The sequence below is a fragment of the Nocardiopsis deserti genome (assembly GCF_008638355.1).
Taxonomy (GTDB): domain Bacteria; phylum Actinomycetota; class Actinomycetes; order Streptosporangiales; family Streptosporangiaceae; genus Nocardiopsis; species Nocardiopsis alborubida.
Map to the genome: position 1 here is coordinate 1 of NZ_VWVS01000034.1, position 41387 is coordinate 41387.

The 41387-nt window shown below is 71.3% G+C and carries 39 protein-coding genes, 1 pseudogene and 1 riboswitch; of the genes and pseudogenes, 23 read left to right on the forward strand and 17 right to left on the reverse strand.

Features of this window, described 5'->3' with window-relative positions; translation table 11 throughout:
• Both FYW99_RS30630 and sucC read right to left on the reverse strand, forming a co-directional pair.
• Positions 1 to 166 (reverse strand): annotated as a pseudogene (locus FYW99_RS30630) (succinate--CoA ligase subunit alpha); the annotation flags it as partial.
• Positions 167 to 204: 38 nt separating this feature from the next.
• Complete coding sequence (gene sucC / locus FYW99_RS30635; RefSeq protein ID WP_150255918.1) at positions 205 to 1392, reverse strand: ADP-forming succinate--CoA ligase subunit beta; 1188 nt, start codon at positions 1390 to 1392, stop codon at positions 205 to 207.
• Positions 1393 to 1543: 151 nt separating this feature from the next.
• On the opposite strand from sucC, the gene FYW99_RS30640 reads away from it, so the two are divergent.
• The 6 genes from FYW99_RS30640 to FYW99_RS30665 all read left to right on the forward strand — a co-directional run bounded on the left by FYW99_RS30640 (position 1544) and on the right by FYW99_RS30665 (position 10636).
• Positions 1544 to 2974 (forward strand): MFS transporter, encoded by a 1431-nt coding sequence (locus FYW99_RS30640; protein WP_150255921.1) that lies wholly within the window; start codon positions 1544 to 1546, stop codon positions 2972 to 2974.
• A gap of 140 nt (positions 2975 to 3114) precedes the next feature.
• Positions 3115 to 4821 carry a thiamine pyrophosphate-binding protein gene (locus FYW99_RS30645; protein ID WP_150255923.1) on the forward strand — a complete coding sequence of 569 codons (1707 nt, stop codon included), beginning with the start codon at positions 3115 to 3117 and terminating at the stop codon, positions 4819 to 4821.
• 23 nt (positions 4822 to 4844) lie between these two features.
• Entirely contained in the window at positions 4845 to 6074 is a 1230-nt protein-coding gene (frc, locus tag FYW99_RS30650; RefSeq protein WP_150255925.1) for a formyl-CoA transferase, read from the forward strand.
• Between the two features lie 4 nt (positions 6075 to 6078).
• Positions 6079 to 8238, forward strand: coding sequence for an acetate--CoA ligase family protein (locus FYW99_RS30655; protein WP_150255927.1), 2160 nt, complete (start codon positions 6079 to 6081; stop codon positions 8236 to 8238).
• A gap of 236 nt (positions 8239 to 8474) precedes the next feature.
• Positions 8475 to 10073 (forward strand): Nramp family divalent metal transporter, encoded by a 1599-nt coding sequence (locus tag FYW99_RS30660; RefSeq protein ID WP_150255929.1) that lies wholly within the window; start codon positions 8475 to 8477, stop codon positions 10071 to 10073.
• A complete protein-coding gene (locus FYW99_RS30665; protein ID WP_150255931.1) occupies positions 10073 to 10636 on the forward strand; it encodes a hypothetical protein in 564 nt (187 codons plus the stop codon). The genes FYW99_RS30660 and FYW99_RS30665 overlap by 1 nt, the downstream gene beginning before the upstream one ends.
• Positions 10637 to 10751: 115 nt before the next feature.
• Here the strand turns inward: FYW99_RS30665 and FYW99_RS30670 are convergent, their stop codons facing one another.
• The 6 genes from FYW99_RS30670 to FYW99_RS32045 form a co-directional block, all read right to left on the reverse strand.
• Complete coding sequence (locus FYW99_RS30670; RefSeq protein WP_150255933.1) at positions 10752 to 12203, reverse strand: phytoene desaturase family protein; 1452 nt, start codon at positions 12201 to 12203, stop codon at positions 10752 to 10754.
• A 19-nt stretch (positions 12204 to 12222) separates the two neighbouring features.
• Positions 12223 to 12999 (reverse strand): class I SAM-dependent methyltransferase, encoded by a 777-nt coding sequence (locus FYW99_RS30675; protein WP_190394884.1) that lies wholly within the window; start codon positions 12997 to 12999, stop codon positions 12223 to 12225.
• Entirely contained in the window at positions 12996 to 13175 is a 180-nt protein-coding gene (locus FYW99_RS30680) for a hypothetical protein (protein WP_150255937.1), read from the reverse strand. The genes FYW99_RS30675 and FYW99_RS30680 overlap by 4 nt, the downstream gene beginning before the upstream one ends.
• A 17-nt stretch (positions 13176 to 13192) precedes the next feature.
• Positions 13193 to 13753, reverse strand: a complete 561-nt coding sequence (locus FYW99_RS30685; RefSeq protein ID WP_150255939.1) for a hypothetical protein — start codon at positions 13751 to 13753, stop codon at positions 13193 to 13195.
• Positions 13750 to 15639 (reverse strand): alpha/beta fold hydrolase, encoded by a 1890-nt coding sequence (locus FYW99_RS30690; RefSeq protein ID WP_150255942.1) that lies wholly within the window; start codon positions 15637 to 15639, stop codon positions 13750 to 13752. Before FYW99_RS30690 ends, FYW99_RS30685 begins: the two co-directional genes overlap by 4 nt.
• Positions 15640 to 15743: 104 nt before the next feature.
• Complete coding sequence (locus tag FYW99_RS32045) at positions 15744 to 15887, reverse strand: hypothetical protein (protein ID WP_190394885.1); 144 nt, start codon at positions 15885 to 15887, stop codon at positions 15744 to 15746.
• Between the two features lie 319 nt (positions 15888 to 16206).
• Here FYW99_RS32045 and FYW99_RS30695 point away from each other — a divergent pair, with 319 nt between their 5' ends.
• The 4 genes from FYW99_RS30695 to FYW99_RS30710 are packed head-to-tail and all read left to right on the forward strand — an operon-like array spanning position 16207 to position 19674.
• A complete protein-coding gene (locus FYW99_RS30695) occupies positions 16207 to 17148 on the forward strand; it encodes an ABC transporter ATP-binding protein (RefSeq protein ID WP_223839833.1) in 942 nt (313 codons plus the stop codon).
• Positions 17145 to 17906, forward strand: a complete 762-nt coding sequence (locus FYW99_RS30700; RefSeq protein WP_150255946.1) for an ABC transporter permease — start codon at positions 17145 to 17147, stop codon at positions 17904 to 17906. Before FYW99_RS30695 ends, FYW99_RS30700 begins: the two co-directional genes overlap by 4 nt.
• Positions 17906 to 19072 carry a histidine kinase gene (locus FYW99_RS30705; RefSeq protein WP_190394886.1) on the forward strand — a complete coding sequence of 389 codons (1167 nt, stop codon included), beginning with the start codon at positions 17906 to 17908 and terminating at the stop codon, positions 19070 to 19072. Before FYW99_RS30700 ends, FYW99_RS30705 begins: the two co-directional genes overlap by 1 nt.
• Positions 19069 to 19674, forward strand: coding sequence for a response regulator transcription factor (locus tag FYW99_RS30710; RefSeq protein WP_150255950.1), 606 nt, complete (start codon positions 19069 to 19071; stop codon positions 19672 to 19674). Before FYW99_RS30705 ends, FYW99_RS30710 begins: the two co-directional genes overlap by 4 nt.
• A 63-nt stretch (positions 19675 to 19737) precedes the next feature.
• Here FYW99_RS30710 and FYW99_RS30715 read toward each other — a convergent pair whose 3' ends face one another.
• Positions 19738 to 20052 (reverse strand): DMT family transporter, encoded by a 315-nt coding sequence (locus tag FYW99_RS30715; RefSeq protein ID WP_150255952.1) that lies wholly within the window; start codon positions 20050 to 20052, stop codon positions 19738 to 19740.
• A 37-nt stretch (positions 20053 to 20089) separates the two neighbouring features.
• Positions 20090 to 20157, reverse strand: a riboswitch (guanidine-III (ykkC-III) riboswitch).
• A gap of 496 nt (positions 20158 to 20653) precedes the next feature.
• Here FYW99_RS30715 and FYW99_RS30720 point away from each other — a divergent pair.
• The 7 genes from FYW99_RS30720 (at position 20654) to FYW99_RS30750 (ending at position 28198) form a co-directional block, all read left to right on the forward strand.
• A complete protein-coding gene (locus FYW99_RS30720; protein ID WP_150255954.1) occupies positions 20654 to 21052 on the forward strand; it encodes a DUF485 domain-containing protein in 399 nt (132 codons plus the stop codon).
• On the forward strand, positions 21049 to 22734 hold the full coding sequence (locus tag FYW99_RS30725) for a solute symporter family protein (RefSeq protein ID WP_150255956.1): 1686 nt from the start codon (positions 21049 to 21051) through the stop codon (positions 22732 to 22734). Before FYW99_RS30720 ends, FYW99_RS30725 begins: the two co-directional genes overlap by 4 nt.
• A 480-nt stretch (positions 22735 to 23214) precedes the next feature.
• Positions 23215 to 24231, forward strand: a complete 1017-nt coding sequence (locus tag FYW99_RS30730) for a sensor histidine kinase (RefSeq protein ID WP_150255958.1) — start codon at positions 23215 to 23217, stop codon at positions 24229 to 24231.
• Positions 24228 to 25043 (forward strand): LytR/AlgR family response regulator transcription factor, encoded by an 816-nt coding sequence (locus tag FYW99_RS30735; protein WP_130395306.1) that lies wholly within the window; start codon positions 24228 to 24230, stop codon positions 25041 to 25043. The genes FYW99_RS30730 and FYW99_RS30735 overlap by 4 nt, the downstream gene beginning before the upstream one ends.
• Complete coding sequence (locus FYW99_RS33155) at positions 25040 to 25576, forward strand: hypothetical protein (RefSeq protein ID WP_150255959.1); 537 nt, start codon at positions 25040 to 25042, stop codon at positions 25574 to 25576. The genes FYW99_RS30735 and FYW99_RS33155 overlap by 4 nt, the downstream gene beginning before the upstream one ends.
• Complete coding sequence (locus tag FYW99_RS30745) at positions 25570 to 27225, forward strand: sodium/solute symporter (RefSeq protein ID WP_150255961.1); 1656 nt, start codon at positions 25570 to 25572, stop codon at positions 27223 to 27225. The genes FYW99_RS33155 and FYW99_RS30745 overlap by 7 nt, the downstream gene beginning before the upstream one ends.
• Before the next feature lie 187 nt (positions 27226 to 27412).
• Positions 27413 to 28198 (forward strand): hypothetical protein, encoded by a 786-nt coding sequence (locus FYW99_RS30750; protein WP_150255963.1) that lies wholly within the window; start codon positions 27413 to 27415, stop codon positions 28196 to 28198.
• Between the two features lie 74 nt (positions 28199 to 28272).
• Here the strand turns inward: FYW99_RS30750 and FYW99_RS30755 are convergent, their stop codons facing one another.
• From FYW99_RS30755 to FYW99_RS30775, 5 genes are all read right to left on the reverse strand, one after another.
• A complete protein-coding gene (locus FYW99_RS30755) occupies positions 28273 to 29058 on the reverse strand; it encodes a bestrophin-like domain (protein WP_150255965.1) in 786 nt (261 codons plus the stop codon).
• A 157-nt stretch (positions 29059 to 29215) separates the two neighbouring features.
• On the reverse strand, positions 29216 to 29986 hold the full coding sequence (gene fabI / locus FYW99_RS30760) for an enoyl-ACP reductase FabI (RefSeq protein ID WP_150255967.1): 771 nt from the start codon (positions 29984 to 29986) through the stop codon (positions 29216 to 29218).
• A 205-nt stretch (positions 29987 to 30191) separates the two neighbouring features.
• The gene (locus FYW99_RS30765; protein ID WP_150255969.1) at positions 30192 to 30464 is read right to left on the reverse strand and encodes a hypothetical protein; all 273 of its coding nucleotides are present in this window, start codon (positions 30462 to 30464) and stop codon (positions 30192 to 30194) included.
• On the reverse strand, positions 30461 to 30826 hold the full coding sequence (locus FYW99_RS30770) for a hypothetical protein (protein WP_150255971.1): 366 nt from the start codon (positions 30824 to 30826) through the stop codon (positions 30461 to 30463). The genes FYW99_RS30765 and FYW99_RS30770 overlap by 4 nt, the downstream gene beginning before the upstream one ends.
• A gap of 108 nt (positions 30827 to 30934) precedes the next feature.
• Positions 30935 to 31513: an ATP-binding protein gene (locus tag FYW99_RS30775; protein ID WP_150255973.1), complete on the reverse strand. Its 579-nt coding sequence runs from the start codon at positions 31511 to 31513 to the stop codon at positions 30935 to 30937.
• A 181-nt stretch (positions 31514 to 31694) separates the two neighbouring features.
• Here FYW99_RS30775 and FYW99_RS30780 point away from each other — a divergent pair, with 181 nt between their 5' ends.
• From FYW99_RS30780 to FYW99_RS30795, 4 genes are all read left to right on the forward strand, one after another.
• Positions 31695 to 32474 carry a helix-turn-helix domain-containing protein gene (locus FYW99_RS30780; protein WP_130395313.1) on the forward strand — a complete coding sequence of 260 codons (780 nt, stop codon included), beginning with the start codon at positions 31695 to 31697 and terminating at the stop codon, positions 32472 to 32474.
• Positions 32471 to 32647: a DUF397 domain-containing protein gene (locus FYW99_RS30785; RefSeq protein ID WP_150255975.1), complete on the forward strand. Its 177-nt coding sequence runs from the start codon at positions 32471 to 32473 to the stop codon at positions 32645 to 32647. Before FYW99_RS30780 ends, FYW99_RS30785 begins: the two co-directional genes overlap by 4 nt.
• Positions 32648 to 32985: 338 nt before the next feature.
• The gene (locus FYW99_RS30790; protein ID WP_150255977.1) at positions 32986 to 33492 is read left to right on the forward strand and encodes a hypothetical protein; all 507 of its coding nucleotides are present in this window, start codon (positions 32986 to 32988) and stop codon (positions 33490 to 33492) included.
• A complete protein-coding gene (locus FYW99_RS30795; protein WP_150255979.1) occupies positions 33489 to 33971 on the forward strand; it encodes an ATP-binding protein in 483 nt (160 codons plus the stop codon). The genes FYW99_RS30790 and FYW99_RS30795 overlap by 4 nt, the downstream gene beginning before the upstream one ends.
• Positions 33972 to 34079: 108 nt before the next feature.
• Here FYW99_RS30795 and FYW99_RS30800 read toward each other — a convergent pair whose 3' ends face one another.
• Both FYW99_RS30800 and FYW99_RS30805 read right to left on the reverse strand, forming a co-directional pair.
• Positions 34080 to 35888: a phosphoenolpyruvate carboxykinase (GTP) gene (locus FYW99_RS30800; RefSeq protein WP_150255990.1), complete on the reverse strand. Its 1809-nt coding sequence runs from the start codon at positions 35886 to 35888 to the stop codon at positions 34080 to 34082.
• 380 nt (positions 35889 to 36268) lie between these two features.
• Positions 36269 to 37192, reverse strand: coding sequence for a universal stress protein (locus FYW99_RS30805; protein WP_150255981.1), 924 nt, complete (start codon positions 37190 to 37192; stop codon positions 36269 to 36271).
• 222 nt (positions 37193 to 37414) lie between these two features.
• Between FYW99_RS30805 and FYW99_RS30810 the strand changes: the two genes are divergently transcribed.
• Positions 37415 to 38134, forward strand: a complete 720-nt coding sequence (locus FYW99_RS30810) for a DUF998 domain-containing protein (RefSeq protein WP_150255983.1) — start codon at positions 37415 to 37417, stop codon at positions 38132 to 38134.
• Between the two features lie 102 nt (positions 38135 to 38236).
• Here the strand turns inward: FYW99_RS30810 and FYW99_RS30815 are convergent, their stop codons facing one another.
• Complete coding sequence (locus tag FYW99_RS30815; protein ID WP_150255985.1) at positions 38237 to 40420, reverse strand: HelD family protein; 2184 nt, start codon at positions 40418 to 40420, stop codon at positions 38237 to 38239.
• A gap of 290 nt (positions 40421 to 40710) precedes the next feature.
• Here FYW99_RS30815 and FYW99_RS30820 point away from each other — a divergent pair, with 290 nt between their 5' ends.
• Positions 40711 to 41307 (forward strand): hypothetical protein, encoded by a 597-nt coding sequence (locus FYW99_RS30820; protein WP_150255987.1) that lies wholly within the window; start codon positions 40711 to 40713, stop codon positions 41305 to 41307.
• Positions 41308 to 41387: the final 80 nt, after the last annotated feature.

The window sequence follows — 41387 nt, forward strand, 5'->3', positions numbered from 1 at the left end:
GGACCTCGGTGCCGTCGAAGTCGGCTTTCTGACCGGCCTTGCGGGGGTTGACCCCGCCCACGATGTTGGTGCCCGAGGCGAGCATGCGCCGGGTGTGCTTGGTGCCCTCAGAGCCCGTCATGCCCTGCACCAGGATTCTGCTGTCGCTGTTCACGAAGATGGCCATGTGTGTTCGTCACTCCCGTCGAGGGTGTCCCGCCGCTGTCAGTTCGCTGCCGCGAGCTCGGCGGCCCTGGCGGCGGCGCCGTCCATGGTGTCCACCTGCTGCACGGCCGGGTGGGCGCGCCTGGTGAGGATCGCGCGGCCCAGCTCGGCGTTGTTGCCGTCCAGACGGACGACCAGCGGCTTGCCGAGCTGGTCGAAGCCCTCGTCGCCGCTGCGACCCTCCAGCATGTCCAGGGCCTGGACGATGCCGTCGGCCACCGCGTCGCAGGCGGTGATGCCGCCGAAGACGTTGACCAGGACGCTCCTGACCGAGGGGTCGCCCAGGATGATCTCCAGGCCGTTGGCCATGACCTCGGCCGAGGCGCCGCCTCCGATGTCCAGGAAGTTGGCGGGGCGCACCCCGCCGTGCGCCCCGCCCGCGTGGGCGACCACGTCCAGGGTGGACATGACCAGGCCCGCGCCGTTGCCGATGATGCCGACCTCGCCGTCGAGCCTGACGTAGTTCAGGCCCCGCTCCCTGGCCAGGCGCTCGCGCTCGTCGGTGTCGGCGCCGTCGGTGAACGGGGTCCGCTCGGGGTGGCGGAAGGCGGCGTTCCCGTCCAGGGTGACCTTGCCGTCCAGGGCGATGATCCGCCCGTCGGCCGTGCGGACCAGGGGGTTGACCTCCACGAGGGTGGCGTCCTCCCCGACGGCGACCTCCCAGAGCCGGGTGATCACCTGGGCCGCGCAGTCGCGCACCTCCTCGGGCAGCCCCGCCTCGCGGCAGATCGCGAGGGCGGCCCCGTGGTCCACCCCCTCGGGGCCGACCGGGGTGCGCACGACCGCCTCGGGCCGTGTCCGGGCGACCTCCTCGATGTCCATGCCGCCCTCGGCGGAGCAGATGGACAGGAAGGTGCGGTTCGCGCGGTCCAGCAGGAAGGAGAAGTAGTACTCCTCCGCGATGTCGGAGGCCTCCTCGATCAGGACGCGGCGGACCGTGTGGCCCTTGATGTCCATGCCGAGGATCTGCTCGGCCCTGGCCCGGGCGTCCTCGGGGCCCTCGGCGACCTTGACGCCGCCGGCCTTGCCGCGACCACCGGTCTTGACCTGCGCCTTGACGACCACCCGGTGGCCGATCCGTCCGGCCGCCAGCTGGGCCTGTTCGGGGGTGTCCGCGATCTCGCCCTCGACGAGGGGGACGCCGTACTCGCCGAAGAGCTGTTTGGCCTCGTACTCGTGCAGATCCACCGGGCCTCCTCACTGCGTGGTTCTCGGTCACCTCCAGTGTTACGCCATACTGTATGCAGTATGCAATAGCCCCTGGGGCAGAAATGTGTTCCCGGTCACCCCTTTTCAGATCGGCGTGCCCTTTGCATACTGCATACAAGGAGGTGTCGTCATGCGCAGCCGCCGCCAGGCCCCCGATCCGCTCCCCTCCACTCATCCCTCCACCCGTTCCTCCGCCCACCCCCTCCCCGAGGAGGTGCGCGACTGGCGCGGCAGGAGCTACATCGTGGGCCCCTCGGCCCGCGCGCTCACCGGCCGGTCCCGCCGCGTGATCCTGCTCCGCGCGCTGACCGCCGCGGCGGCGGTCGGCGGGCTCCAGTTCGGCTACGGCGCCGCGGTCCCCTCGCTGGTGGCCGCGCACGGCTGGTCCCCCGCCCAGGCGCTGGTCCCGTTCCTGGTGTGGACCCTGGTGCAGGGCGCCTGCGCACCGGCGCTGCACCGGCTCCGGAGCCGGGGAGCGGTGCGGGCCGGACCGGCCGTCCAGGCGGGCGCGCTGCTGTGCGCCGCCGCCCTGGTCACGCTCGGCACCTTCCCCGCGCTCCCCGCCGCCGTCCTGGGCTACGGCCTTCTGGGCGGCCTGGGCGCGGGGCTGGTCTACCACTCCTGCACGCACCTGGTGGACGGCTGGTTCCCGGACCGGCGCACCGTGCGCTCGGGGGCCGTGGGCGGTGCCTTCGCCCTGGGCTGGGTGCCCCTCCTGCCCGCCGTCGCGGTCGGCGCGCCCCCCTCCGCCCTGCCCGTGGCCTGCGGGGCGCTCGCCCTGCTGGTCGCGGCCCTGGGACTGGTGGGCGGCGCGGGGCAGCGGCCGGCCCCGCCCCGGTGGTGGCCGCCCGGCTCCGACCCGCGCGCGAGCGCGCTGCTGGCGGGCGCCGACCCCCCGTGGGCGCGCGACCTCACCCCGGCCCAGGCGTGGTCCTCCGGCCGCTCCCTGCCGCTCCTGCACGCGGTGGTCGCGCTGTCCGGGGCGAGCGGGCTGTTCACCCTTGCGGCGCTGCCCGTCCTCCTGGCGAGCGGCGGCCACCCGGGCGCCGCGGTCGCCCTGACCGTGACGGCCTTCGCCGCGGGCAGCGGCCTGGGACGGCTGGCCGCGGGTACCACCGCCGAGCGGACCGGCCGCAGGCGCACCCTCACCGCCCTGCTGGGCGCCGGGGCGCTCGCCCAGGCGGGCCTGGCCGTCGCCGTCCCGACCGGGCAGACCGCCGCGCTGGTGCTCCTCGCGCTGGCGGCGGGTGCGTGCACCGGCTCCTGCTACCCGTTGACCCGGGCGATCACCGAGGGTCACTTCGGGCCGCGGTGGACCGCCGACATCCACGGCCTGGTCTACAGCTCCAAGGCGGTCGGCGGCCTGCTCGGGGTGGGCGGGGCCGCGCTGTTCCTGGCCCTGGCACCGGCCTCCGCGTGGCCCGCGGGCCTGGCCGCGTCCGGCGCGCTCTGCGCCGCGGCGGCCGTCCTGGCGGCCCTGCTCAGGCGTCCGCTTCCGGTCCGGACCACACCCGCCCCACACGGGGTCTGGACAGCGACGCGGCACCGTGCTCCAATGTGATGCACACGGTATACAGTATCCCGCCTACAGAACACGACCGCACCACAGAAGCCACCGAAGGACCCATCCCGCACACCCGCACACCCGCACACCCGCACACCCGCACACTGCACACCCGCACGAAAGGGGTCGGCGTACCGATGGCCGACAAGGCAACCAGCGAGTCCACCAGCAGCGAGAAGACCACGATCTCCGGCGGCCACCTGGTCGCCAAGGCCCTCAAGGCCGAGGGGATCGACGTCATCTTCACGCTCTGCGGCGGACACATCATCGACATCTACGACGGATGCGCCGACGAGGGCATCGACGTGGTCGACGTGCGACACGAGCAGGTCGCCGCGCACGCCGCCGACGGCTACGCCCGCATCACCGGCAAGCCCGGATGCGCCGTCGTGACCGCCGGACCGGGGACCACCGACGCGGTCACCGGCATCGCCAACGCCTACCGCGCGGAGAGCCCGATGCTGGTCATCGGCGGCCAGGGCGCCCTGAGCCAGCACAAGATGGGCTCGCTCCAGGACCTCCCGCACGTGGACATGATCAACCCGATCTCCAAGTTCGCCGCCACCGTGCCGCACACCGAGCGGGTGGCCGACCTGGTCTCGATGGCCTTCCGCGAGGCCAACAGCGGCGCCCCCGGCCCGGCCTTCCTGGAGATCCCCCGGGACGTCCTGGACGCCGAGGTTCCCGTGGAGCGGGCGCGCATCCCCGCCAAGGGCCGCTACCGCGCCTCCACCCGGCAGGCGGGCGACCCCGCCGCGATCGAGCGGCTCGCCGACCTGATCGTGCGCTCCGAGCGGCCCAGCATCCTGCTCGGCAACCAGGTGTGGACCACCCGGGCCACGCAGTCCGCCACCGACCTGGTGCGCGCGCTCAACATCCCCGCCTACATGAACGGCGCGGGCCGGGGCACCCTGCCGCCCGGCGACCCGCACCACTTCCAGCTCTCCCGGCGCTACGCCTTCACCAACTCCGACCTGATCATCATCGTCGGCACCCCCTTCGACTTCCGGATGGGCTACGGCAAGCGCCTCTCGCCCAACGCCACGGTGGTGCAGATCGACCTCAACTACGCCACCGTCGGCAAGAACCGCGACGTGGACCTGGGGATGGTCGGGGACGCCGACGTGATCCTGTCCTCGGTGCTCCAGGCGACCTCGGGCTACGGGGACAACGGCGCCCAGAGCCGCAAGACCTGGATGGAGGATCTGCGCAACCAGGAGCAGGCCGCGCTGGACAAGCGCGCGCACCTGCTCACCTCCGACTCCACGCCCATCCACCCCTACCGGCTGGTCAGCGAGATCAACCAGTTCCTCACCGAGGACTCCATCTACGTCGGCGACGGCGGCGACGTCGTCACCTTCTCCGGCCAGGTGGTCCAGCCCCGCTCTCCCGGGCACTGGATGGACCCGGGCCCGCTCGGCACCCTGGGCGTGGGCATCCCGTTCGTGATGGCGGCCAAGTACGCCCGGCCGGACAAGGAGGTGGTGGCCCTCTTCGGCGACGGCGCGTTCAGCCTGACCGGCTGGGACTTCGAGACCCTGGTCCGGTTCGACCTGCCCTTCGTCGGCATCGTGGGCAACAACTCCTCGATGAACCAGATCCGCTACGGCCAGATCGCCAAGTACGGCGCGGAGCGGGGCGAGATCGGCAACACCCTGGGCGACGTCAACTACGCCGAGTTCGCCCGGATGCTGGGCGGCCACGGCGAGGAGGTTCGGGACCCGGCGGACATCGCCCCGGCGCTGCGCCGCGCCCGCGAGTCCGGCAAGCCCTCGCTCGTCAACGTCTGGATCGACCCCGAGGTCTACGCCCCGGGGACGATGAACCAGACCATGTACAAGTAGCCCGGATCAGGAAGGGGAGAGTCATGGGCAAGGCACTCGACGGGGTCCGCGTCCTGGACATGACCCACGTCCAGTCGGGCCCGTCGGCGACGCAGATACTCGCCTGGATGGGCGCCGACGTGGTCAAGGTGGAGGCGGTCACGGGTGACATCACCCGGCGCCAGCTCCGGGACAAGCCCGGTGTGGACAGCCTCTACTTCACGATGCTCAACTCCAACAAGCGGAGCGTCACCCTCAACACCAAGAACCCCCGGGGCAAGGAGATCTTCCTGGACCTGGTGCGCCGCAGCGACGTGTTGGTGGAGAACTTCGCCCCCGGCGCGCTGGACCGCATGGGCTTCACCTGGGAGGTGCTCGCCGAGGTCAACCCGCGGCTGGTCTACGCCTCCATCAAGGGGTTCGGCCCCGGTGCCTACGCCGACTTCAAGGCCTACGAGGTGATCGCCCAGGCGATGGGCGGCTCCATGAGCACCACCGGGTTCGAGGAGGGACCGCCGCTGGCGACGGGCGCCCAGATCGGTGACTCGGGTACGGGGATGCATACAGTAGCCGGTATTCTCGCCGCGCTGTACCAGCGCACCAGCACCGGCCGGGGCCAGCGCGTCCAGGTCGCCATGCAGGACGCGGTGCTCAACCTGTGCCGGGTCAAGCTGCGCGACCAGCAGCGCCTGGCGCACGGACCGCTGGCGGAGTACCCCAACGAGGACTTCGGCGACGAGGTCCCGCGTTCCGGCAACGCCTCCGGCGGCGGCCAGCCCGGCTGGGCCGTGCGCACCTCCCCCGGCGGCCCCAACGACTACGTGTACGTCATCGTCCAGCCCGCCGGCTGGGAGCCGATCACCCGGCTCATCGGCCGCCCCGAACTGGCCGAGGACCCCGAGTGGGCCACCCCCGAGTCCCGGTTGGACAAGCTCGACAAGGTGTTCGCCCTCATCGAGGAGTGGGCTGTCCAGATCCCCAAGTGGGACGTGCTGGCCGCGCTGAACGCGCACAACATCCCCTGCGGGCCGATCATGTCCACCCGCGAGATCATCGACGACCCCACCCTGCGGGCCAACGGGGTCGTCACCACCGTCGAGCACCCCGAGCGGGGCTCCTACGACACGGTGTCCTCGCCGATCCGGCTCTCGGACTCACCGGTGGACGTCGTCCGCTCCCCGCTGCTCGGGGAGCACAACGCCGACGTCTACGGCGGCGAACTGGGGCTGTCCGACGAGGACCTGGCCGAACTCGCATCGAACGGAGTGATCTGAACACATGGCCGCCTACACCCCCGACCGCCCCGACCACGACCGCGCAGCGGTCCGCGAGGTACTCGACCGCGCCAGGGCCGAGGGCCGGACCGCCCTCACCGCCCCCGAGGGCCGCGTCCTCGCCGACGCCTACGGCATCCCCGTCCCGGGCGAGGCGCTGGCGCACTCCGCCGAGGAGGCCGCCGAGCTGGCCGGCGAGCTCGGCCTGCCGGTCGTCGCCAAGATCGTCTCCCCCGACATCCTGCACAAGACCGACGCGGGCGGCGTCGAGGTCGGCCTGGACAGCGCCGAGAAGGTCGCCGAGGCCTACCGCCGCATCACCGCCAACGCCCTGGCCCACACCCCCGGCGCGCGCGTCGACGGCGTCCAGATCCAGCAGCAGGTCGGCGGCGGGCCGGAGGTCGAGGTCCTCGTCGGCGCGACCACCGACCCCACCTTCGGCAAGATCGTGGTCTTCGGCCTGGGCGGCGTCCTGGTCGAGGTCCTGCGCGACGTCACCTTCCGGATGGCCCCGGTCTCCCGCGGGGAGGCGCTGACCCAGATCGACGACATCCGCGCGGCCGAGATCCTGCGCGGCGTGCGCGGCCGCCCCGCCGTGGACCGGGAGCGGCTGGCCGACGTGGTCAGCAGGCTGTCGGACCTGGTCACCGACTTCCCCGAGATCGCCGAGGCCGACCTCAACCCGGTCTTCGCCGGACCGGCCTCCGCCGTGGCCGCCGACCTGCGCTTCGTCCTGGACTTCGCACCCGCCGAGCCGCCCGTGCGGTTCGAGCGCGACGAGATCCTCGCCGCGATGAACCGGGTCTTCAAGCCGCGGTCGATCGCGATCGTCGGTGCCTCGAACGAGCCCGGCAAGATCGGCCACTCCGTCATCAAGAACATCGTCGACGGCGGGTACGCGGGCGAGGTGTACCCGGTCAACCCCAAGTCCCCCGAGGTGTACGGCCGCACGGCCTACGCGAGCATCCTCGACATCCCCGGCGAGGTCGACGTGGCGGTCTTCGCGATCCCCGCGAAGTTCGTGGCGGGCGCGCTGGAGGAGGTCGGCGCCAAGGGGGCCGCCGCGGCGGTCCTCATCCCCTCCGGGTTCGCCGAGACCGGCGAGCAGGAGCTCCAGGACGAGGTGCTCGCCGTCGCCCGCAGGCACGGCGTACGCCTGCTCGGACCCAACATCTACGGCTACTACTACACGCCCGAGAAGCTGTCGGCGACGTTCTGCACCCCCTACGACGTCAGCGGCGGCACCGCCCTGACCTCGCAGTCGGGCGGGATCGGCATGGCCATCCTCGGCTACAGCCGCAGCACGAGCACCGGCGTCTCGGCCATCGTCGGCGTCGGCAACAAGGCCGACATCGACGAGGACGACCTGCTCACCTTCTTCGGCCAGGACGAGAACACCAACGCCATCGCCATGCACCTGGAGGACCTCAAGGACGGCCGCGCCTTCGTCGAGGCCGCCCGCGAGGTCGTGCCGCACAAGCCCGTCATCGTGCTCAAGGCCGGGCGCACCGCCGCCGGGGCGCGCGCGGCCGGGTCGCACACCGGCGCGCTGGCGGGCGACGACAAGGTCTACGACGACATCCTGCGCCAGGCGGGCGTGGTCCGGGCCCCCGGGCTCAACGAACTGCTGGAGTTCGGCCGCGCGCTGCCGGTCCTGCCCACCCCCAAGGGCGAGAACGTCGTCATCATCACCGGCGCGGGCGGGTCGGGCGTGCTGCTCTCCGACGCGGTCGTGGACAACGGGATGAGCCTCTACGAGATCCCGCCGGACCTGGACGCCTCGTTCCGGACCTTCATCCCGCCCTTCGGCGCCGCCGGGAACCCGGTGGACATCACCGGCGGCGAGCCGCCCTCCACCTACGAGGCCACGATCCGCCTGGGCCTGGAGGACGAGCGGGTGCACTCGCTCATCCTGGGCTACTGGCACACCATCATCACCCCGCCGATGGTCTTCGCGAAGGTGGTCGCCGACGTGGTGGCCGAGGCCAGGGCCAAGGGGATCGACAAGCCCGTGGTCGCCTCGCTCTCGGGTGACACCGAGGTCGAGGAGGCCTCGCGGTACCTGTTCGACCACGGCGTCGTGGCCTTCCCCTACACCACGGAGAAGCCGGTGCAGATTCTCGGCGCGAAGTATCGCTGGGCCCGCGCCGCGGGACTACTCTGACCCAGTGCCCGGTCGGTGCTCCGGCCCCGACCGGGCCCCGTACCAACGCGCACCACCCCTGAACCCGGCGGCCATGGAGCCGCCGCCACACGGCCGCCGGGTCCCCCACCGCGCAACACAGCCACTGCGCCGCGGTGACCTCGCCCGTGCGTCCGGCAGAGAGGAGTCCGCACCACCCGGGGGCGCCATGCCAGCAACCAGCTCGCATCCGCACAGCCCACAGGGAGTTCCCAGCCATGGATTCCTCACGCCCCGAGACCGGCGGCACGCCCGAACCGGTCCGCCAGTCCCCCACCGACGCACAGCCACCCTTCGTCCCCACCCAGAGGCAGGCCCCTCCCCCCGAGGCCGAGGCCGCCTCCACCGCGACCGCCCCCGGCGGCGCTCCGCCCGAGGAGCGCGTGTGGAAGGCGGGCCGGCTGGAGCCGATGCCCATCCGGCCCCTGCCCAAGGCGCCGCCCTCGATCCACATCCTGGGCCCCACCGTGTTCCTCGTCGCCCTCGGCGTGGGCATGGGCGAGTCCTACATGTGGCCGCGGCTGGTCCTCGTCTTCGGCCCCGAGATCCGCTGGCTGTTCCTGGTCGGCGTCACCCTCCAGGCCGTGGTCATGCTGGAGATGTCGCGCTACGCGATGGCCACCGGGGAGAGCATCTTCTACGGCGCCGCGCGCGTGTTCAAACCACTCATGTGGTTCTTCTTCATCACGGCGATGATGGTCTACATCTGGCCGGGACACCTCTCCGCGGGCGCCTCGGCCTTCGAACGGGTGACCGGCATCCCATGGCAGGTGACAGCGGTCGCCGGGATGCTCCTGGTCGGTGTGGTGTTCACACTGGCGAAGGTCATCTACAACCTGCTGGAGAACGTGCTGTCGATCTGCATCGGCGTGCTGGTGGTCGGCAGCGCCGTGATCGCGGCGATCGTGGGCGACCTGTCCGACCTGACGTCCACCCTCAGCGGGATGTTCGCGTTCGGCTACCTCCCGGATGAGGCCACCACGGCCCTCTGGTTCCCCGTGATCGTCGGCTCCATCGCCTTCGCCGGACCCTCCGGCATGCAGCAGATGTGGTACACCCTGCACCTGCGCGACAAGGGCGCCGGGATGGGCTCGCACATCCCCAAGATCCGGGGCCTGCGGCACGCGGGCGAGCAGGAGACCATGCCCACGCGCGGCTTCATGTTCGACACCTCCGACGCCGCGGAGATGGAGAAGTGGAAGGGCTGGCGGCGCTGGGTCACCTTCGACGCGATGGTCCTGTTCTGGGGCATCACGATGCTGGTGACGATCTCCTTCACCGTGCTGGCCCAGGCCTCGGCCCGCTTCGACCCGAACGTGACCGACCTGCTGCGCGACGGCGACCGCGACGCCGCCCTGGACGCCATGGCGGCCTCCTTCTCGGCGGCCGGAAGCCCGATCCTGGGCACGGTGTTCTTCTGCTTCATCGCGCTCATCGGCCTCAACGCCACGCTGGGGCTGTTCGACTCCTTCTCGCGCGGCCAAGCCGACATGACCTTCAACTTCGTGCCGGGCGCCAAGAAGATCGGCATGTCGAAGCTGTACGCCCTCTTCCTGTGGGGCCTGATCGTCTTCGGCATCGTCATCCTGCTCTTCGGCCCCGCCGACGGCCCGACGGCGATCCTGGACGTGCTGGCCTTCCTGTCGGCGTTCGCGATGGGCGCCTACTGCGTGGTGCTGCTGCTGGTCAACAACATCACCCTGCCCAAGCCGATCCGGCCGGGCCTCCTCTCCAACGCCGTCATCGCCTTCGCGGCGGTGTTCTACCTCGGCGCCCTGTTCTACTCGCTGTTCGCCTTCGGGGTCGTGATCGACTGATGAGCGCCCAGGACACCCTCCCCCAGGGGAGGCCCCTGCTCGACCACGTGGAGATCACGCTGCCGGGCGCGCTGATCGGCCTGGTGGCCGCCCTGTTCGCCACGGCCGTCGCGGTGATGGCCGGGCTGTCCCCGGGGGTCACCCTCGCCCTCGCGGCCGGACTGGGGGTGCCCCTGGCCCTGTTCGGCGCCGGGTACTGCGTGCTGCTGGCACGCGGTGTCTTCCAGGTCGGCGCGGTAGCGCCCATGGCGCTGTACTGGCTGGTGGGGTTCCCCCTCGCCCGGCTGATCGACTCCTACGCCGTGGCGTGGGCGCTCGGCGACGACACCGTGCTGGGGGAGCCGCTCCTGTCCTTCCTGGCCCTCCAGGCGATGCTGAGCCTGGGGTTCACGATCGGCTTCCTGTGGCTCCATGAGAGGATCGCGCCGCACTGGCTGCTCCGCGTCCGAGGCCACAACCCCGTGGCGGCGTCCCTGGTCGAACGCTATCTGGAGCACGCCGTCCACCTCGACCGGCGTCGGGGCGGCCCCCGCCGCGGCGCCCCTCGGCCCCCGTCGCCCTGAGCGGCGCGGTGCCGCTCCCGTAACGACGGCGAGGGCCGGGCACCGCGCGGTGCCCGGCCCTCGCCGTCGTGTACGCGCTCCCGGAGGGACGGGAGACCGCCCGTCCGGGAGACCATCACCGTGGGGACAGGTCCGGAGGAGTGCGCACGCCGTGTTCGTGGCGGAGCGCGGACAGTGCGGCCAGGTAGCCCGACATGCCGTGCACCCCGGGACCGGGCGGGGTGGAGGCCGAGCACAGGTACACCCCCGGCAGCGGCGTGCGGTAGGGGTCGACACTGGCGACGGGCCGCAGGACGGCCTGGCGGACGGACATGGTCCCGGACGCGATGTCCCCACCGACGTAGTTGGGGTTGTACTCCTCCATCCGCGCCGCGGAGACTCCTCGCGCGTCGATGACGGTGTCCGTGAAACCAGGAGCATAGGTCTCGATGCGGCGACGGATCATGTCCACGGGATCCCGCGTGTCCCCGTTGGGTACGTGGGCGTAGGCCCACACCGGCCGCTTGCGGGGCAGGGCTCGGCCCGGATCGGTGGCGGCGGGGTCAACGAGGAGGACGAAGGGCTCCTCCACCCTTCGTCCACGCGCGGTCTCGGTCTCGGCGCGGAACATCTCCTCCTGGGTGCCCCCCAGGTGCACGGTACCCGCCGCGCCCACCTCGCGGGCCGTCCAGGGAATGGGCTCGGAGACGAGGAAGTCCGCCTTGGCCACACCCGGGCCGTAGCGGAAACGCCGCAGCGCCCTGCCGTAGCGGTCGGGAAGTCGACCACCGGCGATGTCGAGGAAGCCCTTGGGAGAGACGTCGAGCAGCACCGTGGAGGCCGGGGGGAGGTCGGTGAGGTCCTTGATCCTCCGGCCCGTGTGGAACACGCCGCCGTGCGAGGCGACGTCGGCGGCGAGCACGTCGGCGATGACACCGCTGCCGCCCCTGGGCAGGGGCCAGCTGGTCTCGGTGTGGGCGAGGTGACCGAGCAGCAGCGCCACGGCCGCGCCCGGGAGTGAGGGCAGCGCGCCGATCACGTGTCCCGCGACTCCCGCGAACAGTGCCTTGGCGTGTTCGGTGACGAACGGGCCGGCCCCCAGGCCGTGCGTCAGAGCGCGTCGGGCCAGGAGGAGGGCCGCGGGCGCGTCCGGGGGCAGGGACCTCTGCCCGGAGATGACGAGGTCCACCACACCGCCGCTGCGCTCGACGAGCGGAGCCATGAGGCGGCGCCAGCGCTTCCCGTCCTCGCCCAGGCCCGCACAGGTCTCGTCCAGGTCGGTCGCGGCGAGGGCGGCTCGCCCACCGGGAAGAGGGTGGGCGTAGGGCACGGGGGACCGCAGCAGCTCCACGCCCCGGGCTCCGAGATCGAACTCCCTGAAGAAGCGCGACGCCGCGGCCATGGGGTGGACCGCGGCGCACACGTCGTGGACGATCCCGGTGTCGAAGAGGGAGACGGTACGCAGCCCTCCGCCGATCGTGTCGTGCTGTTCGTAGAGTTCGACGCTGAGACCCGCACGAGCGAGTGTCACCGCTGCGGCGAGTCCGTTCGGGCCGGTTCCGACGACCACGGCGTCGACGCTTCCCATCGAATGTCTCCTACGGCGCTCAGGGCGCCGGTCTGGTGTAGACGCAGATGAAGGTCGCGGACTGTTCGGTGGCCGTGTTCAGGGCCCAGTCCCCGTACCCCTCCCTCGGGCAGTCGAGGCTCAGGCCGGCCTCCTCCGCCCAGGTGTGCACCTCCTCGGGGACGAGCAGCCTGGAGTACTCGGTTCCCACCCTGGTGGTGCCGTCCTTCTCATACCAGATCTGGGAGCACTGCCATGTCCTGCCGTCCCCGGCGATCGCGGAGTGCGTCTGCAGACCGGTGCCGGGCTCGGGATAGGGAGTGAAGAACGTGACGTGAGGTCTGCCCATGTGCAACGCCTCCGTCACGGCGGGGCGGTGGTGCGCCTCGATGAACAGCTTCCCCCCGGGAGCGAGCAGACCGGCCGCTCTGTGGACCGCCTCGCGCTGGTCCTCCGGACGGAGCAGCTGGTTCAGGGTGGCGCACACCGCGTAGACCAGAGCATAGGAGCGGGTGTCCTGGTAGGTGCGCATGTCCGCGTGGACGCCGGTGACCCGGCCGCCGGTCCGCGCGTTGGCCTCCGCGAGCACGGCGAGCATGTCCCTCGAACTGTCCACGCCGGTGACCGCACCGATCATGCGCGCCAGGGGAAGCGCGACCCGCCCGGTGCCGACCCCGAGTTCGAGTGCTCCCGTGTCCGGGGCCGGATGGCACCCGGCCAGAACCTTCGCGGTCTCCTCCGCGGCACTCGGATCGAAGAGGCGGTCATACCAACGGGCGAACTGCCGGCCGTAGTCCGTGTCGATGCTGCTGGTCACCGTGATCCTTCCTTCTTCCTCGGCACGAAGATGACCAGGAGTCCCACCCAGAGCACCGCGCCGAGTCCCAGGGTCGCCGCGACGGACAGCACCTCCGTGAGCGCCAGGGCGACGAGGACGACGGCGACCGCGACGGCGGCGACAACAGCGATGACGCTTCTGGCCTGGCTCTTCATGGTTTCCTCCACGGAATCTAGGTGAATTTCCTTCGGGGTGTGAGCATCACCATCTCCGGGGCCTCCGAGGAGTCGAATCCGGAGCTTTTGACCATGGCGATCTGGTAGCCGTCGACCTCGGGATCACCAGCTCGGATCCTAGCCCTCACATAGTTGTCGAGAAGCCGGTAGGCGGGCGTCGACGAGATCACGTCGAACCCCCGGTCGATCACACCGACGAGTTCTACGGAAACATCGAAGAACGCCTTCTCCCCGCGCCTTGACGGGAACCAGAACATCTGCCCCAGTGAGCGCTTTCTTGCCAGGTCGATCCCGTTCCATGACGAAATCTCCCCCTCCTGACCGATGGTCCGGTAGAGGAATAGATAATCGTGGACCCCCGGCTCTGGAGCGAAGAAACGCCAGGTCGGCAGGGTTTGGAATCGGTCGAAGACTTTGACGCGGTTGTATGTCGCCACGTGGTGATGCTGGGTGGTGATGGTAGCGGCAACGAACACCGCAAAACCCACCCGGGCGAGAGCCCCATGACCGGTGAAGGCGTTCTTGACAGTGCTGTGGACACGTGCACGCGCTGTCATGCTTTCGCCTCCCCCTGGTTCTGGACCTGACGGGTCCCTGAAGCCTTCGTGGCCATGGCGTCCCGCACGAAGTCCATGATGAGGCGGGCCACCCGGGTCCCGTGAGTGCCATTTGTCATGATCGTGTCGTGGTCGGCGTTCTTCACGACCTCGAACTCAACGGTCGCCCCGGTGGTCTGGTGGGCGAGACCGAGTTCCCGGTGCAGGAGGAGTTGCTCGGGGTCGTAGTCGACGGTCTTCTGGGCGGAGAGCACCAACGCCGGTGCCGACACGGGTGGAAGGTCGTCCCCGAAGGCCGCGTAGTCGGCCTTGACCTCCTCCCACTCCTCGCCTCCGGCCGTCCACAGACGAGCGTCGGCGTACTGGGCGAAGGCGTGTCGGCGCAACGGTGTCGGCAGACCCTCCAACCACGGCGGACGGCTCATCAGGGAACCCGCTCCGAGCCTGTTCGACCAGGCAAGGGTGGCGAACAGCTCGTGCATCCGCTCGCCGGAGGCCCTCTGCTGTCTCGACCGCTGGAGTTCGGCGGGATGCGAGGCGTCGACGTACACCAGACCGATCAGCCGGTCTCCCAGCGAGGGAGCGGCCCGTCTGGCCAGGTCCCCGCCGAGGGAGTGGCCGACGAGGACGACAGGGCGGTCGGCGGGGACGACCGCCCGGACCAACTCGGCCAGTTCCGCCGACGCGGTGCCCAGGTCCACTCGGGCGTGGGGAGCCCGCGTGCTGGCTCCGTACCCGGGCCGCGCATAGGTCACGGTCCCCAGGCCGCTCTCCTGCCGCAGGGTCTGGGTGATCCACCCGAACTGCTCCGGAATCGAGGCCAGGCCGTTGACGAAGACCAGGACGGGTGACACCCCGTCGCCCTCGTCGGCCTCGTAGGCCAGGGTGTTGCCGAACCGGGTCCTGGTCCACCGCGTCCCGGGGCGCCCCTCCAGCACCGCCATGCGACGCTGCGCGGTGGACAGGAGCATCCCTACGGCCACGCCGCCGAGCACCGCGCCCATGGCGACGACTGAACTGTCGTCGCGGTCGGCGACCTCGGGAAGCTCTCTGGGCGCTGCCGTGTAGGCGACGTGCGGGTGCATGGAGGTGAAGGCGGTCAGGAACCTGCCCAGCCCCATGAGGTAGCCGTTGGCGCCGTGGAAGGCGATGGCGGAGATGATGAGGACCCGGCTGAGGCGGCCCTTCCCGGCGTAGACGAGCGGGAACAGGCATTCCATCAGCAGGACGCCGTAAACCAGCGGTCTCGCCAGGCGGGGATGGGCTGTGGCGAGGCGGTGAGCGCCCTCGTGCCCGTATGTTCGCGTCCGCAGGACCTCCTGGAGAGCGGTCCCCTCCACCCAGGGGCGCCCCAGGAGCTTGAACCAACCGGCGATGACGTAGGACAGGTTGGACTGGATGGCCACATGCCAGATCGCGGCGTCCTGCACGCGGGGGGAACGGGAGAGCCTCGCGACCGCGTTGCCGGTCTGGACCAGAACCGAGACCTCGTCGGCTCCGTCGGTGCCGTAGCGGTGCCGGAGGAAGACGGCCGTGCCGCTCGCGGCGAGGAAGGCGTTGCCCAGCCCTCGCCACCGGGAGTCACCGGGCAGGAGCATGCCGGCGCTCACGAGCGCGCGTGCGGCGTGCACGGCGTAGGTGGTGCGCGGCTCACCGACACCGTCCAGGAACCGACGGGTCAACGGGGACGCCGCGGTGTAGAGCCCGCGGACGGTGTTCCAGTCGAAGAACCCGTCCTTCGCCGTCTCCCGGTGCAGGTAGAGGTATTCAAGAGACCCGACCAGTGCGGTGGCCGAGGATATTCTCTCGGATAAACCGATCGCCTGGTTCCGGGTCAGGGGGATGGGTTTGAAGATGCTCCCGACGATCTTGGCCAGTCTTTTCACGTTCGCTCCCGCCCTGCGGCTTCCGAATTTTTGCTGAATGGATAGCACAGCATCCGGAAGGGCCTTCCGGTGGAGTTTGCCACCGGAAGGCCCCCATGTAATCACTAGCCGAAGATACCGGTAATGGAGGTGGTCGCCGTGGTCGCGGTGGTGACGACCGTGGCCATGACCGGGGCCTGGTCGAAGGCGACCATGCCCTCCTCGGCGTCGAACTCCAGGGCGTCGAAGTGCTCGATGATTTCCTTCATCACGTTCTCCTTTGGGTAGATAGACCTTCTAACCAATTTCCCCTACCGCCGAGTGCGATCGTTCTGACAGGGCCCATATCGCACCAGCAGGATTTTTGGAGACTTCTTCGCAGCGACTGCGGAAGTGATTCAAGCACAGAGGTACTCCTTATGCTGTGACACAGATCACATCAATATCGGTCAATTTGTCACGACTCCGACATGACAAGTGTCACGAACTCGCTATGACACATGCAATAAGAATCCATTGCAAGCAGCACTGGAGAAAGGTCACCCAGAGTCAAACAATGGCCATATGGACTCAACCATCGAAACCAGTGTGATAGAAGTCACAAACCTGTGGCGTCGCTACGGGACGGGAAACAGGGCCTACGACGCCGTCCGAGGGGTGTCGCTCAGCGTGGGAAAGGGCGAGCTCTTCGGCCTGCTCGGGACCAACGGGGCCGGGAAGACCTCCACGATCGAGCTGCTCGAAGGACTGGCTCAGCCCTCGCGGGGGGAGATCCGCCTGTTCGGCCGGTACGACCCCGTGCGGGACCGGTCCTCGGTCCGCCCCCATACCGGGGTCATGCTCCAGCAGGGCGGATTCGCCGAGGAACTCACCGTCGCGGAGACCGTCAGGCTGTGGGCCGGCTGCAGTTCCCGAGCGCGTTCCGTGGAGGACGCCGTCGCCCTCGTGGGATTGGAGCACCGGGCGAAGGTCGCCGTGAAGAACCTGTCCGGAGGCGAACAACGGCGACTGGACCTCGCTCTGGCCACGCTCACCGAACCGGCTCTGCTTTTCCTGGACGAGCCCACGACGGGTATGGACCCGGAGGGGCGTAGCGAGACCTGGCGCATCATCCGGGGCCTCAAGGACATGGGCACCACCATCGTCATGACCACGCACTACCTGGAGGAGGCCGAAGCCCTCGCCGATCGCATCGCGATCATGCACCGGGGCCGGATAGCGGTCGAGGGCTCCGTTCCCGACATTGTCGGCGGTTTCCCGTCGTCACTCACTTTCACCCTGCCCGCCGGTTCCACCGCGGATGACCTTCCGCCTCTGGAAGAATTGGCCGCGAAACTCGATCATGTTCGGGACAACAGGGTGCGTCTGGTCACGGACCAGTTGCAGCACACGGCCACGGAGGTGCTCGCCTGGGCTCGGGACAGGGGGATACCCCTGACCGGACTCGACGCGCGCTCCGCCTCATTGGAGGAGGCGTTCCTGCACATCGCGAACAATGACCTGGACGAGGAAGCGAGCCCCAACTCATGAGTACCACCAGTCAGCTCACTGCCCTGGGGCGCGCGGAAGCCTCGCTCTTCTTTCGGATCAAAAGCAACTTTCTCAACGTCCTCTTCATCCCGGCGATGGTGCTCGCCGTGCTGGTCGTTTCCATGACCCGTTTCGACCTGGACGCTTTGAACCTGTCGCTGGGACCGGTCATGCTCGCCAGCGCGGCGGGCGTGATCCTGGTCTTCTCCCTGTACGTACCGCTGACCACGACCTACGTCGTTCGGCGGGAGGAGCGACTGCTCAAGCGGCTTCGAACGGGCGAGCTGTCGGACCTGGTCATCCTGATCGGCACGGCCCTGCCCGCCATCGTGATCGCCGTCGTCCAGTTCCTGCTGGTCGCCGTGATCGTCGTGCCGCTCACCGGGGCGGGGCTGCCGAGCGCTCCGCACTACCCCTTGGTCGCGGTCCTGCTGGGAGCGCTCTTCGCCGCGGCGCTGGCCGCCTTCTCCAGTGCCGGTGCCCGCAACTCGGAAAGCGTCCAGGTCGTCATCCTCCCGGGGCTGGTGCTGCTGCCCACGACCTCCGGGGCCTTCTTCCCCCTGGAGGCCATGCCGCAGGCCGTACAGGAGGTGTGCTACTGGATGCCGTTCACCCCGATGGTCGACCTGGTCCGCGCGGGGTGGCTGGACACCCTCTCCCTAGCTGAGGCACTCCAACGGACAGGACTGCTGCTCGGATGGACCCTCCTCGCCATCGTGGCGGCACAGCGCTGGTTCCGCTGGGAGTCGCGTGTCTGATGGGCCCGATCGACGAGAACGGTCTCCAGCGCACGGAGGCGGGAACCCGGTACGCGTTGGCCGTACCCCTGTGGGCGGTGATCGCCGTGTTCGTCTGGGCCGTCTCCAGCGTCTCGGCCCCGCCCGCTCCCGTGGCGTGGACCGCCGTGACCGTGTACGTGGCACAGGCTCTCGCGGCCACGGTGGTGGCCGCCCGTTCGCTGGGCGGCCGTACCCCGTCCCTGCCCCGCCACGTCTGGATCTCGGTGGGGATAGCGGCGCTCACGTTCGCGGAGCTCGGCGCTCTCGCGGTGCTGACCGCCGAGACGTCGTCGACCGGATTCACCCCCTATGCCATGGTGGCGCTGGCCGTGCTGCCCACGGCCGTGGTGTGGGCGTCCGCCCCGTGGACCGTCGTGGTCGCGCTGGCCGTGGCGAGTGCGCTCGCCTCGGCCGCGTACCCCGATCCGCTGCCGGCCCTGGCCGCGGCGGCGGGCTCCTGGGCCTTCGGCGTCCTCACCGTGCGTCTGTTCGGCTGGAGCGTGGACGTGGCACGGCGGGTGGAGGCCGCCCGCCAGCTCGAGTCACGGCTCGCCATCGCCGAGGAACGGCTCCGGTTCGCCCGCGACCTGCACGACACACTGGGACGCACGATGACGGTGATCGCGCTCAAGAGCGAACTCGGCACGCGCCTGAGCGACGACCCCCGGGTGCGCGCCGAACTGGAGGAGGTGCAACACCTGGCACGGGAATCACAGAAGGAGATCCGCGCGGTGGTGCGCGACTACCGCGACACCAGCCTGGTGGCGGAGCTCAACGGGGCCCGTTCCGTCCTGTCCGCCGCCGGCGTCGTCTGCCGGATCAGGGATGAGAAGCCGATCGAGCTGGAGACCGCGGAACAGTCGTTGTTCGGGTGGGTGGTCCGTGAGGGGGTCACCAACGTGATCCGGCACTCCCGGGCCTCCTACTGCACAATCACTCTGGGAGTGGAGGATGGCGAGGCCACCATGCACATCGTCAACAACGGCGCGCACGCGGAACGGCCCACTGGTGAGGGCACGGGGGCGGGGCTCGACGGACTCGCCCAGCGGCTCGCCGTGCGCGGGGGGACTCTGAAGGCCTACCGCGCGTCGGACCGGACCTACCACCTCATCGCTCGTGTACCTCAGCGTCGGGAGACATCGTGATCAGGGTTCTCGTGGCCGAGGACGAACATCTCATCCGGGAGGCGATGGTGGCCCTCCTCGTGCTCGAACCGGACCTGGAGGTCATCGCCCAGGCGGCGTCCGGGCACGAGGCGGTCGCGATGGCACGGGAGCACGGCCCCGACGTGGCCGTTCTGGACCTGCAGATGCCCGGGCTGGACGGCATCGCCGCGGCGAAGACGATCATCCGCCACAACAACGGCTGCCGTACCCTCATCCTCACCAGCCACGGGCTGCCCGGCCACCTCAAGCGCTCCCTGGAAGCGGGGGTGAAGGGGTTCGTCCCCAAGATGATCTCCGCGGCGAAGCTCGCCGACGCCATCCGCGCCGTACACGGAGGGGACCGTTACATCGACCCGTCGTTGGCCGCCGACGCCATCTCGGCGGGCAACTCGCCTCTTTCCGCACGTGAGGCCGACATCCTCGCGCTGGCCGCCGACGGCGCCACGGTGAACGAGATCGCCCAACGCGCCTCCCTGGCCCCAGGGACGGTCCGCAACTACCTTTCGTCGGCCGTCACCAAGCTGGAGGCGAACAACCGGCACAGCGCGGTCCACATCGCCCGCTCGCACGGCTGGATCTGAGCCTCCCGTCCGCACAGAGCGCCCGTGCGATCCGCCGTCGCGGACGCACGGGCGACAGCGGTACTAGTGCAGGAGCTTGAGCCCCACGACGCCCGAGACGATGAGCACGAGGCACAGCGCCTTGGGCCAGCTGAAGCCCTCGCCCAGGAAGAACATGCCCACCAGCGCGGTGCCGACGGCACCGATGGCCACCCACACCGCGTAGCCGGTCCCCACCGGGATGGTGCGCAGCGCGTAGGCCAGCCCGGCCATGCTCAGGAACAGGGTGACCCCGAAGGTCACCGACGGCCACAGGCGGGTGAAGCCCTGCGACGCGCTGAGCGCGGTGGCCCACGCGGTCTCCAGGAGCCCCGAGACAGCCAGAACGATCCAGGCCATGACGCCTAACCTCCGTGACGTGTGACGTGCGTTCTCCAACGCGCCGTCTTGTCGTCACCGGGTACGGCGCACCTCGTCCGGGGGTGTCGCGGAACGCGCCGACGCGGGTGCCCGCGACGGCGGCGATGGTGCACAAGCTACAACGCCCGGAACCGGGCGGGGGTTCCGGGCCCGGTGGAGGCGTGATCCCACCCGCCGGGCACCGTCCGGAGCCCCCGTCCATCGCCGGGCCTCCCCGGGCCAGCGGGCCCCACGGGAGCGGGCCCCGGCGGAGCGGGGGCCGGGCCTTCCTTCCGGCGCTCTCCCGAACGCCGGAACCCCCGCGACACGGCGGTTCCCGAGCGGCCCGGCCCCTGTGCGGCGCGTGCGCCACGGGGCCCGCGGTCTGGACCGGAACCGCTCGGCGACCGTTCGACGCGCCAGACGACCGCTCACCGCGCGCTGGGCGACCGTTCGACGCTCCTCCCCCGCGTTCGGCGCGCGTGCGCACGGGCCCCCTGCTGCGCGGTAGTGCCGCTCCTTACAGTTCCTCGTAACGCAGGTCACACCAGAGCGGCACCGCCGCCGGACGCACGCCAATCCCCCCGGAGGTACACCCACCATGTCAACAGACCGGCCAGCGAAGGACCCGGCCCCGCCGCCCGAGGGCAACGGGAGCGGTGACGCGATCTCGACCGAGGCCTACGTCACCATGCACGGCGACCCGCGCTTCACCGAGCTCAAGCGGCGGCTGTACAGGTTCGTCTTCCCGGTGAGCCTCGCCTTCATGGCGTGGTACCTGCTCTACGTGCTCATGTCCGCCTTCGGCCGCGACTTCATGGGCGTCGTGCTCTTCGGCAACATCAACGTCGCACTGGTCTTCGGCGTCCTCCAGTTCCTGTCGACCTTCGGGATCGCCATCCTGTACACGAACTACGCGCGCCGCAGGCTCGACTCCCAGGCGGTCGAGCTGCGCGACGAGCTCCACTACAGCGCGGCGAACAAGGAGGGCGGCCGATGAACCTCGCCCAGGAAGCTGTCGAGACGGTCAGCGACAGCAGCCGCACCATCACCATCGTCCTCTTCGTCCTCATGATCGCGGCCACGCTCGGCATCACCGTCTGGGCCAGCCGCAGCACGCGCTCCGCCACCGACTTCCACTCGGGCGGGCGCGGCTTCTCCCCGCTCCAGAACGGCCTGGCGATCGGCAGCGACTACATGTCCGCCGCGTCCTTCCTGGGCATCGCGGGCATGATCTCCCTGTTCGGCTACGACGGCTTCCTCTACTCCATCGGGTTCCTCGTCGCCTGGCTCGTCGCCCTCCTGCTGGTCGCGGAGCTGCTGCGCAACTCCGGCCGCTACACCATGGGTGACGTGCTGTCCTACCGGATGCGGCAGCGCCCGGTGCGCACCGCCGCGTCGGTCTCCACGATCGTGGTGTCGATCTTCTACCTGCTGGCGCAGATGGTCGGCGCGGGCGCGCTCATCGCCCTGCTGCTGGGCATCCAGCCCGGCCAGACCTTCATGGGCATGGACGCCGACACCGCCAAGATCGTCGGCATCGTGGTCATCGGCCTGCTGATGACGATCTACGTGACCTTCGGCGGCATGAAGGGCACCACCTGGGTGCAGATCATCAAGGCCCTCATCCTCATGGTGGGCGCCGCCCTGCTCACCGTGCTGACCCTGTCCCTGTACGGGTTCAACCTCGGCGCCCTGATGAGCGACGCCGCCGCGGCCAGCGGCCAGGAGGGCTTCCTGGAGCCCGGCCTGCGCTACGGCGTGGAGGTCGCGGGCGACCCGCTCCAGACCCTGTGGAACAAGCTGGACCTGATCAGCCTGGGCCTGGCCCTGGTGCTGGGCACCGCGGGCCTGCCGCACATCCTCATCCGCTTCTACACCGTCCCCGACTCCCAGAGCGCCCGTAAGTCGGTCAACTGGGGCATCGGCCTCATCGGCACCTTCTACCTGATGACCCTGGTGCTGGGCTTCGGCGCGGCGGCCATCGTCGGCCACGAGGCCATCACGGCCCAGGACGGCGCGGGCAACACCGCGGCCCCGCAGCTGGCCCAGGTGGTCGGCGAGCGCATCGGCGGCGAGATGGCGGGCGCGGTCCTGCTGGCGGTCATCGCCTCGGCGGCCTTCGCGGCCATCCTGTCCACGGTGGCGGGCCTGGTCATCGCCTCCTCGTCCTCCATCGCGCACGACTTCTACAACTCGGTCCTGCGCAAGGGCAAGGCCACGGGCGCCGAGGAGGTCCGGGTCGCCCGCCTGTCCGCCCTCGGCGTCGGCGTGGTCGCGATCCTGCTGGCCGTGTTCGCGCAGAACCTCAACGTGGCCTTCCTGGTCTCGCTGGCGTTCGCGATGGCGGCCTCGGCGAACCTGCCGACCCTGCTGCTCAGCCTGTTCTGGAAGAGGTTCAACACCCGCGGCGCCCTCGCGGGCATCTACGGCGGCCTGACCAGCGCCGTGGTCCTGGTGTTCTTCTCGCCGGTGGTCTCCGGCAGCGAGACCGCGCTCATCCCGACCGCGGACTTCGCCTGGTTCCCGCTGCCCAACCCGGCCCTGGTGTCGGTGCCGATCAGCCTCCTGTGCGCGATCGTGGGAACCCTGTCGTCCAAGGAGCGCGACTTCGACAAGTTCGCCCAGCTCCAGGTCCGCGCCCTGACCGGCGCGGGCGCGGAGAAGGCCGCCAACCACTAGGCAGTGTTTTCTCCGGGCCTCCGGAGAACAGGAATCGGGTTGAAGCAGGCACAGCGGCACCTACGGCGGGTTCGCTCGCTCCTCGCGAACCCGCCTCCGGCACCTCCAGGACCCCGTGGACGCCCGAACCAGCACTGCTCCCCCGGGCCTGCGCTCCACGCGTAGGCCCGGAGGACTCCCGAACCACCAGCTCGGGACCGTCGGTGGCCCACTCCAACCGGGAGCCCACCCTTCTCCCGGCACGGCCGCCGCCCCGAGCACTCCCCCGGGCCCGCCACCGCTCCCGGTGGCGGGCCCGGCTCCTGCCCGCGGCGCGAGCGCGCATTTGCGTCACGATTCGAAAGGTGACCCCGACCACGTGAGCACCGACACAGTTCGCTGGGATAGGGTCGTTACGTGTCATACCGGTGGCTGTCGCGGGTGTCCTCCCCCTCCCGACGTCGCCCAGCGTCCTCGGAGCAGCGGGCGAGCGTCGAGTTGATGCGCCAGGTCCACGCCCTCGGCGTCGACCTCCGGGACGGGCTGCACGGCAGGAGGGTCTCCTCGGCCGCCAGGCGGCTGCGCCAGCTCCTGGCCGTCGACGGCGTCGTGCTGGCCGACCTGGACGGCCCGGTCGCCGCGCACGGAACCCGCCCCGCCCCGTCCGAGGTCGAGGGGCTCCTCTCCCAGGTCTTCGAGTACGGCAGCAACGCCCGCGTGCGCCTGCCCGACGGCACGTCGGCGTGCGCGGTCCCCCTGACCGTGGCCGACGAGCTGTCCGGCGCCCTGGTGGCCTCGGGCCACCCCGTGGAGGCCGACGTGGAGGCCGCCGCCGCACTGGTCTCCGACTGCCTGGACCACGCGGCGCTGCGCCGGGCCCGCGCGCGGATCGCCGCCGCCGACCTGCGCACCCTGCGGGCGCAGATCTCCCCCCACTTCGTGCACAACGCCCTGGCGGTGATCGCCGCCCTGGTGCGCACCGACCCCGACCGTGCCCGCCACCTGCTGTCGGACTTCGCCGACTACCTGCGCTACGGCTTCTCGGAGAAGGGCGACTACGCGACCCTCTCGGAGGAGCTGGAGGCCACCCAGACCTACCTCGAACTCCAGCGGGCCCGCTTCCACGACCGCCTGGACATCACCGTGCGGATGGCCCCCGAGGTGCTGCCCGTGGCCATACCGTTCCTGGTCGTGCAGCCGATCGTGGAGAACGCCATCCGGCACGGGCTGGAGCGCAAGGAGGGCAGGGGCCACATCAGCGTCTCCGGTTTCGGCGAGGGCCCGCTGTGCGTCATCGAGATCGAGGACGACGGGGTGGGCATGCACCCCGACCTCGCCCGGGCCCTGCTGGCGGGCACCGGCCCGGAGTCGCGCAGCGTCGGCCTGGCCAACGTGGACCAGCGACTGCGCGCCGTCTACGGGCCCGAGTACGGTCTGGTGATCGAGACCGCGCTGGGGGAGGGGACGAAGGTGACCGTGCGCGTGCCCAGGTTCACCAGGGGGGTGGTGGCGCGTTGAAGCCCGAACTGCGGGTGCTGGTGGTCGAGGACGAGGCCTCCACCCGCCAGGAGATGGCCTCCCTGCTCGGCGACATGCCCGAGGTGGCGGAGGTCCTGGTGGCCGACAACGGCGCCACCGCGGTGCGGCTGCTGGGGACCACCACCATCGACGCCGCGTTCCTGGACATCCTCATGCCCGGACTGGACGGCATGGACGTGGCCCGGGTGCTGAGCGTGCTGTCCGAGCCCCCGTCCATCGTGTTCGTGACCGCCTCCGAGGCCCACGCCGTGGAGGCCTTCGGCATCGGCGCCGTGGACTACCTGCTCAAACCGATCCGGCCCGAGCGCCTGGCCGAGGCGGTGGGCCGCATCGCGCAGCTGCGCAGGCCCGGCGGCGGGGCCCCGCCCGCCGAGGACCTGCACGTGGTGCAGATCGACACCGGCAGGCGCACGGTGTTCGTCAAGCGCGACGACGTGCAGTTCGTGGAGGCCCAGGGCGACTACGTGCGCCTGCACACCGCCGACGGCGGCCACCTGATCCGCCTGTCGCTGTCCTATCTGGAGGAGGTGTGGGCCTCGGCCGGGTTCGTCAGGGTCCACCGGGGGTTCCTCATCGCCATCCCGTGGGTGCGCGACCTGCGGGTGACCTCCTCGTCCGGCCTGGTGGCGGGCACCCCGGCCGGTGACGTGCCGGTGAGCCGCCGCCACGGCCGCCACCTGCGCGCCCAGCTGCTGGAGGCGGCCCGCCGCGACCAGCTCGGCCGGTCCGCGAACGCCCAGGGCGGTCCCGCCTCCCGGTCGCGGGACGGTGAGGGCGAGCAGGCGCCATGAGTCCGCGCCGCGAGAAGCTGACCAGCCCGCAGACCCGCATCGCGCTGGCCCGGGGCAACCGGCCCGCGCAGCACCTGCTGCCGATCCCTGAGCCGGTGGACACCGAGGCGGCGCGCGCGCTGTTCCGCGCCCAGCGGCGGACCGCCGTGCGCACCGTGGCGGTGCTGTCGGCACTGCTGTTCGGGATGAGCGGCGCGTTCGCGCTCTTCCCCGGGCTGGGGGAGATCCGGCCGGGCGGCGTCCCGCTGTCGTGGCTGCTGCTGACGGTGGCGATCTACCCGATGCTGTTCGGACTGGCGCTGTGGCACGTGCGCTCGGCCGAGCGGATCGAGGACCGGGCCGAGAGCGCCGCGGACCGGGCGGGGGCCGCGGGGGCGCCGGAGCGCGGCGGATCCGGTGGCGGGGGGCGCGGCGGACCCGATGGCGGGGAACACAGTCGCGGGCAACGCGACCGGGGGCGGCACGGCCGGGAACCCGGACGCACGAGGGGACCGGGGCGCGCGAGCGATGGGGACGCGGGGCGCACGTGGTGATCGCGGTCCTGGCGATCGGGCTGGTCCTGCTCACCAGTCTGGTCATCGGCGTCTACGGGGTGCGGGCGGCCCGCTCCACCTCCGACTTCCTGGTGGCCTCGCGACGGGTCTCCCCCAACTGGAACGCGATGGCGATCGCCGGGGAGTACCTGTCGGCCGCCTCGGTGCTGGGGCTGGCGGGGCTGCTGCTCAAGAACGGCCTGGGCACCATGTGGTACGCGGTGGGGTTCGCCGCGGGCTACGTGGCGGTGGTGGCGCTGGTGGCCGGTCCGATGCGCCGGTCGGGGGCGTTCACCGTGCCCGACTTCGCCGAGTACCGCCTGGGCGCGCCGCGCCTGCGCAAGCTGTGCGGCTGCGTGGTGCTGGTGATCATGCTGCTGTACCTGGTGCCCCAGTTCAAGGGTGCCGGTGTGGTGCTGTCCCTGGTCAGCGGCACGCCGTACTGGGTGGGGGTGCTGCTCGCCGGGCTGGTGGTGAGCGGGTCGATCGCGGCCGGGGGGATGCGGTCGGCGACCTACGTGCAGGCCTTCCACTACGTGGTCAAGCTGGCCTTCATCGCCATCCCCGCGGTCTACCTGGTGGTGCACGCCGGTCCGCAGACCCGGGCGGAGGCGCTCAACCCCGAGTGGGGCACGCACTTCCCCGAGACGACCCCGGTGGAGTTCACCGTGGGGACCCGGTTCAGCCTGGACGAGCCGGTGACGGTGACCACCTCCGGGGGCGAACAGGTGGAGTTCGCGGCCGGGGAGCACACCGTGCAGGCGGGCACCGAGTACGTGTTCCCCGAGGGAGCGACCATCCCGCGTCCGGCGGGGCTGCCGGAGCTGGGCAGCGAGCGGTGGAGCTCACCGCTGCTGGACGTGGGCGGGTACCCGCTGTTCGAGACGTGGTCCACGCTGCTGGCGATCACGCTGGGCTGTATGGGGCTGCCGCACGTCATCATGCGCTTCCACACCAGCCCGACGGCGCGGACGGCGCGCCGGGTGGCGGTGGGCGTGATCGCCCTGCTGGGACTGTTCTACCTGTTCCCGACGGTGTACGGGCTGCTCGGGCGGGTGCTCACCCCGCACCTGGTGCTGCTCCAGGGCACCGACACGGTCGCGGTGGTGCTGCCCGCCCAGGCGGTGCCGGGCTCGGTGGGGACCGTGCTGACGGCGCTGGTGGCGGCGGGGGCGTTCGGCGCGTTCCTGTCCACCTCCTCCGGGCTGCTGCTGGCCCTGGCGGGCGGGCTGTCGCACGACCTGTTCCAGGGCAGCGTGCCTCGGCTGCGCCTGGCGGTGGTCGTGGGCGCGTGCGTGGCTGTGCTGTTGGCGCTGCCCGCGCAGATGATCGACATCAACGTGCTGGTGGTGTGGGCGTTCACGGTGGCGGCGTCGACGTTCTGCCCGCTGCTGGTGCTGGGCATCTGGTGGCGGCGGCTGACGCTGCCCGGGGCCGCGTCCGGGCTGATCGTGGGGGCCGTGACGGCGACCGGCGCGGTGGGGTGGTCGATCCTGCTGCCGCCCCCGGTCGGGTGGCTGTCGGTGCTGCTGGGGCAGCCGGCGGCGTGGACCATCCCGCTGGCCTTCGGGACGATGGTGCTGGTCTCGCGGCTGACCAGGCCGCCGGACTGGGCCGAGCACGCCGTGCTGCGCCTGCACTCCCCCTGAGGGCCCGGCTAGGTCTGGCCCCTGCTCCGCCGTGATCTTGCTCCTGGTGTCACTCTCGGCGCCGAGAGTGACACCAGGAGCAAGATCATCCCTGTCGGGCGCGCTCCTGGGTGCGTAGTCGCGGGTGTAGGGTCCGGACTGACCGCGTACGATCACCCGTAGTGCCGACAGCGACACGAGGAGTCCCATGCCCCCCTCACGCCGTGCTCTGCCCGCGCTGCTGGCGTCGGGCGCGCTCCTGCTCGCCTGCGGCGCCTCGCCCTCGCCCGCCCCGGACGGGTCCACCCCCGAACGACCGGGCACGGTCTCCCTGGTCGGCGCGGTGGACGCGGTCCCGGAGGTGAGCGCCGACGGCACGGGCGTCAGCGTGGGCGACGGGACCTCCCGCGTGGAGGTGGGCCCCGACGGGGTCCGCGTGGAGACCTCGGGCGCGCTGGTGGAGGTCGACCGGGGTTCCTACGTCCTGGTGTGTGCGAACGGCGTGCGGGTGGTGGTGCCCGCGGGCGAGGCACCGCCGTGCGCGCCGCGCCCCGAGCAGCCGCAGCCACCCGAGGAGCCCGGCTACCCCGAGCCCGAACCGCCCGTTCCCCCGGCGCCCGGCGAACCCGCGCCTCCCGCCCCCGAGGAGCCCGGACCCGAAGCCCCGGAGGAGCCCGGCCCCGAAGCCCCGGAGGAGCCCGGAGCGGTACCGCCCGAACCGGGGAGCCCGGACGCGGACCCCTCCCCCGCCCCGGCGGAGCCCGCCCAGGAGCGCGCGGCCGACCCCGCGGAGCCGTCCGCGTCGCCGTCGGCCCCGGTTCCGGCCCCGGCGGAGCAGGCCGTCCGGGAGCAGGTGCTCGCCGACCTCTCCCCACACTCCGCGCCGCAGGCCGCCGGTGCCTTCACCCCCATGCGCACCATGGTGGTGCTCATGGTCGTCATCGCCGTGGTCGCCGCGGGCGCGGGCCGCGCCGCCACACGCTCCTCGGGCTGACCGGAAACAGGAACGGGCTGCCGGACGCGTGCCCCGATGACGCGTCCGACAGCCCGTGGGCCCGCCTCCTCCCCCTACTGGGGGTTGGAAGAGGCGTCGAGTGAGGCGTCGATCCGTTCGAACCCGGCCAGCGCGTCCTGGATCGCTCCCGCGTCGTGCGCCAGGGCCCCGTTGTACGGGTTGCCCAGGTAGAACAGCAGCAGGATCGTGGCGAACACGAAGATCAGGTTGGCCGACGCCCAGAAGTAGGCCACGGCCGAGCCCCGCCGGATCATGGCGAAGGGCAGCACCGCCACCGCGATGGCGGACAGGGCCGCGATGCCGTTGAGGACGGACGGGATGCCGTCCCCGGCCGCGTCGGCGCGCTCGATGCGCGCGTCGCTGAGCTCCGCGAGCTCCTGGCGCGCGGTCAGGCGGTCCAGGTCGTCGCCGGTGTCGGACACCGACAGCGCCCGCACCGACGCGGCCAGGTCGGCCAGGGCCTCCTCGCCCTCGGTGCTCAGCTCGCCCTCGGCGCGCATCAGCGGCCAGTCCTTCTCCGCGACCGCGCTCATGTAGGCGCGCAGCTGCTGGCGCACCTCCTCCGCCTCCTCGTCGGGGAAGGCGGTGGTGCTCCAGTACAGGGCGTCGGCCGCGCCCGTCTCCTCGGTCAGCCCGTCCCCGGCCCCCGTGAAGTTCTCCCAGCCGATCACCACCCCCATCGCCGCCGAAGCGAGGTAGAGCGCGAGCACACAGGGGGCGACGACGACGCTGACGGCGCCGCCCGAGGATTCGTCGTCGACGCGGAACCTGCCTACGGCGAGGACCGCGCCGCCGACCATGGCGGCCAGGACGGCGAGGACGAGCAACAGCGTCATCATGGGGATTCCCAGGGAAGGAGGAGGGACCGGCAGCGAACGGGTCCATCCCTAGCACGCGCGGGTCGGCCTTCTCAGCGGAAAGCGAGAACGTCCGCAAATGTCGCCCCGGTGTCGTGACCTGCCCGGACGCCCTCCCCCTCCCGGCCGGCTCCCGGGGTTACAGCGGCGCTCCCATCGCGTGGTACCCGCCGTCCACGTGCAGCGTCGTGCCGGTGACGGCGCGCGCGGCCGGGGACATCAGGAACAGCGCGGGACCGGCGACCACGGAGGCGTCCTTGGTGTCCCAGCCCAGCGGCGCGGACTCGGCCCAGCCGTCCGCGATCTGGTCGAACCCGGGGATCGAGCCGCCCGCGAGGGACTTGACCGGCCCCGCGCTGATGGCGTTCACCCGGATGCCGTCGCCGCCGAGGTCGCGGGCCAGGTACTTCGTGGAGTTCTCCAGCACGGCCTTGGCCGACCCCATCCAGTCGTAGACCGGCCAGGCCCGGGAGGCGTCGAAGGTCAGGGAGACGACCCCGGCGCCGTGCGGGGCGGCGGCCATGAGCTGCCGGAACCCCACGGCGAGCGCCTTCAGGGAGTACCCGGAGACGTGGATCGCGGTGGCCACGTCCTCCCAGGAGGTGTTGAGGAAGTTGCCGCCCAGCGCGTCGCCCGGGGCGTAGGCGATGGAGTGCAGCAGCCCGTCCACGTGGTCCCAGTGGGCGGCGACCTTGCCCGCCGTCTCGGTGACCTGCTCGGGGTCGGTGACGTCCATGGGCAGGATGTCCACGGGCTCGGCGGGGAGGCGTTTGGCCACCCGCTCCAGGATGGACAGCTGCCTGCCGGGCGGGTTGGTCAGGATCACCTGGTGGCCCTGCTCCATCGCCTCCTCGGTGATCGCGTAGGCGATGGAGGACTGGGTGGTGATGCCGGTGATGAGGAGGTTCACCTGGGTTCCTTCCGCGTGTGGGTGCTGGCAGGAGGAACGTACCGGTGGGCGGACGGGCCGTCACCGGGGAATCGGTACAAGGTTCGGGCCCGGATTTTGAAACCCCGGGAGGCGGGCGGCGGCTGTTCCCCGGGAACCCCCACCGGCCCGCGCTCCGCCCGTCCTCCGGAAGCGAACCACCGACGGCTTCACCCGACACAGGCGGTCAGGAGTCTCCGACAGGCCAGAACTGCACACGGAGAACGAAGACGAGACGGAGCCGCCGGTGTTCCTGGTACCAGATCATCAATCGCCCCTCGGCATGGTCGAGCACCCTCGACACCCCGGAGTCCTCAACCGGAGGATCGCCCAGATACTTCACCGAGGCGGCGTCCGCCAACCGCTGAGCGAGATGTTCGACGGCGGCTTGGTCAACGCGTTCCAGCCCTCCGGCCACCTGTTCCGCGTCTGGAAGGTACTCCCAGGTCCACTCGGTCACTGACTGACCCGCCGAGTGGCTTCACCGAGCATCTGCGAGATCTCCCCTGCTGCGATCCGGGCCTCATCGGCGCTGTCGGCTTCACTGACCGCTCGCTCCAGCTCCAGGAGGCGTTCGGCACGCCGAGGGTAGCGCCGGAGCTCGACGAAGACACCCCATCTGAAGAGGAAGGTGTGCATCGGTACCGTGCTGTCGGTCTGGACCGCCTCCTGCCAGACCTGGTGGAACTCGGAGTCGAACCGTACGGAGGCGGCCAGATCCAGCCGCGAGACCGCGACACGCAGTGCCTGTTCCGTCAGCGGAGGCATGGGGAACAGCGGCTCTTCGTCCGCCGTGAACTCTCGCGCAACGTTCGAAGACATCAACTCACCACTCCTGACCCTTCGGCGACTCCGCTGGGACGCATCGACGCTCCGCTCGGACTCAGTCGCTTGAGCACCCGCCAACGTCCACCTTACGGGGCCGGTCCGTCACCCGTCAGGACGCAAGGAGTCCCGGCCGGTGCGGCGGTCGGAGTCGTTCCGAACCCGGTCGATCTCGAACCAGACGGTGGTCCGGCCGTCCTCGTGGAGCGTGCCCCACCGGCTGGCCTGCGCGGCGACCAGGCGCATCCCCAGCCCGCCCACGCGCAGCGGGTCGGGGGGCCGCACGCACGGTGTGGTGACGGCGTCCTCGCCGATCGGCCCCTGGTCGGTGATCTTGACCTGCACGCGACCGGGAAGCCGGTGCACGCTCACGATCACCTCGCCCCCGGCCAGGCCGCTGCGGGTGTGCGCGATCGCGTTGTTGAACACCTCGCTGGCCAACTCCTGGGCCGCTTCCCTGGCCAGCGGCGGCAGGGCGGAGAGGGCCGAGACCCTGTGGCGCACCAGGGCGGCCTGGTCGGGACGCCCCGCGATGATGAGCGCGGTACCGAGGCTGCTCCAGCGCTGGTCCAGCACCAGGGGCGCCCTGTCGCGGGGTTCCACTCCCCTGCGGGGCAGGGGGAAACGCCCGGTGCCGCCGCCGTCCTGGAAACCGGAACCCGAACCGCCACGACGCGATTGCATGCTTGTCACTGATCCCAACTGAAATCACCATCCTCCGGAACATAGCCACGAACAGGCCGCAATTACCTGCGGGTTCGTGACCTGCGTCCACCCTGGCCACAGGACCTGGGATATCTCCAGCGTCTGTCGTTTTTGGGAGAACGGATGACAGGGTGCGCAACGGCTCTGTAAGTTGTGCAGGGTGACGCAAGATCACTTCTCCTCCCTGCTCACAACGTTTCGCGATTTCTCCGGGAGAACGCAGAAACAGCTGGCCGTGGACATGGGCACGTCGCCCGCGTCCGTGTCCCGGTGGGAGTCGGGGAAGTTCACACCCAGGGTGGAGACCGCCGAGGCCCTGGACCGGATGCTCAAGGCGGACGGCAGGCTCCTCAAGGCGTGGCGCAAGCAGACCTCGGGGACGGAACTGCCGGTGTGGCAGCTGAACGTGGCCCGGTTGCAGGAGCAGGCCGTGGCCATCGACTGCCTGTCACCAGTATTGGTTCCGGGCGAACTCCAGTGCGCTTCCTACGCCGAGGCCGTCTTCAAGGACGGACAGCCGCTCGTTGCCGACGCTGAGGTGGACCGCTGGGTCAACGCTCGCTGCGGACGCCTCAAAACGCTTCGCGAGCACCACCACGACCCGGTGGTGACCTCCGTCTTTCCACACAGCGCTCTGACCTGCATGCCGGATCACATCCGAAGGGAGCAGGCAGGGCATCTGTTGCGGCTGGTGGAAGACGTGCGCGTCGAGGTTCACTTGTTGTCGCCGGGAACGTCTCTCATCGGAGTGACCGCGCCAGTCAACCTGTACCGACTCGTTGATGGCGGCCTAGCCGTCTCCAGCGACTTCATCGCGGGGAACGTCATCCTAGAATCCGACAGCCATCCGCGCATGGAGGCGCTGGTAAGAAAGTGTCTGGCGTCCGCGCTGCCCGCTAGAGAGTCCCGGCAGCTGTTGAGGGAATTGGAAGCAGCATGAGCAACGAGTGGCACAAGAGCAGCTACAGCAACACCGGGAGCCAGTGCGTCGAGGTCCGCGAACACGCCTCCGGCGCCGACGTCCGCGACACCGTCAACCGCGAAGCCGGACACCTCACCGTCCCCGGGGACCAGTGGGTGGCGCTGCTCAGCGGCCTGCGCTCCGGTCTGTAACCGCCTCTAACCGCCTCCAGCCCCCGCGCCCGCTTCGGCCGGGGGCTTTTCCCTGCCCAAAAAGCCCTAGGAAAAGACCCTCAAAACCAATCATTCCGGACAATGGAAAAACCTGGCCAGCCAGATTTTCCACACCCCACCCAAGCTCCCGACCAGCACATACGCATCCCTCGCGCGCCTTTTTCGGCCCCTACTCCCCCGTAGCGCCCTCCACCCCTCCACCAACCCCCTAACCTTTCTCCGAACACACAACTGAACACGAAAGACCCCGCGACGGTTACCTACCGCCCGGGGTCACGGCCAGCAACATTCACCCTTTAACCGAAGGAACTGCCAGCATGCGCCAGTTTAGCGCTGCCCTTCTCACCCGTGCCCTGGCTCTGGTGACATCCCTCCTCATCCCCGCGCGCGGACGCCACTCGGCAGCCGTCCGCCGCCGCCGTTCCACCCGGGTCCGCCGCTACGCCCCGGCTCCCGCTCCCGCTTCCGCGCGGTCCAGCAGGCCTCCGACCCCTCAGCGCAGGACGCCGCGTCCCGCTCCGCGCCCGGTGCCCGCTCCCCGCCTGGCTCCCGCCCCGGAGATCTTCCCGGCCGACGACATCGCCCTGGTCAGGCCCTACTACACCGCCCGCGAACACGAGCGCGAGCGCGACCTCTCCCGCGTCCAGGCCGAGGCCGTCATCCGACTGCGCGCGTGGTCGCACGGCTCCGTCCACGTTCCGGCCCAGGCCGCGCCTCCGATTCCGGCCCCGGCCCGGGCACCGATCCCGGCCCCCGCGCCCGTCCCCGTTGGCGACCTCCTCGCCGCCGCACCCGCCCGGTACGCGGACGGGGTGACGGTATGAGCGGCACGCCCGCGCACGACCCGGCACCGGCCCCTGGCCCGTTCGCCTTCTGGGGACACCTCGACTACGCCTGCGACCTGTCCGAACTCACGCGGGTCCGCTCCGAACTCGCCCGCGACCTGGCCGGGTTCGACCCCGACCTGGTCGCGACCGTTCAGCTCGTGGCCAGCGAACTCGTCGCCAACTCCTGCAAGTACGCCCGTTCGGAGGAGGGGGTCACCCGCACCCTGTCCATGCCCGACGAACGCACGCTGCGCCTGACCGTCAGCGACGCGGGCGGCCCCACGCTGCCCCGCATTCCCAACGAGCGCACCGACGAGGAGTGGGAGGCGACGGAGGGCCAGCGCGGCCTGCTGCTGGTGCGCCAGCTCTCCCGCACGTGGGCCAGCTTCGCCTTTCCGCGCCGCTACGGCCTCGGCACCCACGTCTGGGCCACCTTCGACGCCGAACCGCCCCGGAGCCTGCGCGGGGCCTGGTGACCGCACGACGAGGGGGCGCGGGCACCGACGTGCCCGCGCCCCTCACTGCGGGCCCCGTGCGCGGAAGGGGTCCCTGGTCAGGGGGCTGTCACGCCCCCGTCGCGGTCGTTACCGGCTCTCCAGGCGGTCCAGCAGGGCGTGGTACTCGTCCCACAGCTCGCCCGGCAGGTGGTCGCCGAAGGTCTTGAAGAACTCCGGTACCAGCGCGGCCTCCTGCTTCCACACCTCGGTGTCGACGTCGAGCACGAAGGCCATGTCCTCGTCGGAGACGTCCAGCCCCTCGGTGTCGATGCCACCGGCCACGGGCAGGCGGCCGATCGGGGTCTCGACGGCCTCGGCCTCGCCCTCCAGCCGCTCGACGATCCACTTGATGACGCGGCTGTTCTCACCGAACCCGGGCCAGACGATGCGGCCCTCGGCGTCCTTCTTGAACCAGTTGACGTAGAAGATCCGGGGCAGCTTGGCCTGGTCGGCCCCCTGGCCCAGCTTCACCCAGTGGGCGAAGTAGTCGCCCATGTTGTAGCCGCAGAACGGCAGCATGGCGAAGGGGTCGCGGCGCAGCTCGCCCACCGAGCCCTCCGCTGCGGCGGTCTTCTCCGAGGAGACGTTGGCGCCCAGGTAGACGCCGTGCTGCCAGCTGAAGGACTCGGTGACCAGCGGCACGGCGGTGGCGCGTCGGCCGCCGAACAGGATGGCCGAGATGGGCACGCCCGCCGGGTCCTCCCACTCGTCGGCGATGGTCGGCGCCTGCCCGGCCGGGGTGGTGAAGCGCGAGTTCGGGTGGGCGGCGGGCTCACCCGAGCCGGGCGTCCAGGGACGGCCCTTCCAGTCGGTGAGGCCCGCGGGCGGCTCCTCGGTGAGGCCCTCCCACCACACGTCGCCGTCCTCGGTCAGGGCGACGTTGGTGAAGATGCTGTTGCCCCAGAGGGTCTCCACGGCGTTGGCGTTGGTCTTCTCGCCGGTGCCGGGCGCGACACCGAAGAACCCGGCCTCGGGGTTGATGGCGCGCAGCTGGCCCTGCTCGTCGAAGCGCATCCAGGCGATGTCGTCGCCCACCGTCTCGACCTTCCAGCCGGGGATGGTCGGCTGGAGCATGGCCAGGTTGGTCTTGCCGCAGGCGCTCGGGAAGGCGGCGGCGACGTAGTGCGACCGGCCCTTGGGCGGGGTGACCTTGAGGATGAGCATGTGCTCGGCGAGCCAGCCCTCGTCGCGGGCCATCACCGAGGCGATGCGCAGCGCGTAGCACTTCTTGCCGAGCAGGGCGTTGCCGCCGTAGCCCGAGCCGTAGGACCAGATCTCACGGGTCTCGGGGAAGTGCGAGATGTACTTGGTGGAGTTGCAGGGCCAGGCGACGTCCCGCTGGCCGGGCTCCAGCGGGGCGCCCACGGAGTGGACGGCCCTGACGAACTCGCCGCGCTCCTCGATCAGGCGCAGGGCGGCGCTGCCCATGCGGGCCATGATGCGCATGGACACCACGACGTACGGGGAGTCGGTGATCTCGACCCCGAGCTGGGAGATGGCACCGCCCAGCGGCCCCATGCAGAAGGGCACGACGTACATGGTGCGGCCGCGCATGGCGCCCCGGAAGACCTCGCCGAAGGTGGCGCGCATCTCGTCGGGGGCGATCCAGTTGTTGGTGGGACCCGCGTCGCTCTCGCGCTCGGAGCAGATGAAGGTGCGGTCCTCGACCCGGGCGACGTCGCTCGGGTCGGACTTGCAGTAGAAGCTGTTGGGGCGCTTGTCCGGGTTGAGGCGGACGAAGGTGCCCTGCTCGACCAGCTGGTCGGTCAGGCGGCTCCACTCCTCCTCGGAACCGTCGCACCACACGATCTCGTCCGGCTGCGTGAGTTCGGCGACCTCCCGCACCCAGGAGACGAGCTCCTCGTGCTTGGTCGGCGCGTCCACGTCGATATCCACGGCAGTCACAGCGGCTCCTTCTCAAGGTCGAGATCTCTCGCATCATGAACGACGACCCCCCGCAGTGACCAATTGGTTTAGGCCAATGGTCTACAGAACTTGCGACGGAAGAACGGTTTTCCTTGCGCAGTAAGGGTTCTGCGTGGTCTACCGCCGGGTACGCAAGCGCACGAACGGCGACTGTTCCGGCGCTGCTGAGAGCCGGTTCCCCGGTCAGAGGGGGAACCGGGCGCCGCGGACGACACACCGTGCTGTTCGTCACACACCGTGTCCGGACCCCGGTCCCGGGCTCTGGACGCGCACTAGACCTGTGTCGCCAGGCCCCGGGAGCGGAGGAGCGTTGACGCAGGTGCGAGCGTCAGAGGCGGATCCGGACCGGATCAGCGCAGGATGGCGACGGGCCCCCTGGCGCCGTGCAGGACGGAATGGCTCACCGATCCGAGCAGCAGCCCGCGAAAGCCCCCGCGCCCGCGCGAGCCGACCACGATGAGGTCGGCGGGGGTGGCCTCCTCCAGCAGGGCGATCACCGGGTGGGCGCGCACGACGCGGGTGCGCACCGGCACACCGGCGTGGCGCGTGCGGGGCCCGGCCAGCTCCTCCTCCAGCGCCTGTCGGGCGGCCTCGGCGGCGGTCGCGTCGTCGAACAGCTCGGGCGGGATGGGCCCGGTCGCGGCGGCGAAGGCCACCAGCGGCTGCCAGGCGCTCACCGCGACCAGTTCGGTGTCGGCGAAGTCGGCCTGCGCGAAGGCGAAGTCCACCGCGCGCCTGCTGGGCTCGGACCCGTCGATGCCCACGATCACCCGTCCGCGCACGCCGTGCGCGGACGCGTGCTCCCGGGGCAGCACGATCACCGGGACGGGGGCGCGGGCGGCCAGCTCGATGCCGACGGAGCCGACGAACGCGGCCACGATCCCGCTCAGCCCGCGCGAGCCGACCACCACGGCGACGGCGCCCTCCGCGGAGGCCTCGGCGAGCAGGGCCTCCACCGGGCGGGCGTACGAGAGCCGTTTCTGCACCCGCAGCTCGGGGAAGAGCCGCGCCACCCAGTCCCCGGCGTACTCCAGCAGGGACTCGGCCCCCTGGGCGTCGACCTCGTCGGGGAGCACGTCCGGGGCGACGTCGGGGTCGGTGTGCGCGTGCCCCGCGAACACGCCGACGGCGGCCAGTGGCCCCGCGGCCGCGACGATCCGGACCCCGAGCCCGCGCAGCATCGCCTGGTGCGCCGACCACTCCAGCGCGTGGCGGCTGGATTCCGTGCCGTCGACCCCCACGATCACCCATCGCGTCGTGGATGCGCCGTCCATGCGTGCGCCCTTCTCGTCGGCCGTCCCTGCCCCGCGTATTCCGCCGGTGTCCCCCGATGATGCCGTGTGAACACGCACCTGTGGATAACAGTGCCGACGCGAGTTGGGTGAGACAGGGCACCGCGGGTAGGGGATTGCGGCACAGCGGCGGTTCGACCACGTGCCTTCCGGGGGGATGTCTCCACGGGGGGCGTGGGAACGTTCGTGGAAACAGGGGGCACGATGTCGCACTCCACGCAGTTGCACTGGGACTACCGGGACGGGAAGGTCGCGGCCGTGGTGGCCGCGCTCGTGTACAGCCTGTGGGCCGTGGAGGTCATGCTGCCCGGCGGCAGCGCGGTCCAGGGGGCCCTGGCCGACCAGGACGCCGACTTCGCCAGGTTCCTGGAGAGCGCGCACCGCATCGGCGCGATCCTGGTGGTGATCGCCGCCGGGATCGGACTCGGGCTGGGCGCGAGGGAGAGGACGGGCCACCTGCTGGCGGTGTCGTGGTGGTGCATGGTCGTGTTCGGCGCGGCGTCGCTGGCCGCCACGTTCTTCCCCGGGCCGTGCGTGGTGTCCACGGACGTCCCGTGCGCGACGGAGTCGCTGGCGGAGGGGCTGGAGGGGGCCACGGTGGTCCAGGCCGTCGTCGCGACGGTCGCGCTCCTGTCCGCGCTGGCGAGCGCGGTCGTGCTGGCGGTGGACCGGCGCCGGACGGGCGACGGCAAGTGGCCGCTGGTGGCCGTCGTGGCCGCGCTCCAGCTGGTCAGTGCCGTCGCCGTCCTGGTCGCGGCGGTGCGGGTCTACGCGGGTGGGGGCGACGGCGACCCGGGGGTCGTGTTCAGCACCCTGCAAAGGGTCCACCTGGTGACGGTGGCCCTGTGGCTGCTCACCGCGGGCCTGCTGCCCAGCCTGTGGAAGCGGTCCTGGACGCCCCGGAGGGCCCGCGCCGATCGCTGAGGGGCGCATGAGGGACGAAGCGGGAGCCGCGCACGCGCCGGGCACCGCGGATCCGGCGGCCCGGGGCGAGCACGCGCCCCGGGCCGCCGGATCCGCCCGCCGTCACACCTCGGTGTCGCGGAGTGCCTCCGGCAGGGGGCGCGCGTGCACCACGTGCAGGGTGCTCACCGCGCGGGTGAGCACCACGTAGAGCCGGTTGACGCCGCGTTCCTCGGCCTCGACGACGGCGGCGGGCTCGGCGACCACCACGGCGTCGAACTCCAGGCCCTTGGCCAGACTCGCCGGGACCGCCACCAGGCGTCCCGTATCCGGTCCCGAGCCCGCCTCCTCCCCCAGCAGCGGCGCGGTCAGCCCCTCGGCCCCGATCGCCTCACGCAGGGCGGGCAGGTCGGCGTCGGCGGCGATGAGGCCGACCGAGCCCTCCCCCCGGAGCGCGGTGCGGCAGGCGTCGGCGACCGACGCGGCCAGGTTCCCCTCGGCGGGGGTGATCCGCAGCGCCCCGGGCGCGCGGCGCACGGCGACGGGGGCGCCCAGCCCGGGTGCGATCGCGGGCAGCAGGCGGGCGGCGAAGTCGATGATCTGGGCGGGCACGCGGTAGCCGCGGTCCAGGACGCTCAGGTGGCCGGTGGGCTTGCCCAGGTGCTCCAGGAGCGTGGACCAGTTCACGGCCGCCGAGGGGCTGGTGCCCTGGGCGATGTCGCCGAGCACGGTGAGCGAGCCGGACACGCAGCGGCGGCCGATCGCCCGGCACTGCATGGGGCTCAGGTCCTGGGCCTCGTCCACCACGATGTGGCCGAGCCCGGCGGGGCGCTCGATGAGCGCGGCGGCCTCGTCCACCAGGGCCAGGTCCTCCTCCGACCAGAGCGCCGCCTTGGGGCCGCGGGGTTTTCCCGGCAGTAGGACGGCGGCCTGCTCCTCGGCGGTGAGCAGCCCCTCGGCCGCGCGGGCCAGGCGCTCGGGGTCGGTGAGCAGGCCGAGCACCAGCTTGAGCGGGTCGGCCTTGGGCCACATGGCGGTGACGGCCGACCTCACGGCCGGGTCGCGGCGCACCTGCGCGTGGGTGCGGTCGTCGCAGACCTCGCCCTGGGCCTCCATGAGGGAGAGCACGGCGTGGGCGATGCGGTGGGAGAGGAGTTCGCGCCCGGAGCCGTAGGCGACGCCGCGTGCGGCCAGCTCGTCGAGGAGGGGGCGCAGGTCCTCGGGGTACAGGCGCCAGCGGCGCGACCCGCGACGGACCATGACCGCCTCATCGGGAGTGCGCAGGTGCGACCACAGGTCGCGGCGGACCACCTCGGCCATGCGGGCCTGGCCCTTGATCCGGGCGGCGCGGGGCTCCTCGGTACGGCGCACCCACCCGGCGGCGGGGCGGGACCGCTCGGGCAGCCCGGCGGTGAGCATCTCGGTGACGGTGGTCTGCTGGACGTCCACCTCGCCCAGGGCGGGCAGGACGTCGCGGATGTAGGAGAGGAAGGAGCGGTTGGGGCCGACGATCGCCACGCCGGAGCGGGAGAGGCGTTCGCGTTCGGTGTAGAGGAGGAAGGCGATGCGGTGCAGGCCGACGGCGGTCTTGCCGGTGCCGGGTGCGCCCTGCACGCACAGGGTGGTGCCGAGCGGGGCCCGGACGAGGCCGTCCTGCTCGGGCTGGATCGTGGCGACGATGTCGCGCATGGGCCCGGTGCGGGGGCGTTCGATCTCCGTGTCCAGCAGGGCGCTGCCGCGCTGGTCGGCCTCGGCCTGGGCGACGGTGAGCGGCTCGTCCTCGAAGGCGGTGAGCACCACCTCCGGGTCCGCGTCGCGGCCGTGGTCGATCGTGGTGAAGCCGTAGCGACGGCGCAGGCGCACGTCCATCCGGTCGCCGGGCGAGGCCCGGTAGTAGGCGACGCAGATGGGGGCGCGCCAGTCCAGGACCATCGGACGCCCCTCGGCGTCGTGGACGTGGCGGCGGCCGATGTGGATCCGGTCGGGCTCGGCGTCGGGGGCCGGAGCCGCGTGTCCGGCTCCGTCGGACACGGCGTCGTCCAGGAAGACGGTGCCCGGTTCGAAGTCGAGGCGACCGAAGAACAGCGGGGCCCCGGGAACGTCGGCCAGGGCCGCGAGGCGGCGCTCGCGGCCGCGGCGCAGAGCGGCGTTGGTGACCTTGTCGTTGACGACGTCGCCCAGGACGAGCGCGCTGCCCTCGGTCTCCTCCCGCATCCGGTCCAGGGCGGCGCGGGCGGCGGCGAGGCGGTCGCGTTCGGCCCGGAGCTCGGGGCTCACGGGCACGGCGGAGGAATCGGTCGTGGACATGCGGCGGCCTCGGAGGGATCGGCGGGACAGGAGCGCGGCAGCGCGCGTGCGCGGGTCCCGCCCCGGTCGCCGCGAGGGCCCGGTTCGTTCCGATCCATGAGAGCGCACAGCACCCGTTCAGGGGGCGCGGCCGAAAAGAGCCACCAGCCTAACCCGCTCCGGGGCCCGCACCAAACCGGCCCGCAGCCCCGGCCCCGGCCGTGCCGCCGCCGGTGCGCAACCGACAGGAGAAGGCGGGAACCAACCTGGGCGCAGGACCGTCCGAAGAACCGGGAAAGGACGGTACTCACATGCACCACGTTCAGGACGACCTCGTACTACGGCCCGGCCTCCGGGCGGGGTGGGCCAGGTTGGGCGTCGGGGTGGTGACCGGTGTGGTCGTGACCGCCGGCATCGCGTTCCGCGTCGGCCCGGGGGCGGCCCTGGCCGCGGGCGCCGCGTGGATCGTGCTGGTCGTGGTGGTGGCCGTGCACCTCCACCGCGCCAGGATCGTGCTGACCGCGCACGAGATCGTCCTCAAGGGCGCGTTCTCGCAGCGGCGCCGGTCACGGGCGAATGCCGTGTGGACGATCCGCGCGACCGTCGTCCAACCGCGCGGGGGCCCCTGCGACACCCTGTTCGTCCTCGACGCGCACGGCGGCGTGCTCGTCAGGGTGTACGGCGCCAACTACACGACCGAGGACATGGACCGGTTGGTGAGCGCGCTCGGGCTCCCGTGCAGCGGCCCGGAGGGCCCCGTCACCCCCAAACAGCTCCAGAGCTACCGGCCGGGACTCGTGACGTGGTTCGAACAGCACGCCTACCTGCTCGGAATCGTGTTCGGGCTCATCGTGGCCCTGGCCGTCGTGGCGGGCGTACTGATCGGCGTGGCCCTGACGGCGGGGTAGCCGCGGCGCGGGGGGGGGGGGCCCCCCCGCCCCCCCCCCCCCCCCCCCCCCCCCCCGGCCCGGGGGGGCCCCCCCCCCCC

Bases quoted from the DNA above. Each gene is read 5' to 3' on its own strand.
- FYW99_RS30640 (WP_150255921.1), top strand. From the start codon at position 1,544: ATGCGCAGCCGCCGCCAGGCCCCCGATCCGCTCCCCTCCACTCATCCC.
- FYW99_RS30645 (WP_150255923.1), top strand. From the start codon at position 3,115: ATGGCCGACAAGGCAACCAGCGAGTCCACCAGCAGCGAGAAGACCACG.
- frc (WP_150255925.1), top strand. From the start codon at position 4,845: ATGGGCAAGGCACTCGACGGGGTCCGCGTCCTGGACATGACCCACGTC.
- FYW99_RS30655 (WP_150255927.1), top strand. From the start codon at position 6,079: ATGGCCGCCTACACCCCCGACCGCCCCGACCACGACCGCGCAGCGGTC.
- FYW99_RS30660 (WP_150255929.1), top strand. From the start codon at position 8,475: ATGGATTCCTCACGCCCCGAGACCGGCGGCACGCCCGAACCGGTCCGC.
- FYW99_RS30665 (WP_150255931.1), top strand. From the start codon at position 10,073: ATGAGCGCCCAGGACACCCTCCCCCAGGGGAGGCCCCTGCTCGACCAC.
- FYW99_RS30670 (WP_150255933.1), bottom strand. From the start codon at position 12,203: ATGGGAAGCGTCGACGCCGTGGTCGTCGGAACCGGCCCGAACGGACTC.
- FYW99_RS30680 (WP_150255937.1), bottom strand. From the start codon at position 13,175: ATGAAGAGCCAGGCCAGAAGCGTCATCGCTGTTGTCGCCGCCGTCGCG.
- FYW99_RS30685 (WP_150255939.1), bottom strand. From the start codon at position 13,753: ATGACAGCGCGTGCACGTGTCCACAGCACTGTCAAGAACGCCTTCACC.
- FYW99_RS32045 (WP_190394885.1), bottom strand. From the start codon at position 15,887: ATGAAGGAAATCATCGAGCACTTCGACGCCCTGGAGTTCGACGCCGAG.
- FYW99_RS30700 (WP_150255946.1), top strand. From the start codon at position 17,145: ATGAGTACCACCAGTCAGCTCACTGCCCTGGGGCGCGCGGAAGCCTCG.
- FYW99_RS30705 (WP_190394886.1), top strand. From the start codon at position 17,906: ATGGGCCCGATCGACGAGAACGGTCTCCAGCGCACGGAGGCGGGAACC.
- FYW99_RS30715 (WP_150255952.1), bottom strand. From the start codon at position 20,052: ATGGCCTGGATCGTTCTGGCTGTCTCGGGGCTCCTGGAGACCGCGTGG.
- FYW99_RS30720 (WP_150255954.1), top strand. From the start codon at position 20,654: ATGTCAACAGACCGGCCAGCGAAGGACCCGGCCCCGCCGCCCGAGGGC.
- FYW99_RS30725 (WP_150255956.1), top strand. From the start codon at position 21,049: ATGAACCTCGCCCAGGAAGCTGTCGAGACGGTCAGCGACAGCAGCCGC.
- FYW99_RS30730 (WP_150255958.1), top strand. From the start codon at position 23,215: ATGCGCCAGGTCCACGCCCTCGGCGTCGACCTCCGGGACGGGCTGCAC.
- FYW99_RS33155 (WP_150255959.1), top strand. From the start codon at position 25,040: ATGAGTCCGCGCCGCGAGAAGCTGACCAGCCCGCAGACCCGCATCGCG.
- FYW99_RS30750 (WP_150255963.1), top strand. From the start codon at position 27,413: ATGCCCCCCTCACGCCGTGCTCTGCCCGCGCTGCTGGCGTCGGGCGCG.
- FYW99_RS30755 (WP_150255965.1), bottom strand. From the start codon at position 29,058: ATGATGACGCTGTTGCTCGTCCTCGCCGTCCTGGCCGCCATGGTCGGC.
- FYW99_RS30770 (WP_150255971.1), bottom strand. From the start codon at position 30,826: ATGTCTTCGAACGTTGCGCGAGAGTTCACGGCGGACGAAGAGCCGCTG.
- FYW99_RS30775 (WP_150255973.1), bottom strand. From the start codon at position 31,513: ATGCAATCGCGTCGTGGCGGTTCGGGTTCCGGTTTCCAGGACGGCGGC.
- FYW99_RS30785 (WP_150255975.1), top strand. From the start codon at position 32,471: ATGAGCAACGAGTGGCACAAGAGCAGCTACAGCAACACCGGGAGCCAG.
- FYW99_RS30790 (WP_150255977.1), top strand. From the start codon at position 32,986: ATGCGCCAGTTTAGCGCTGCCCTTCTCACCCGTGCCCTGGCTCTGGTG.
- FYW99_RS30795 (WP_150255979.1), top strand. From the start codon at position 33,489: ATGAGCGGCACGCCCGCGCACGACCCGGCACCGGCCCCTGGCCCGTTC.
- FYW99_RS30805 (WP_150255981.1), bottom strand. From the start codon at position 37,192: ATGGACGGCGCATCCACGACGCGATGGGTGATCGTGGGGGTCGACGGC.
- FYW99_RS30810 (WP_150255983.1), top strand. From the start codon at position 37,415: ATGTCGCACTCCACGCAGTTGCACTGGGACTACCGGGACGGGAAGGTC.
- FYW99_RS30815 (WP_150255985.1), bottom strand. From the start codon at position 40,420: ATGTCCACGACCGATTCCTCCGCCGTGCCCGTGAGCCCCGAGCTCCGG.
- FYW99_RS30820 (WP_150255987.1), top strand. From the start codon at position 40,711: ATGCACCACGTTCAGGACGACCTCGTACTACGGCCCGGCCTCCGGGCG.